Source organism: Gilvibacter sp., from assembly GCF_013214815.1.
Lineage (GTDB): Bacteria > Bacteroidota > Bacteroidia > Flavobacteriales > Flavobacteriaceae > Gilvibacter.
In genome coordinates this window covers 1-57,671 of the sequence record NZ_JABSPU010000004.1, presented here as the reverse complement: position 1 = coordinate 57,671, position 57,671 = coordinate 1, and the positions used below count along the sequence as shown (strand labels likewise).

Here is a 57,671-nt window from a genome sequence, read left to right as displayed (position 1 = left end):
CAGTAAGTCATGAACTGCGTACGCCACTTTATGGAGTGATTGGTCTGAGCACGCTTTTAATGGAAGACAAATCTTTGAGCAAACACAAAAAAGATTTAAGCTTGCTTAAATTCTCTGCCGATTATCTATTGGCGCTGATCAACGATGTACTCCAGATCAATAAACTCGACTCTAAAAGTCAAGATGAAGACGATCACTCGGTCTTTAAACTTCGTGAGCTCATCACAACTATTTCGGGCTCGTTTGAGTATTTGTTGATTCAAAACAATAACACCTTCCGACTGGAAGTAGATCACGAACTCCCTACTACGGTCCGCGGAAACGCCATGCAAGTAGCTCAAGTGTTGATGAACTTGATCAGTAACGCCTGTAAATTCACAGAGAACGGAACCATTACTGTTAAGGTCATTAAAGAATCACTGTCTGGTGAAGCAGTGAAAGTACGCTTTAGTGTTATTGATACCGGTCTCGGGATCGCCAAAGACAAACAAGCCGACATTTTTGATGAGTTCTTACAGATTGGACAAGAAGACAATTACAATTATCAGGGAACCGGATTGGGTCTTCCGATTGTGAAAAAGCTTCTAGACAAGTCCAATGCGACTATCACTTTAGAAAGTGAAGCCGGCAAAGGATCAACCTTTAGTTTCTCCTTAGGTTTTGAGGTAGTAAATGAAGCTCCTGAGGAACAGTCCACAGCCATGATCGATACCAAAAACCTTATCGGGAAGTCAATATTGGTAGTAGAAGACAATCGAATCAACCAAAAGGTTACCCAAAAGATCTTAGAAAAGCATCAGGTTAATTGCGTGATTGCAGAAAACGGACAACAAGCTGTTGACCTGGCAAAAACGCATTCTTTTGACTTGATCCTGATGGACATCAATATGCCGGTAAAAGATGGGATTCAGGCTACTAAGGAGATTCGTTTGTTCAATAAGAACATTCCTATTTTGGCCTTGACTGCTGTGGAAATTGAAGAGGTGCGATTTACAATCTTTGAGGCTGGTATGAATGATATCATCGTGAAGCCTTATGACATCACCAAGTTCAAACAGACCATCCTCAAAAATATCTTTTTACAGCGCATTCAAAATACCGGTTCAGACAACCAGCATTTACGCGCCATGTAAATTTATCCTTTAACGCTGGCAGCAAGGTATTCGCGATTCATACGGGCAATGTTCTCTAGAGAAATTCCTTTAGGACATTCCACCTCGCATGCTCCGGTATTGGTACAGTTACCAAAACCTTCTTTATCCATTTGCTCCACCATGTTCAAAACACGACGTGTAGCCTCTACTTTTCCTTGAGGCAGAAGAGCAAACTGACTCACCTTGGCAGAAGTAAATAGCATGGCACTGGCGTTCTTACATGCCGCAACACATGCTCCGCAACCAATACAAGCAGCTGCCATAAAGGAAGCATCCGCATCGACCTTCTCAACTGGAATAGCGTTAGCGTCAATAGTGTTTCCTGAAGTGTTTACAGAAATATATCCTCCAGCGTGCTGAATGCGATCAAAAGCAGAGCGATCTACCATAAGGTCTTTGATCACCGGGAATGCTTTTGCGCGGAACGGTTCAATAACAATAGTATCACCGTCGTTGAATTTGCGCATGTGCAACTGGCAAGTAGTCACCAATCGGTCCGGCCCATGTGGCTCCCCGTTGATCATCAGTGAACAAGATCCACAGATACCTTCACGACAGTCGTGATCAAATACTACTGGCTCTTCACCTTTATCTATAAGTTCTGTATTGAGTACGTCCAGCATTTCCAAGAAAGACATATCGCCTTCAACTCCAGAAATGGAATAGGTTTGCATAGAACCCTTGGACTGGGCATCTTTTTGTCTCCAGATTTTAAGTGTTAAGTTCATAACGGTTTATTTATAACTTCTGGTTTTTACTTCTATATTATCGTAGTCAAGCGACTCTTTGTGCAGCACTGCGTCTGCAGGTTCGCCTTTATACTCCCAAGCTGCTACGTACATATAATTTTCATCGTCTCTGAGTGCTTCACCTTCTTCAGTTTGATATTCCTCTCTAAAGTGACCTCCACAAGATTCGTTACGATCTAAAGCGTCTTTTGCGAACAACTCTCCGAGCTCTAAAAAGTCTGCAACACGCATGGCTTTTTCTAACTCCGGATTCATACTGTCCATCTCTCCCGGTACACGAACTTCCTTCCAGAACTCTTCGCGTAGGGCTTTGATATCGGCCATGGCCTTTTTAAGTCCTTCAGCGTTTCGAGACATTCCTACCTCGTTCCACATGATCTTCCCAAGACGTTTGTGGAAATAATCCACAGATTTGGTTCCGTTGTTATTGACCAACTTCTCTAGGGTTGTTCTCACGTTGTTCTCCGCTTCTTCAAACTCAGGAGTCTCTGTACTGATCGGTCCTGTACGGATATCATCAGCCAGATAATCTCCAATAGTATACGGCAACACAAAGTAACCGTCTGCCAAACCTTGCATCAAAGCAGAAGCTCCTAAACGGTTGGCACCGTGATCTGAGAAGTTAGCTTCTCCAGCGGCATAACAACCAGGAATTGTGGTTTGCAAGTTATAGTCAACCCAAATTCCACCCATGGTATAGTGTACCGCAGGATAGATCATCATTGGGGTTTTATATGGGTTCTCATCCACGATCTTTTCATACATCTGGAAGAGGTTTCCGTATTTAGTTTCAATCACCTTTTCTCCAAGAGCCAGCCATTCTTCTTTGGTCGGATTGTGATTTCCTTGGATAGCTGCTTGCTCTTTTCCATAACGCTCAATAGCGGCGGCAAAGTCCAAATAAACAGCCTCTCCTGTTTTGTTCACTCCGAATCCAGCATCACAACGCTCCTTAGCTGCACGCGAAGCAACGTCACGAGGTACTAGGTTACCGAATGAAGGATATCTGCGTTCTAGGTAGTAATCGCGATCTTCTTCTTTTAATTCTGTTGGCTTGAGCTTTCCTGCGCGGATAGCCTCAGCGTCTTCTTTTTTAGCAGGCACCCAAATACGTCCATCGTTTCTCAAAGACTCAGACATCAAAGTCAATTTAGACTGATGGTCTCCAGACACTGGAATACAGGTTGGGTGAATCTGCGTAAAGCATGGATTTGCAAAATAAGCTCCGCGTCTGTGGATCTTCCAAGAAGCAGTCACGTTACTTCCCATTGCGTTGGTGGATAAGTAGAATACGTTTCCGTATCCTCCTGTGGCGATCACAACAGCGTGCGCAGAGTGACGCTCTAATTCACCAGTTACTAAGTTTCTAGCAATGATACCACGCGCCTTTCCGCCAACGATAACTAGGTCTAGCATCTCGTGACGGTTAAACGCCTTGATCTTTCCGCGATTAATTTGACGGTTCATCGCTGAATAGGCTCCAAGCAACAACTGCTGTCCGGTTTGTCCTTTTGCGTAAAAGGTCCTCGATACCAATACCCCTCCAAAAGAGCGGTTGTCTAGAAGACCTCCGTATTCACGAGCAAAAGGAACTCCTTGGGCAACACATTGGTCAATGATGTTACTGGAAACCTCAGCCAAACGGTAAACGTTAGCTTCTCGAGAGCGGTAATCTCCTCCTTTGATGGTATCGTAAAAAAGGCGGTAGGTGGAATCCCCATCACCTTGATAATTCTTTGCTGCATTGATTCCCCCTTGCGCAGCAATAGAGTGCGCACGTCTTGGTGAATCTTGATAGCAGAAGGTCTTTACATTGTAACCGAGCTCTGCCAAGGTCGCGGCGGCAGATCCACCGGCCAAACCAGTACCCACAACAATTACGTCAATATTGCGCTTGTTGGCTGGATTTACCAGGTCAATGTCGTTTTTATGTTTCGTCCACTTATCGGCTAGTGGTCCTGCAGGTGCATTTGAATTTAGAACTGACATATGCGATAGTATTAATGTGGAATTTGATTAAAGTGGTGGTAAAGCGCAATCACAGCAAACAACAATGGGATCACAACAGCGAAAGCTTTGGTAAAGCCTTTAAGCGCTTTGGAGTATTTGTTGTTGAATCCAACTGATTGGAAACTGGAAGAAAATCCGTGCCAAAGGTGTACGGCTAACAAAGCAAAAGCCAGCACATACAGCCCTACACGAACTGGACTTTCAAACTTGTGAACTGTTTCTGCGTAATAACGTGTTGGATCCTCCGGATGTGTTTCGATATACTTGTGTACAATTTCTGGAACCCAGAAATCGTAAAAGTGAAGTCCTAAGAAAGCCAAAACTACAATTCCAGAAATGATCATATTTCTAGACGCCCATGAGGCATTGGCACTGCCTTTATACATGGCGTATTTATGCGCTCTTGCACTTCTGTTTTTCAGCTCGAGAGCAAATCCCATCACAAAGTGAAAAACCACCCCAAAGATCAAAACAGGCTGCAAAGCAAATTGCACCAAACCGTTGGTTCCCATAAAATGAGACCAGCTGTTAAAGGTATCTGGATCGAGTACTGAGGTCAAATTGATCACACAGTGTTGGGTCAAGAAAACTACAAGAAACAATCCCGAAAGCGCCATAGCGACTTTACGGGCAATTGAAGAGGATAAAATTCCCATAGGATTGCGATTACTTTTTAGTGGTACAAATTTACGACACAAGGGAATCAAACCCAAGAATTAAAGTTTGATTCCCTTGTTATTTAGATTTATTATAAATACGCTATCTATTTGATGCTTAAGCCTGAACTGGCGGAGCTTCCCCCGACAGCTACAGTCACTTTGTAATCGCCTTTTGGTAGATAGTATTTTCCGTTTTGTCCTGGATAGATTCCTGCGGATTTGTCTTTGCTCATTGCCTTTTGCGCTTTGCTGCTCATTGCCAGATCATAAGCCACCGCATTGAAGCCTTTGTCGGCATCGAGTTGCATGCTTTGAACCTCGACACCACTGGCGTTGGTAATAGTTACCGTAGCCTTGCCAGAAGCCGGGCTGTAGAACTCTAATGACACCTTTGGCTCAAAGGCGTCATACCATTGTCCAAAGGAAGCACCCCATCTTCTGGAATGATTCACTGGCTCCATCGCCTTTACAACAACACTATTCATCACATCGGCATTCATCGCTTGAAGCATTGAGATGTCTGCCTTGTAAATGGAACGGCCGTGTGTTCCCAGGATAAGTTCGGAAGCCTCTGGATGAATGATCAGATCATGTACCGCTACGTTTGGCAAGCCCTCGCTAAACGGATGCCAGCTTTCTCCGCGATCCATAGAAACATAAGCTCCGTTGTCTGTACCTACGTACAATACGTTCATGTTTGTAGGGTCTTCTTTGATCACGTTTACCGCAGATGCAGGTAAATTGCTGCTAATGTTCTTCCAAGTTGCCCCAAAATCATCACTCATATACACATAAGCGGTAAAATCGTCCCAACGGTATCCGTTCAATGAAGCGTAAACGCGGGCCTTTTTATGCTTGGACGCCTCTACACGAGAAACCCAAAGATCGTTCGGCAAACCAGAAGAAATATTTGACCAAGAAGCACCACCGTCGCGCGTCAAATGGATCAGCCCATCATCACTGCCGGTATAGATCATCCCAAATTGGAAGGTAGACTCGCTAATTGTGGTCAAGGTTCCGTAAGCGACATTTCCTTTCTTTCCACCAGTGGTCAAGTCACCAGAAATGGCCTCAAAATCGTCGCCTTGATTCATGGAACGCATCAGTTTGTTTCCACCTAAATACAAAATATCTTGATTGTGCGGAGAAAGTAAAATTGGCGTTTGCCAGTTGAATCGATACGGACGCTCGCCCAATTTATGTCTTACAGAGAGACGCTTTTGATCTCCCGTCTCGAGGTTGAGTCTAAAATAGTTACCAAACTGGAATCCAGTGTAAACTATATCCGTATTGCGATTGTCTACCTGGATCTGCATCCCGTCACCGCCCATGATCATCTCATAGCCGTAATCTCCGCTAGAATGCCAACGCGTGGATTCGGTATTGTTGCTGGATCCTTTCCAAACTCCGTTGTCCTGCAGACCTCCGTAGACATTGTAGGGTGTTTCATTATCCACTTGAATGGCATAGAACTGACCTACAGAAGGCGTGTTGTTCTTCATCCAAGTTTTACCGTCGTCGTAAGTGATGTTCACCCCTCCATCGTTACCGTTGATCAAGTGTCCTGGCATATTTGGATTGATCCAAAGTGCGTGGTGATCTGAGTGCACATTGTCTCCCACGATAGATTTAAAAGTCTTTCCACCGTCCTTAGAATTTAGGATCGGCACGCCGTAGATGTAGATATTATCTGAATTGCTCGGATCTGCATGAATCATTCCGAAGTAATAACCGTAGGAATAATACAAGTCCTCTAAATACCCATCATGCGTCTTCTTCCAAGTCTTTCCGCCGTTGGTACTTTTATACACCTCAGCACCAATTACTGGCGTGTCAAATAAAAGACTGTTGGCATCTTCTAAATACAAAGCGAGGTCTTGAGGCTCTAAACTTCCAGCACGAACCATTTGCTTTACATTGCTCGCTTGATATTGTTGCGGGAAGCGATTCTCTCTTAAGAAACCGTTGAGCTTGCTATCGTCTAGTTGTAAGAAGGCCGTTTTTTGCATGCTCTTAAAGTCATTTTTGGTCAAACCTGCACGTGGACGTCTACCTCCAGTATCTGGTCTGCGCCCTTGGTTATCGTGAATGGCGTAAACCGTGTTTCCATCCACCACAGACAAACCGATTCTACCCACACCTTCTCCGGTTGGGAAACCACTGTTGGGCACACTTACTTTGGTCCAGGTATTCCCTGCATCTGTAGATTTGTAAATCGCACTTCCTGATCCGCTACCTCTAAAATTCCAAGCCTTACGGTCCTTGTCCCAAGAAGAAGCATACATATTGTTGAAGTTGTTTGGATCAACTGCTACGTCAATAATACCCGTCTGGTCATTGACAAAAAGCACCTTGTTCCATGTTTTCCCACCGTTCATGGTTTTGAAAACACCGCGCTCCGCGTTTGTAGAATACAAGTGACCTGCTACGCCAACCACAACCTCATCTGGATTGTTCGGATTGATCAAGATTCTACTGATGTGGTGCGAATCTTTCAAACCTACATTAGTCCAAGTTTCTCCCATATCATCAGATCGGAGTAAACCAATACCGGCATAAGAAGAGCGTGAGGCATTCACCTCTCCAGTTCCTACCCAAAGAGTACCGTTTTTCCAGTCTACCGCAATATCTCCTACATTCTGAGTAGGGCTGCTGTCAAGCACTGGTGTAAATGAAATTCCGTTGTTGTTGGTGTACCAAACGCCTCCACTAGCATAGCCCACATAAAATTCCGTGGGATCATCTGGGTTAACGGCTAAGTCCACCACACGCCCACTCATGACCGTTGGGCCAATGTTGGTAAAGGGTAAATTTTTGACAATTGATGATTCTGTAAGTTGAGCTTTGGCTTGGATACCGGCTTCTACTTGAGCAGCAGAAGTAGCTGGAGTTTGCGCGTTTAGAAAACTAAAACTGAGCATTCCCAGCGCGAGAAGGTAGTGTCGCATTTTTTTACAATGGTTGGTTTAACTGGGTTAAAGTACGACTTAGGGCTCCCAGCACAAAAATTTTTAATGAAGTTTAACATCAAACCTAAGCCTTTTAAACGGTGAGTTTTTGCTACTTTTAAGGCTCAATTTGAAGATCATGAAATACCATCCAATAGACAACAGCTTATACATCTATAACCGTAAGAACTTTATGGCGGCCATGAAGCCTAAAAGCATTGCGGTCTTTAATAGTAATGATATCTATCCAGTTAGTGCGGACAGTACCATGCCTTTCAATCAGCATAGAGATATTTTGTTTTTAAGTGGAGTGGATCAGGAAGAAAGCATTTTGTTGTTGTTTCCGGATGCGGTTGAAGAAAAGCACCGAGAGGTCTTGTTCTTACGTGAGACGAATGCTCATATAGCTGTTTGGGAAGGCGAAAAACTGACTAAAGAAAAAGCTTTTGAAACCTCAGGCGTGAAGACCGTTTATTGGTTACAAGACTTTGACAAGATCTTCTTTGAACTGATGACTCAGGCAGAAATGATCTACTTCAACACCAACGAGCATTATCGTCAGGCTGTGGAAACACAGACACGCGAAGACAGATTCATTGCCAAGACCAAAGCGCAATTCCCTGCGCACAGCTGGGCCAAGGCTAACCCTATTTTACAACGCCTTCGTTCGGTAAAACATCAGATTGAATTGGACTTGATGCAAACAGCGTGTAGCATCACCGAAAAAGGATTCCGTCGCGTATTGGATTTTGTAAAGCCTGGAGTTTGGGAATATGAGATCGAGGCGGAATATATGCACGAGTTCCTCAGAAACCGATCCAAAGGATTTGCATATACCCCTATTATTGCCAGTGGAAATAACGCCAATGTGTTGCACTATATTGAGAACAATCAGCAATGTAAGGACGGCGATCTGATCTTAATGGATGTAGGCGCAGAATACGCCAACTACAGCAGTGATATGACCCGAACCATTCCGGTAAACGGGTGTTTTACAGACCGTCAAAAAGCGGTTTACAATGCTGTGAATAGAGTTAAGGATGAGGCAACGGCTATGCTTGTACCGGGAACGCTCTGGAAGGAGTATCACGTCGAGGTTGGTAAATTGATGACTTCGGAGCTCTTAGGATTGGGCCTTATTGACAAAGCCGACGTACAAAACGAAGATCCAAATTGGCCTGCCTATAAAAAGTACTTTATGCACGGGACCTCACATCATATTGGCTTAGACACGCATGATTATGGAATCCTTTGGGAGCCTATGACTGCGAATATGGTCTTTACCGTGGAGCCAGGAATTTACATTCCGGAAGAAGGTTTTGGCGTACGTTTGGAAGACGACGTGGTTGTGCAAGAAAGCGGCGCTCCGCAAAATCTTATGGGCAATATTCCAATTGAGGTGGAGGAGATTGAGGAGCTGATGAATTCTTAATTTCTCGTCGCGCTTCTCTGTTTTATCATGGAGTTGGGCATATTTTACTAAGGCCCGTGGATTGGAGGTCAACTTTCTATTTCTTTCAATAATCGGAATTGAAATAAAAAGTGGATTTTGTCCTTAGGGGTCCAAACCCCTCCCAACAATAAATTACCAATTGATTGAGGTTTTTCAAACGGTCAGCAACTCAGATTTATAAATCTGGGCGAATTTCGGTTAACTTAATGGTCCGAAATACGGTAGCTAAATCCGTTAATCCTCCGGCCTGTACGTCCACTGGGGCGCTGATTGCCAAACGATATTGATGATCGTCCACTTCCCGTCTTTCTTAACAAGGTTGAGATAATCTATCCCCCAGGCTGCGGTAACCTTAGTAATGGCGATTTTGTCATTTACCTCTAAAACCTCAACCGCTCGTGTTGCTTGGGCGTCTTGCGGAATAGGCCTTTCCTTTAAACGCTTAGCCAGGTCAATGACCGCGTCAAAGGGTAATTCACGATTGTCTGAATAATTTTTTGAATCAGGATTGTATCGCCATCCAACTTTACGCAAGCTCTTATCTATGTAGGTATAAGCCAAAGTCGTATCGCCTTTATAAAAGATATCAATATACCCTTCAGACGCTGCAATCACTGCATCCAGATCTTTCTTATAATCTTGAGCGTAAGTAATGGAGCAAAAGCAAAATGCAAAAAGAAAGAGTAGTTTTTTCATGACCTTGAGTTTAAAAACTAAAAGGTACAAAAAAAGCCCATCCTAATCGGATGGGCCATCTGAACTAAATACTACCAGACCTTAGAGGTTCAAGACACAGTTGTCTGCACCTGCAAAGTCGTTCCACTGGTATGCATCTGCTTGTTCGTCGTTGGCGTATACGCCATCGATCCAATAACGAAACTCGTAAGAGGCACCTTTATCTAGATTCACAGTTCCTTTAAAGGTTCCGTTCTTTAATTTCTTTAGCGGAGTGGCTTTTTGATCCCACTCGTTGAAGGAACCAACTACTTGTACTTCGTTGGCCTCTTCTGCAGGTACGGTAAAGGTTACTTTACATACCGGCTTGGTCTTTAAAAATTGCTTTGTAATAGCCATAATCAGTGTTTTTACTAACGAGGTAAATGTAGCCAAGGACAACTATGTTCCAAATGAAAATTGGGAGTAATTCCGAAGAATTATCAGATTCCCAATTTTAGGCACGCCTTAAGTGAATATTTGAAATTTTGAGCGAGGAAAAATGTGATATCCGCAGCTTTTGAAGCCCAATTTAAATACTGATTTTAAGCGGATTAACTACTACAACGATTTCGAAAAATCACAAAAATGTTAAGAAAGTATTGATTTAAGCAGATGGACGTCAATTCGCCTCTGTCTTGAATAAAAAGTTGGCCAAAATAAAGGTTAGCAGTGCAGGCAAAACCCAACCTAAACTAAACTCGGTTAAGGGCAACCAAGAAAGTGAATTCCCCAAAAGATCAGACCCCCAAATTCCAAAGATCACATCGGGAAGGCTAAACAAAAAGGTGACTATCGCAACTGCCTTGAAAACTTTAGCCGAGGCCCACCGATCTGGAAGCGCATTGAGCAGAATCAAAACAATAGTCAACGGATAGATAAAAGCCAAGACTGGAATCGCCACAACTATAATGGAATGAAAATCCAATTGGCCAATAACCACGCCGAGGACACAACCAATAACAGCGGTGAGTTTATAAACTTGATTGGAATTATTGAAGACTCCTTTGAAGTAATCAGCAGCACCGGCGATGATTCCAACTGCAGTTGTAAAACAGGCCAAAGCCAAAAGCACGCTGAGCAAAGTATTAGCCTGTGTTCCTAAAGTCCCTTGAATGATTCCGCGCAAGAGCGTAGCGCGTTGCATGGTGCTGCTCATACCTTCAGCGCCGAGGATATCGTTCCCATAATAAGCTCCGGAGGCAATAAGTCCCGCATACATGATCAAGAGGCCAAGACCGGCAATGAGACCAGCCTTCCAGATAAGTTCTTTTTTGTAGTGATAATCTGTATGCCCGCGTAGGTTCAAAGAGATAATGATCACCGCACCAACAACCGCTGCACCAATAGCGTCAAAGGTCTGATAACCTTCAAGCACGCCTGTGGTTAATGGCGACAAGTCTGTGGCTTCATGTACGATTGCTTCACTGCCAAACATTCCAATCCCGATCACCGCCAATAGCATGATGACAATAAGTGGAGTCAAATACTTTCCTATAATACTCATGATCTTGGATCGGTTCAATACAAAGACCAACACTAAAGCAAAGTATATGGTACTGGTTAACCAAGAAGGCGTTTCCAACAAAGGATAAACAGCGATTTCATGAGTGGCAGCTGCTGTCCGTGGAGCAGGTATTGCAATAGAAATTGCATAGACCACAATGCAAAATATGGAACTGAAAAGTGGAGAAACCTTCTTTCCAAAATCAAACATAGTACCCTGCAACTTAGCATGGGCGTATATGCCAATTATAGGAATGATAACCGCGGTAATGGCAAATCCAGCCACAACAATAGGCCAATTATCTGCAGCCTTATACCCCAAAAGTGGTGGAAGCAGTAGATTTCCCGCTCCAAAAAAGAGGGCGAAAAGTGCAAAGGCGGTAAGTAGTAATTCTTTAGATTTGCTCATCGTTTAGCTAGCGCACCCCAAGATACACATTATGACCAAGCTCCAAAATTCGAACAGTCTTTTTTACACCGTTCAAGGTGAAGGACCAAACCTAGTTCTGCTACATGGCTTTTTAGAGGACCACAGCATGTGGGATGCTTTGGTAGATGATTTAGCTGATCACGCTCGAGTCATCTGTATTGACCTGCCTGGACATGGCAAATCAGCTCTTAGTGAGTCGGCTACTATGGGATCTTTTGCAAGTGATGTCCTTAAAGTATTGGATCTCCTTAAAGCCGATCAAATAAATCTGGTTGGACATTCCATGGGCGGTTATGTAGCTTTGGCACTAACCGAAATGGCTCCACAGCGGATTAACAATTTGTGCCTGCTCAACAGCACGTTTTACCCAGACACTGAAGATCGGAAACAAAAAAGACACCAAGCTATTGGTGTAATTCAAGAAGACCCTCAGCTTTTTGTTCGCACGGTTATTCCAAGTCTTTTCCCCATCTCAGTGCGCAAAGCGTTGAAGCCCGTAATTAATGACCTGATTAGTAAGGCAAGCCTTATGACTGCGGAGGCGATTATTGCAGCTACTGAGGCTATGATCCACAGGCCTGACAGATCCGCCCTTTTCTTTGAAAGGAAGCAAAAGAGTTATTTGGTCATTGGTAAGCAAGATCCTCTGGTAAATATCCCCGCACTGATTAAGGCCGTTGATCAGCATCAAAATCAAAAATTAATCCTTGAGGGTGGACACATGAGTCCCTTTGAAAACATCGATAAAGTACGAATTTTCTTAACAAAATTCATTTTTTAGTGCATTTCATCGATTTTTTATGACTTTTTATCGTGTTTTTTGCTTTTATTTCTATCTTTCTGATACCCAACGCAGAAACTATGAAATCAACTTCCGCAAAAACAAGTTCATTTGGGCAACTTAAATGCAAGTTGTTCGGGCACAAATTAGTCCTTAAACAAAAAGTGACCGACTCCGTAAGTGAATACTGCTGTTCACATTGCAATGAAGAATTCAGTACCAATCCGCAGGGAAAATTGGAACGCTTAACCAACAAGACACGAGAAATCAACGAATGCCTGCGCGATTTATTCACCAGACGCTCCAAACACAGATTGCCCAACGTAACGCCTTAACCTACTTATGTTTCCCAAATTCCTCCGCTGTAAAATACTGGGTCATAAATACGAATTGACCCAAAAGCATCACTTTCAAATTAACGAATACCGCTGCAGTTGCTGTAAAAGAGAATTTACAGACGACGGCTACGGACGAAAGGTTCCATTAAACGAATATTGGAGACAAACCAACAACCGTTTTAAAACCTACCTCAACGAGATCTATTCTTGATCCTCTTCTTTGTTGAATGCATTCCAACCTCTGGCGACAATTGGAATTTTTGTGTTGGCTCGAGTGATGAGGTGTACTCCTTCATTTTCTGGAGTCATATGCCCAACCACTGTTAAGTTTGGATTGCCTTTGATCTTGTCAAAGTCTGAAGTACTGATCGTAAAGAGCAATTCATAGTCTTCTCCGCCATTGAGCGCCATGGTTGTGCTGTCTACCTCAAACTCTTCACAGACTGAAATAAATTGAGGATCTAAGGGTAATTTATCTTCATACAGATTGCAACCTACTTGACTTTGTTTACAGAGGTGCAAGATCTCAGAAGACAGACCATCACTCACATCAATCATAGCCGTTGGCTTTACTTCAAGAGCTTTTAGCAATTCACGAATGTCTTTGCGCGCTTCTGGTTTAAGTTGACGCTCCAACAGATAGGTGTATTCTTCCAAGTCAGGTTGCATGTTCGGATTGACTTTATAAACCTCCTTTTCTCGCTCCAATACTTGCAAGCCCATATAAGCCGCTCCAATATCACCAGTTACTACCAAGAGATCATTGGCTTGAGCTCCACTACGAAGAACAGCCTCTTCCGAAGCCACACTTCCCATAGCAGTAACAGAAATGATCAACCCTGTCATGGAACTGGTCGTATCTCCGCCAATGAGATCAACCTTGTAGATATCACATGCAGTTTTGATTCCCGCATAAAGTTCTTCCAGCGCCTCCACCGGGAAACGGTTAGATACCGCTATGGAAACGGTGATCTGTTTGGCCTCGGCATTCATAGCATAGACATCAGATAAATTAACCACAACTGCCTTGTAACCCAAATGCTTTAATGGCATATAACTTAGGTCAAAATGAACCCCTTCTACCAAAAGATCCGTAGTGACCACCAGTTGTTGATCTTCTTGAACAATGGCAGCATCATCACCAATACCTTTTACGGTAGTTTCGTGTTTGATCTCAAAGTGTTTGGTGAGGTGATCAATGAGTCCAAATTCACCAAATTCAGAGAGCGGAGTACGCGATTCGTCCTTGTTTTTTAACATGCCAGATACCCTTAAGTATGTTGATAATCTTTAATTTGCAAAGGTATGGTAACTTTAAAGACTAAACTAGTATTTGGGATGCTAATGGCGTCTCTCAGCCTTGTTGGGCTAAGCAGTTGTTCTTCGGATGACAGCCGTCCTACAGACCCCGTAACCAATGATGACGACAACACAGGTGGTGATCCTGTTGACGATGGCCCAAGCATCATTGGATTTTTAGCCTGTGAAGGCGGACAAGCCGGTGTTTATCCCTGTTCTGGAATGAATTTAATGAGCCAGATTCCCATCGAACTTTTTTCAGCCACTCGCGGAAACGACTCTTGGGGTTGGGTAGATCCTGCTACAGGTAGGGAATACGCCTTAATGGGACTGAATAACGGTACCGCTTTTGTGGACATCACCAGTCCTTCCAATCCCCTCTATTTAGGAAAATTACCCACAGCCTCAACCTCGAGTAATTGGCGCGATATCAAGGTATTCAACGACCATGCTTTTATTGTGGCAGAAGCTTCTGGTCACGGCATGCAAGTTTTTGATCTGACCAAACTCCGCGATGTTAGCAGCCCTCCAGAAATCTTTAGTGCAGACGCCTTATTGACAGAATTTGGAAGCGCTCATAATATTGTGATCAATGAAGATACAGGTTACGCCTATGCGGTTGGAGCCAGTGATTTTGAGGGAGGACCGCTTTTTATCAATATTCAAGATCCTATTAATCCGGTAGTTGAAGGTGGATATGCAGACGGTAATTATACCCATGACGCTCAGGTAGTGACTTACAATGGTCCGGATACTGAACACTTGGGCAAAGAAATATTTATAGGCAGTAATGAAGACGAGATCGTTATTGTGGACATTACCGACAAAACCAATCCGATAGCCTTATCTACTATAGGATACACCAATGTCGGTTATACGCATCAAGGATGGTTTACTGAAGATCAACGCCACTTCTTACTAGGTGATGAATTGGACGAAGTTCAAATTGGCACCAGAAGCAGAACCATAGTTTTTGATTTTTCTGATCTGGACACTCCTGCAGTCCACACTACTTATTTGGGACCAACCTTTGCCATTGACCACAACGGTTATGTGCTGAACAACGATTTTTACCTGGCCAATTACACGGCGGGAATCCGACAAATTGATCTCAGCGATATAGCTTCAGCTTCAATGACAGAGCTCGCTTTTTTTGACACCTATCCAGACAACGACGACGCCTCCTTTAACGGAGTTTGGAGTGTCTATCCATACCTGCCCAGCGGTAATATCATTGTTAGTGATATTTCTGGCGGCCTATTTATCGTTGCAAGGCAGTAGGGTAAGACCCGACTAATTTGTTTTAAATTAGCATACTAATTGCTATTTCATGAAAAAGACATTACTCGCGCTGCTTTTTATAAGCACTAATCTGGTCATGGGCCAGATCCCTTGTGAATCTGGTTCTGCCGATGGTTTTCCTTGTGAAGGCCTCGATTTGATGGATCGAATTCCCTTAACCGACTTCGATGCCAGTTTGGCCAATGACAATTGGGGTTGGACCGATCCGGAAACCGGTGGTGAATACGCCATTATTGGTCTGAGTAACGGAACTGCCTTTGTAGATGTGACCGATCCCTTGGATGTAGTCTACTTAGGAAAGCTTCCCACCTTTACCGACCCGAGCATTTGGCGCGATATTAAGGTCTATGCCAACCACGCCTTTATTGTCAGTGAAGCTGACGGTCACGGTATGCAGGTATTTGATCTGACCCGACTTAGAACTGTGAGTAGTCCTCCGGTCATCTTTGATGAAGATGCGCATTACTCAGGATTTGGAAGCGCACACAATATTGCCATCAATGAAGACACAGGCTTTGCCTACGCCATAGGAACCGACACCTTTAGTGGTGGAATTCATATGGTCAACATTCAATCTCCATTAAGCCCTCAGTTTGCGCGAGGTTATGCCGATAGCGGTTATACCCACGATGCGCAAATTGTTACCTACAGTGGACCTGACGGCACACACACAGGAAAAGAACTCTTCTTTGGAAGCAATGAAGACGTAGTTGTTATTGTTGATGTGACTGACAAGGACAATCCCATCTTACTTTCGGCAGTGAACTACAGTGACATTGGATATACTCACCAGGGTTGGCTGACAGAAGATCAGCGTTATTTCTTATTGGCTGATGAGGTAGATGAGATCATCTTCGGATTTGAAACAAAAACAATCATTTTTGATGTGTCTGACCTGGACAATCCAGAATTTGCCTTTAATTATTTCAGTCAAAATCCATCCACAGACCACAACGGATATGTTGTTGGGGATCAATTCTATTTAGCGAGTTACCGCGCGGGATTGCGTATTCTAGACCTCACTGGGATTGACTCCGGAACGATAGTGGAATCCCACTATTTTGACACCTGGCCAAGCAGCGATAGTGCTGGTACTGGAAATGGATCCTGGAATGTCTATCCATTCTTTGAGAGTGGAAACATCGTGGTTTCCGATCAAGACAATGGATTCTTTTTAGTTCGAGATAATAGTGTTCTAAGTACTGTTGATCAAGAGATCTTAGAGGCAATGGCTTATCCGAATCCAATGCAAGAACAACTAACGGTTCAATACGGCGCCCCAATTGAGCATGTTCAGATCTTTAACCTCACAGGACAGTTGGTTAAAGACTTAGAATTCACAAATGGCCTTGACGCGATCAATATTGATGTTAGTGGTCTATCTGCTGGATTTTACGTGCTTCAGGTAAATGATGCAGCCGTTCAAAAACTGATGAAACGATAGATGATTCGCAAATATTGGTACATATTATTGTTGGTTTTTGTCCTGGGCGGCTGTTCTGAGAGCGATCTGCCTGCGGACAATACAGACGACAGCGGACAAACGGATGACACCACTGACGACAGTGGACAGACCGCCGACTTTGAAGGTGTGGTTGACTGGCAATTCACCTATGGTGGCTCCGGAGACGATATTGCTAATGCCGTAGTAACCACCACAGACGGAGGCTTTGCCGTTTTGGGATACACCCAAAGCAATGACGGCGATATAACAGATAAAACTGCAACAGACAGCGACTATTGGGTTTTGAAACTCGATGCCAACGGCGCAATAATTTGGAGCCGAACTTATGGTGGTTCTTCCGATGATCGCGGGGCAGATATCATAGAAACTACCGATGGTGGTTTTGCGGTAGCTGGGTTTAGCCGATCTTCTGATGGTGATGCCACAGAAAATGCAGGCTTTCAAGATTATTGGATCGTAAAACTTTCAGCTTCCGGCGATGTACAATGGCAACAGAGTTATGGTTTTGCGGGTAGCGATCAGGCCAGTTCCGTGATTCAAACTACGGACGGAGGCTATTTTGTAAGCGGATTTTTAGACATTACTGCCAGCGGTGGCGCCGGAAACGACGGCTTTGCCAGTGCTCCTTCAGCAGCACCTAAGCACGGAGTGGGAGAGTTCTGGGGCATGCGATTGGATGCCAACGGCCAACTCATTTGGAGACGCTTCTTTGGCGGAACCAATAACGACAGAAGCTATCAGGTATTGCAAACACAAGACGGAGGATTTCTGATGACTGGAGCCTCAGAAAGCGATGACTTTGACGTTACCAATCCTAAAGGAAGTTATGACTATTGGGCCGTAAAGATCAACGACAGTGGAGATCTGGTTTGGGAAAAATCCTTTGGCGGCTCTGAAATTGACATTGCCTATGGTTTGGTAGAATCTGCTCCGGGAACTTACGTAATGGTGGGTGACAGCCGCAGTGCTGATGGTGATGTTTCTTCACCTAAAGGCAATGCCGATCTTTGGGCGGTGGCCTTTGACAGTAGCGGAAACTTCCTCTGGGAAGAAAGCTACGGAGGCAGCTTATTTGAGTCGGCTCGTGCAGTGAATCAAATGGGCACAGGAGAGCTCATTATGGCTGGTACTACGAGAAGTAGCGATGGTCAAGTCGGAATCAATCAAGGCCAAAATGATGCATGGGTTATTATGACCACAGCCTCAGGAAGTTTGGTTTGGCAAGACAGCAGAGGCGGTTCTGGAGTTGAACTCTTTAACGACTGCGCTCCTATTGGTGCCAATGCACTGATTGTTGTTGGCGATACAGACAGCTCTGACGGCGATATTAGTTTAAACAAAGGCGGGAAAGACGCCTTGATTGTAAAGTATAAATAATGAAAAAGATATTCCTTTTAACCTTTGCCGTTGCAGCTTTAATTAGCTGTAAATCAGATGACAATCAGGCTGCTCCTGGGGAGGTTAATCTCGTATTTAAAAATCAAGTTGCAGGCAATGATCTGATATTGTCCTCACAAACCTATACCAACGCTTCTGGCGAATCTTATCGCGTAAACGAGTTAAAGTATATCATCAGCGACATTGTGCTTATTGGTTCCAATGGACAAGAATTTGTTGTGCCTCAAAGTGAAAGCTATTTTGTAGTAAATGAAGCCGATAACGGCAGCAAGACCTTAAGCATCCCAGAAGTTGAAGGGCGCAAATACTCTAAGATCCGTTTCGGTTTTGGGGTGGATCAATCCAACTATCCACTTAACGGAGTCAATAATTTTATTCCAACTGCGGAAGAAACAGGCATGCTTTGGAGCTGGTCAGCAGGTTATAAATTCATCAAATTTGAAGGGGATTATGACACAGACACTAGTACTGACGCACCTTTTATCATTCACGTAGGTTCCCACGGAACTACTTTAGACAATTATAAGACTATTGAGTTGGATCTGTCCACGGACATCTCTGTGAACGATAACACCAACAATGTGAATCTCATATTTGATGTTGCCCGAGTTTTTGATGCCGGACTTCAGAGTTTTTCATTGCAGGAGAAGGATGATATTCAGGTAGACCCTGTTTATGCACCGATCATTGCCAGTAATATTTCAACAGCCTTTTCCACAGAGTAAAACATGATCAAACAGTTTTACATATTATTTCTAATTGTGCTTTTGAGCGCCTGTGGGGAGAACGAGCCCTATGAGGATGCGCCGGTGGCTGAAGACCCTTTAGAGGAGACCCTAGAAGTAGATGTAGCGCTGACTTTGGAAATCCCAGATTACTTCCCGGATCTTACGTACGACCTGAGCCAAAACCCACCTACTCAAAACGGTTTTGTGCTTGGTAAAAAGCTGTTTTATGATGGACGTTTGGCCTCTGATGGCGTGGTTTCCTGCGGATTCTGTCACATCCAAGCCTTTGCCTTTACCCACCATACTCACATTACGAGTCACGGCGTTAATGGCGCCATTGGGAAACGCAATGCGCAACCGCTTCACAATTTGGCTTTTATGCAAGAATTCACCTGGGATGGCGCTGCTGGGCACTTGGATGCTCAGCCAATTATACCCATCACCGCTGAGGTCGAAATGAACAATACCTTCAACAATATTGTGACTACGCTGAGTCAAGATCCTGAGTATGTTGAAATGTTTGCTGCGGCCTTTGACAACGGGCAAATAGACCCAGATAATATTTTAAAAGCGTTGTCTCAATTCATGCTGATGATGGTCTCTGCAGATAGCAAGTACGACCGCTTTTTACGCAACGACGGAACCACCCTCACCTCGGACGAAACAGCTGGTTTAGGCCTCTTTGAAGCCAAGTGTTCCAGCTGTCATTCTGGAGTGTTACAAACGGATCAAACTTATAGAAACAATGGCCTGAGCATTGATCCTGAATTCAATGATATCGGGCGCTATCGCGTTACGGGACAACCTAGCGATAGCCTGAAATTCAAAGTACCGAGCCTCCGTAATATTGAGGCGACTTTCCCTTATATGCATGACGGTCGGATTCCAGATCTGGAGGCTGTATTGGATCATTATTCCGACGGCATCGTTGACAGCCCAACCTTAGACCCACTATTGCGCAACGCCGACGGCAGTTTGGGAATCCCTTTGACTGAGGCAGAAAAAGCCCAGATCATCGCCTTTCTAAAAACCCTGACAGACGACAATTTTATCTTCGACGATCGCTTCGCGGAATTCTAGGTCAGAATCATCGAAAACCCTTATTATTCCATGCGCTTTAATAATATGTTAAAACGTTAAACACAGCGCGTTTTGCCGTATATTTGCATACAATTTACAATCAGTCTATAGAGGAATGATCAAAGTAAGTGATATCGCAAAAACCAAACTAGCCCAACTCATGCAAGAAGAGGGCTTTAACGCTACTACAGATTTTGTGCGCGTAGGCGTGAAAAGTGGTGGCTGTTCTGGCTTGTCCTATGAACTCAAATTTGACAACAGCAAAGCGGATGAAGACAAGATCTTTGAAGACAATGCTGTTCGCATCTTGGTAGACAAGCGCAGCTTCCTGTACTTGGTGGGAACCACCTTGGAATACAGCGGAGGACTCAACGGCAAAGGCTTTGTATTCAATAACCCCAACGCTAACAGAACCTGTGGCTGCGGCGAAAGCTTTTCGCTCTAATTTTTAAGCAATCAATCCATGAATAAGTTTACTGAAGACGATTTAAAAAAGGAACTCGAGACTAAAGAGTACGAGTACGGATTCTATACCGATATTGAGTCCGATACCTTTCCTGTGGGATTGAACGAAGATATTGTTCGCGCCATTTCTAAAAAGAAGGAAGAGCCCGAGTGGATGACCGAATGGCGTCTAGAGGCTTTTCGTTATTGGCAAGAAATGGAAGAGCCAGACTGGGCCAATGTGAACTACGACAAACCCGATTTTCAAGCCATTTCTTATTATTCGGCCCCTGCAAAGAAGGCCAAATACGAGAGCTTGGATGAAGTAGATCCTGAATTGTTGGAGACTTTCAACAAACTCGGAATCTCCTTGGAAGAGCAAAAGAAGCTTGCCGGAGTTGCCGTAGACATCGTAATGGACTCTGTTTCTGTAGCCACAACTTTCAAAGAGACTTTGGCAGAGAAGGGAATTATTTTCTGTTCCATCTCAGAAGCCATCCAAGAGCATCCGGAACTAGTCAAGAAGTATATCGGATCTGTGGTTCCACAGCGAGACAACTTCTACGCTGCTTTGAATTCGGCAGTATTTAGTGACGGATCCTTCTGTTATATCCCAAAGGGTGTTAGATGCCCCATGGAGCTTTCCACTTATTTTAGAATCAATCAGGCCGGAACCGGACAGTTTGAAAGAACTTTGGTAATTGCTGATGAAGGTTCTTACGTAAGTTACTTGGAAGGATGTACCGCACCATCGCGTGATGAGAACCAATTGCACGCCGCAGTGGTAGAACTCATTGCCTTGGACGATGCCGAAATTAAGTACAGCACCGTGCAAAACTGGTATCCTGGAGGAAAAGACGGAAAAGGTGGGGTTTTCAACTTTGTGACCAAGCGCGGACTTTGTGAGACCAATGCCAAGATCAGCTGGACGCAAGTAGAAACAGGATCCGCAGTAACCTGGAAATACCCAAGTTGTGTGCTTAAAGGGAACAACTCGATCGGAGAATTCTACTCCATCGCCGTGACCAACAATTACCAGCAGGCAGATACAGGAACTAAAATGATCCACCTCGGGAAGAACACCCGCAGTACGATCATCTCCAAAGGAATCTCTGCCGGGAAATCGCAGAACTCGTATCGTGGATTGGTGCAGATCAATTCCAGAGCGGAGAATGCGCGTAACTTCTCGCAGTGTGATTCGCTTTTGATGGGTAATGAGTGTGGAGCACATACCTTCCCATACATTGAGGCAAAGAATAAATCAGCAACCATAGAACACGAAGCGACAACGAGTAAGATTGGGGAAGACCAGATCTTTTACTGCAACCAACGCGGTATTGATACCGAAAAGGCGATCGCGCTTATCGTGAATGGATTCAGCAAGGAAGTTTTGAATAAACTCCCGATGGAATTTGCTGTGGAAGCTCAGAAACTATTAGAAATCAGCCTAGAAGGCTCAGTAGGATAAGCATGAGAAAACTAGCGACTCTATTTTTCATATTTGCCCTAATGGCAAGCTGTGCAGAAGAGCAATCTGCAGACACTAAAAAATACAAAGGCAACTTTTTGCTTTTTGAAGACAATGCAGTATTGGAAGTAAATGAAGTCATGTATACGGTCAAAAACGATGCAATGACTCAAGAACTCGCCACTAAGGCTGCGAATTGGCAAAAGACGCCTTTTGACATGGTTCCGGTAACCCTGGAGGCTGTGGTAGAGGCAAAACCTGCCAATGCAGAAGGTTGGGATTCCATCCTGACTATCAAGAGAATTGTAGAAGTAAGCCCGACGGCTGTCGGACCGGATATAGAAATTGAAGAAACAAATCAGTAAGATGTTACAGATAGAAAATTTGCACGCAAGTGTAGAAGACAAAGACATTCTAAAAGGAATTGACCTGCAAATCGGTGCCGGAGAGGTACACGCTATCATGGGTCCAAACGGTTCTGGTAAAAGTACCTTGGCCTCTGTGATCGCAGGAAACGAGGACTATGAAATGACAGAAGGCAACTTACTGTTAGAAGGAGAAGATATTTCAGAGTTGGATCCGGAAGAGCGCGCTCATCACGGAGTGTTCCTTTCTTTCCAGTATCCGGTAGAGATCCCGGGAGTATCGGTAACCAACTTTGTGAAGACCGCCATCAATGAAACACGCAAAGCTCAAGGCATGGAAGAAATGCCTGCTGCCGAGATGTTGAAGAAGATCCGCGAAAAAGCGGCCTTGTTAGAAATTGATCGCAAGTTCTTATCCCGTTCCTTGAATGAAGGATTCTCCGGAGGTGAGAAAAAGCGCAACGAGATCTTCCAAATGGCTATGCTCGAGCCTAAGTTGGCCATTTTGGATGAGACGGACTCTGGTTTGGACATTGACGCCTTGCGTATTGTTGCAAACGGGGTGAATAAACTCCGCAGCGAAAACAATGCCGTATTGGTAATTACGCACTACCAGCGTCTTTTGGACTACATCGTTCCAGATAAAGTACACGTACTTATGGATGGGAAGATCGTAAAGACTGGAGACAAGGACTTAGCGCTTAAGCTAGAAGAGAAAGGATACGACTGGATCAAAGAAGAAGTTAAAACGGCTTAAAGATGAGTTTAAAAGATAAATTGATCTCTTCTTATATGGCCTACGAGGATTCGTTGGATCAAGAACACTTGATTCACGATATCCGCTCTGCTGCCATTAAGAACTTTGAGAATACCGGCTTCCCAACCCGTAAACACGAAGCTTGGAAATACACCCCGCTTGACAAAATGCTCAAAGCGGATTACACCGTTTTTCCAAAGAAATCAGACGCCTTAGAATACAAGAATGTAAAGCAATACTTTTTGCACGATGTAGACACCTACAAAATAGTTTTTGTAGATGGTGTTTACTCTTCTTTCTTGTCTGAGACGACGCATGAGGGAATTGATGTATGTTTACTGTCTTCTGCATTGAGCAAAGACAAATACCGCCCGGTAATTGAAGCTTATTTCAATAAAGCTGCGGAGACGGACAGCATCACCTCACTCAATACGGCCTTTGCCAAAGAAGGTGCTTACATCTTTATTCCGGCGCACAAGGAAGTAGAAAAACCTATTGAGATCATCAACTTTGCTACAGGTAGTGAAGCTGCATTGATGATCCAGCCGCGCAACTTGGTAGTTGTTGGTGAGAATGCCCACGTGCAGATCATTGAGCGCCATCAAAGTTTGGCAGAGCATCCGATCTTGACCAATTCGGTTACCGAGATATTTGCTGAGAAGCGCGCATATATTGATTATTACAAAGTACAGAACGATGCAGAGACTGCTTCTCTAATTGACAGTACTTATATTAAGCAAGAACGTGATAGCAATTGCCGTGTACACACCTTCTCTTTTGGTGGAAAACTGATCAGAAACAACTTGAACTTCTACCAGCAAGGACAGCACTGCGATTCTACTTTGAAAGGGGTGACCATTATTGAGAAGAAGCAACACGTGGACCACTCTACTTTGGTACATCACCAATCACCAAACTGTGAGAGTCACCAAGACTACAAAGGAATCTATGACGATTCTGCTGTTGGGGTATTCAACGGTAAAGTGATGGTGGATAAGATCGCGCAGAAGATCGACGCCTTCCAACAGAACAACAATATCTTGATCAGTGACAAGGCAACCATCAACGCCAAACCACAACTAGAGATCTTCGCAGATGATGTAAAGTGTTCTCACGGTTGTACTATTGGACAGTTAGATGAAGACGCACTATTCTATCTGCGTTCACGCGGAATCGGAAAGAAAGAGGCTAACGCCCTTTTGATGTATGCCTTTGCTAACAACGTATTGGAAAGTGTAAAGATCCCAGAACTGAAAAATAGAATCAACGGATTGATCGCTGAAAAAATTGGCGTTCAACTCGGTTTTGATCTGTAATATATAGCCCTAAATTTAGATGAATCAAACAGCCAAAATACCCTTTGATGTTGCCACTATCCGCAAAGAGTTCCCTATTCTTAAGCGCGAGGTAAACGGTTATCCTTTGGTGTATTTTGACAACGCAGCCACGTCTCAAAAACCTCAAGTGGTCATTGACAGTATTGTAGACTACTACAGCAACTACAACGCGAACATCCATCGCGGGGTACACGCTTTATCTCAAGAGGCTACAGATGCTTATGAGGCTGCGCGCAAAAAGATTCAGAAATTCATCGGGGCAGAAAAACAACACGAAGTGATCTTCACTTCGGGAACCACTCACAGTATCAATATTGTGGCCAACGGCTTCAGTCATTTGCTTCAAAGCGGTGATGAGATCTTGGTCTCTGCTATGGAACACCATTCCAATATTGTGCCCTGGCAAATGCTTTGTGAGCGTACTGGAGCGAGCTTGAAGGTAATTCCTATGAACGAGGACGGAACCTTGATCATGGAAGACTATCAGGCGCTTTTGAACAACAATACCAAACTGGTCTTTGTCAATCATATCTCCAATGCTTTAGGAACGATCAATCCTGTGAAGGAGATCATTGCCCTAGCCCATGAGCACGGAGCTGCAGTTTTGATCGACGGAGCGCAATCTTGCGCGCACCAAACTGTAGATGTTCAAGAATTAGACGCTGATTTCTATGTGAGTTCTGCCCATAAAATGTGCGGCCCTACAGGAATTGGTTTTTTATACGGCAAGGAATCTTGGCTCAATAGACTCCCTCCATATCAAGGGGGCGGTGAGATGATTAAAGAGGTGACTTTTGAAAAGACTACCTACGCAGAATTGCCACACAAATTTGAAGCCGGAACACCTAATGTGTCTGGCGGAATTGCCTTTGGAATTGCAATTGACTACCTAAATTCCATAGGCTTGCAAGCTATTGCAGATTACGAGAATGAGCTACTAGAATACGGAACTCAGCAGCTTTTGACTGTTCCAGGATTACGCATTTATGGAACAACAAAAGCTAAGACCTCGGTTATTTCTTTTAATTTAGAGGGCGTGCATCCGTATGATGTTGGCACCATTCTTGACAAATTAGGTATAGCAGTGCGAACTGGACACCACTGTGCGCAGCCCATTATGGACTTTTATAAGATCCCTGGGACCGTACGTGCGTCCTTCTCATTTTACAACACTACCGAGGAAATTGATCGATTGGTAGCTGGAGTAAAACGCGCACAGCAAATGCTTAGTTAAACCTAAATTTGAAGTCTATGCGAATCGCGATATTATTAGTACTCAGCTTAATGTTGAGTTGTAACGGCAGTAAACAAAGCGCAGCTAGCGGTAAATCTCAGGCAGATATGAACCTCAACGGTAATTACAAAGTAGTTACTATGAATGGAGAGGCCTTTGCTGATCAAGGTATGGAGCTCATTTTTGACCCCAATACCAACAGTGTAAATGGATCCTCTGGATGCAATAAGTTGTTTGGAAACTTTACCCAGAATGAAGCCAGTATATCCATTGAAGCCTTAGGGTCTACCAAGATGTTCTGTGAAGGACGAATGGATCTTGAAAAGCAGCTCATTCAAGGACTTACAGCAGTCAATGGTGTTGTAGCTGCTGACGACGGTAAATTGAATTTGATGAACGGAGATACCGTTTTAATGCAATTGGAAAAAATAGCAGAATGACCATAGCGGAAATTCAAGAAGAAATAATTGACGAGTTTGCATTCTTTGAAGATTGGATGCAACGCTACGAGCACATGATCGCTTTGGGGAAATCATTGCCTCTGATCGATCCGCAGTACAAAACTGATGAATTCATCATTAAAGGCTGTCAGTCTAAAGTTTGGTTGCATGCTGAACTTCAAGACGGACAGGTTATGCTTACTGCAGATAGTGATGCCATCATTACCAAAGGTATAGTGGCTTTGCTGATCCGTGTGTTCTCTGGACAATCTCCAGAAGCAATTGTCAATGCCGATCTTGCCTTTGTGGATGAGATCGGACTCAAGGAGCATTTGTCTCCAACCCGAGCCAACGGCTTGGTTTCAATGATTAAACAAATCAAATTATACGCTGTGGCGTATCAATCTCAATTAAAGGCATAAATATGAGCGAGCAAACTGTAGACACCGCCGAACTTGGAGAAAAGATCGTAAAGGTCTTAAAGACCATTTTTGATCCGGAAATTCCAGTTGATATTTATGAATTAGGACTTATTTACGACGTCTTGGTCAATGAAGACATGGACGTAAAAATACTAATGACACTAACCACACCAAACTGCCCGGTAGCTGAAACGCTTCCCAAGGAAGTTGAAGACAAGGTTAAATCCATCAAAGCGGTAAAAGACGCTGAAGTGGAGATCACCTTTGATCCGCCTTGGAGTCAAGACCTGATGAGCGAAGAAGCCAAACTAGAACTGGGTATGTTGTAAAAATTACAGGCATGACGACATACGGAATCGATGCCCTGGCTGTTTATATCCCCAAACTGTATTTGGATATTGCAGATCTGGCTGAAGCACGAGAAATCCCTTATGAGAAACTGAGAAAAGGACTGGGTCTGGAGCAAATGGCCTTGCCTGACACAGACGAAGACGCAGCGAGTTTTGCTGCCAATGCACTCTGGAAGCTCATAAACAACAACGCCTTTGATCCTCGCGAGATCGGACGTATTTATGTGGGGACAGAAAGTGCTGTAGACGGTTCCAAACCCACTGCAACTTACGCTACAGAATATGTTGAACAGCGCTTGGCTCCGCAATATGGCAATCGTTGCTTTAAGAACTGTGATGTTGTTGATTTGACCTTTGCCTGCGTGGGTGCTGTAGATGCATTGCAAAACTGCTTGGATTGGGTTAAAGGTGGGCAGAACAGAAAGGCGATCGTGATTGCCTCTGACTTGTCTAAATACGAACTACACTCCACCGGAGAGTACACCCAAGGTGCTGGTGCCGTAGCTACCTTAATCACGGCTAACCCTAGAATTGTGAGTATTGACGACACTTGGGGAATTGGAATGCAGAGTGTGGGTGATTTCTTTAAACCACGCCGCAGTTTTGTCAAGGAAGACCTTTTGAAAGAGTTAACCGACTCGGCTGATATCTCACTACCAAAAACAGAACAAACAGGATCCTTGTGGTCAGACCCACATAGAATTGTCAACGTCTATCGGGAAGAGCCTGTTTTTGACGGACAATACTCCAACGCTTGCTATTCCGACAGGATCACAGAAGCATTGGCCCATTATAAAGAACAAGAAAGTAGTGCTGATTTTATGAATTGGGACTACTTGGTGTTTCACCTACCCTATGCCTATCACGGGCGCAGAATCATTTTGCGTAATTGGCTGGAGTGGATCTCAGGAACTCCAACTTATGACGCTTTGATCGCAGAGGTGGGATCTCCAGAAGAAGACCCTAAAGGCTGGAAACGCGCTGTGGCAAAATCAAGTTTGTACTCCAAGTTCGTGGCAGATCACAGTGAGGTTACTGAACGCGCATCTTCTGTAATTGGCAATATGTACACCGCCTCCATTTTTATGGCCTTAGTGAGCTTGCTGATGCATGCAGAGAATGATCTAACGGACTTGAGCGGCAAAGCGCTTGGATTTATCGCTTACGGAAGCGGTTCCAAATCCAAAGTGTTCACCGGAACTATCCAAGAAAACTGGAAAGACGGCATGGCTGCATTAGACCTTAGCGACCAATTGGCGCAACGCCAGCAGGTGGACATTGAGACCTATCAACAGTTACACACCGGAGCTAAGCAAAAACCAGTGGTCGTGTCTGATGATATCGTATTAACTCATATTGAATCTGAAAAGGAGACGGCGATCGGTCTGAGAACCTACGCCCAAAACAAAGCCTAAAGTATGGAAGATCCGATTGTAAATCGCGTAGCGAAAAGTCCATTGGTCAACCTAGATCTGGAAGAACTTTTTCCTGAGATCGAGGTGGCAGAGCTGGACATTTCTCAATGGCTTACAGGCGGGTTCATTCTTAAAGAAAAAGAACTTAGAACGGCTTTGGAAGCAGCTGATCTTTCCGCTTACGCGGACAAAGTAGTTGCTTTGCATTGCAGCACAGACGCCATACTTCCCGGCTGGGCCTTTATGCTTGTTGCCGCTGCCGTTAACCCACTGGCCGAATTAATCGTGTTAGGTGATAAAGCCACGGCCATGACCGCTTATGCACAGCGCTATATGGAAGGTCTTGACCTCAGTGAGTATCAAGACAGACCGGTAATCATAAAAGGCTGCGGAGATCGAGATATTCCCGAACAAGCCTTAATTACACTGAGCAATCGTTTGCAAGGAATAGCCAAGAGTGTACTCTTTGGAGAGGCCTGTTCTTCTGTTCCCGTATATAAGCGCAGGTAAGACGTCGAACAATTACGTCCTTTCATCCAAATTTCTTAACTTTCAGCGTCGGTAATTTCCACAGTAATTATTTACCGTATCTTTGTGTAGTAACTAATCCGTTGGGGACTAGCACCCTACACAAATTTTAAAACAGACGAGCAATGAAAAGAATTGCACTACTTTTTGCCCTATTAGTTTTACCAGCGCTAAGTTGGGGACAAGAAACAGAAGAAGAACTCAAGTCTGCTATCGCAGCCAAAAAAGACTCTATTGCAGCCATTCAAGGACGCGCTGATGGCTTGCAATCTAAATTAGACGCACTACCAGGATGGAAATTCGGAGCTTTTGGAACCGTTGGTTTCAGTCTATCTGAATTTAGTAACTGGTATGCTCAAGGTACTCCAAATGTATCTTCAGGTAATATTGGAATCACTTTCAACTCCTTTGCTAACCTCAAGCAAGAAAAGTTCTTTTGGCGCAACGCCTTAAATGTAAACTTGAGATGGGTAAAGTTTGATGATCAAGACGACCCGACAGACGATGACAGTTTCCAGGAAGCTACAGATGTGTTTAACATCACCTCACTTTACGGACGTAACATTGCCAAGAACTTAGCCGTATCAGGATTGGCAGAATACCGCTCTACCATTTTGAACAACTTCAACGATCCTGGTTATTTAGATCTTGGTATTGGTGCAACATGGACACCAATTGAAAACTTGGTAGTTGTTGTACATCCTTTGAACTACAACTTTGTATTTGCAGACGATGACGTGGTTTACAACTCTTCATTTGGTGCCAAGATCTTGGTGGATTACACCCGTTCTTTTGGAAAGTTGAATTTGAAGTCTAACCTATCTGCCTTTCAAAGCTATGAGTCTAGCGATCTTTCTAACTGGACGTGGATCAACTCTTTAGGATACACCCTTTGGAAAGGAATCGGGATTGGATTTGAATTGGGTCTAAGAGGAAACCAGCAAGAGGCCTTGGCAAACGCTTTGGCTAATGTAATGGAAGGTGATGTCATGCCAACCTTTGACAATATTGACAATGATGTACAGAGCTACTGGCTCTTTGGTGTGAACTACAAGTTCTAAATCCGCATTATTGAAAACAAAAAGAAAGCCGCTTTTTTCAAGCGGCTTTTTTTATTCTTGATTTTCTTCATAGGAAGGATACAGAAAGTGGTTATAAGGAAAACGCGTGATGTGAATCTCCCGTACCTTTTCATAAACAACCTTTCTAAATTCCTCCAGATTCTCCTTATTTAAAGCTGAAATGAAGATCGCATCACCATTGGCTCGAGCCATCCAAGTGCGTTGCCATTCGGCCAAAGTATTGTGCTTGTTGGTGCGTTCTGTGGTTAGATCATCATCGGCGATGATTTCGTGGGTATAAGCATCGATCTTATTAAAGACCATTAGTGTTGGCTTGTCGGCGCAATGAATCTCATCCAAGATCGCATTAACCGATTCGATATGTTCTTCAAAATTCGGATGCGAAATATCTACCACATGTAAGAGCAGATCCGCCTCGCGAACTTCGTCTAAAGTACTCTTAAAAGATTCCACCAATTGAGTAGGCAACTTTCTGATAAACCCTACGGTATCACTCAGCAGAAAAGGCAAATTACCAATCACTACCTTTCGCACTGTGGTGTCCAGAGTAGCAAAAAGTTTGTTCTCTGCAAAGACGTTAGATTTAGAGATGACGTTCATCAAAGTGGACTTTCCAACGTTGGTATACCCCACCAAAACCACACGAACCAAGGCCCCGCGATTCCCACGTTGCACAGCCATTTGCTTGTCTATGGTTTGCAGTTTCTTTTTGAGTAAGGCGATTCGATCCCGCACGATTCGACGGTCCGTTTCAATCTCCGTTTCTCCAGGTCCGCGCATCCCAATACCTCCTCGCTGACGCTCCAAGTGCGTCCAAAGCCCGGTCAATCGAGGTAAGAGGTATTCATACTGCGCTAACTCCACTTGGGTTCGCGCATAACTGGTCTTGGCCCGTTGGGCAAAGATGTCGAGGATCAACCCGGTTCGGTCTAAGATCTTACAACGCAGCAGCTTTTCTATGTTGTTTTGCTGCGCTGGTGTCAACTCATCATCAAAGATCACAGTGCTGATGTCGTTCTCTTTGACGTATTCCATTAGCGTCTCCATTTTTCCTGTACCAATAAAGGTTTTTGGGTTGGGGCGCTCCATACGTTGCGTAAAACGACGCTTTACTTCGCCTCCAGCCGTATAGGCTAAAAATTGAAGCTCGTCTAAATAATCTTCAAGGGTATCAGCATCCTGACCCTGAGTCACGATCCCGACCAATACGGTATTCTCGTAAGCTATTTCTTTTTGCTCTAGCATGAGTGTAAAGGTACAAAACATGCCGATTCCGTCTATTTTTTATGGCTTCAAATCCTTTTATAAAGGGCAATTGCGTTGAATTTTTGTAATTTGATCAACCAGTTTAATCAACCGCATGAAACGCCACAACATCGGCTTTTACAATTTGGAGAATCTCTTTGACCTCCATGACGATCCTTATACGTTAGATAACGACTTTACCCCTAAGTCTGAAAAGCGTTGGAACCGCAAACGCTATGAGAAGAAACTCAAAAAATTAGGTTCTGTCATCGCGAAAATTGGTGCCGATGAAGTGGGTGAACCTCCAGCGGTTGTTGGGATAGCTGAAGTGGAGAACAAAACGGTGATTCGCGATCTGATCGGCAGCAAGCACCTGAGAAAACTCGGGTATCGGTATGTGCATTTTGACGCACCAGATGAACGTGGCATTGACACCGCCTTGCTCTACAGAGATGCCCACTTTGAGGTCTTGGAGAGTAAAACCTTGGCGGTAATGATTCACAATCCAGAAGGAGAACGCGACTACACCCGTGACATACTCTACGTTAAAGGCCTCCTGGATGGAGCTCCGGTACATTTGATGGTCAATCATTGGCCCTCCCGACGTGCAGGAGCTGAACTCACGGAATACAAACGTGTAAAAGCGGCTCAGACCTGCCTGGAAATGGTACATGAGGTTCGTGCCTCAGAACCTGAAGCCGATCTGGTGATCATGGGTGATTTTAACGACAATCCAGACTCGGCAAGTATCAAAGACAATTTGGTGCCGGAATCATTCTACAATCCGATGGAAAAACTCCACACAAGAAAACGCGGGAGTTCAAAATATCGAGACAGTTGGTATCTGTTCGATCAGATCTTGGTCAGCGAGTCTCTAAGGACCAAAGACAAGTTTGGATTGCGCTTTGAGCAGGCAGAAATATTCGATCCTATTTACCTGAGAGAATACAGCGGTAGATTCAAAGGAAATCCCTTTAGAACCTACGTTGGGAAAAAACATTTGGGTGGTTTCAGCGACCACTTTCCCGTCTATGCGAGCTTTACAATTCATAAATTTTAGGATTTCAACCCCGCGTTTGTCGATGAATTATGCCGCTTATCTATTATTGTAGTTACTCGGTTGAACTATCATAATTTTGGTTAAATTAGTGTTTCATTTGGTTAGGTGTCACAGCCACTAAAGCCGCTTGAGGCTTTAAAAACCAAGCGTGAAACATCAAAATTTTGCATTGATATAACTAAACAAGAATGAAAAAACTCTACACGCTACTTCTCGTATTTTGTGTTCTTGGTTTACAGGATGCTGACGCACAGCAAGATCCTCAGTACACCCAGTACATGTATAATATGAATGTGATAAACCCTGCCTATGCTGGGTCTAAAGAATCCCTTTCGATGACGGCGCTCTACCGCAGACAATGGTCTGGTTTTGACGGGGCTCCTGAAACCATCACATTTTCTGGTCATGCTCCCATAGGCGAGAAGACTGGTTTAGGGCTTTCTGCCATTAAAGACGAATTAGGACCGGTGCAGGAAACTAACGTATTCGTGGATTTCTCATACACCTTGCAGGTGAGTGACAATGCGAAGTTGGCCTTAGGTCTTAAGGCGGGTGCTACCTTTCACGATGTGGCCTTGTCTACCTTATTGTTGACCGATCCAGGAGATCCATTCTTCTCTCAAGACATCAACAGTACTTACCCGAATATTGGTGCGGGTGCATTCTTTTACACCGATAAATTCTACCTATCTGTTTCTGTACCGAACTTGTTAAACTCGGTACACTTGGATGAAAACGGATTGAAGTACGGTTCTGAGACCAATCACTTCTTTGCTGCGACAGGATATGTATTTGATCTTTCTCAAAACGTAAAGCTTAAGCCACACGTTTTGGTTAAAGGGGCTTTTGATGCTCCCTTATCTTTTGATGCGAACCTCAACGCACTGTTCTACGAAAAATTCGAGCTGGGTGCTTCTTACCGTTTAGATGACTCTTTCAGTGGTCTTGTCGGTTTCCAAGCTACTCCTAACTTCAGAATTGGTTACGCTTATGACAGCGTAGTTTCTGACCTGGATGTGGTTACCAGCGCATCGCACGAAATCATTCTAACCTTTGATATCTTCCTCAACAAGCGCGTGCTCAAGTCGCCTAGATATTTCTAATCCTATTCTTCGAAGAACATGAAAAAAATATACCTCTTTATATTCGCACTTACGGTAAGCACGGCCACCTTGACTGCTCAGAACAAAGACACCAAGGCGGCAGACAAGCACTACGACCGCTTGGAATATACCGAAGCTATTGAAGACTATGAGCGCCTAATTGCTCGTGGAAAAGCTGACTCTTATGTTTACGAGCGCTTGGCCAATAGTTACTACAATATTAATGACACTGAAAAAGCTGCTACCTACTACAAGCGCATCATGACTGATAGCAATGTAGATGCAGAATCTGTATACAATTACGCGCAGAGTTTGAAAGCCAATGGAGACTTCTCTGGATCTAACGATATCATGAAGAAGTTTGCCGGTATGAAGCCTAGAGATAAGCGTGCTCAGGAATTCATGAAAAACCCGGATTACATTCCTGGACTTTTGAACAACACGCCACAATTTACTGTGGAAAATGCAGGAGACATCAACTCAGAATTCTCTGAATTTGGTGGAACCATGAGTGGGAACACCATGTATTTCTCTTCTGCTCGTAATACAAAACGCAGAGATTACGGATGGAACGATCAACCGTTCTTAGATGTATATGCCGCTAACTGGACTGATGGAACTATTGGTTCTGCGGAATTGATCCCTGGAGATGTGAACACCAAGTTCCACGAAGGAACTGTTGCTTTCTCTGCGGATGGAAAGCGCATCTACTTTGACCGTAACAACTACTTTAAAGGAAAGTACCAAAAAGATGAGGATGGTGTAAACCAACTGAATCTTTATACGGCTGAATTGGTGAATGGAAAGTGGGTTGATGTAAAGCCACTTCCTTTCAACAGCAGCGAGTACTCTACAGGTCACCCTTGCTTGAGCAAAGACGGAAAGACGCTTTATTTTGTGTCTGACATGCCAGGTGGAAAAGGAATGGCCGACATTTATATGGTAAGTGTTAATGCTGACGGAACTTACGGATCTCCTCAAAACGTTGAGGCAGTAAACACCGAAGGAAAAGAAGTATTCCCACATATTGCTGATTCTGGAACACTATTCTTTTCTAGTGATGGTCACCCAGGTCTTGGAGGTTTAGATGTATTCAAAGCTGAAGGCGGAAAGATCACCAATATGGGAGTTCCTGTAAACAGTGGTGGAGATGACTTTGCCTTTATGTATGACGAAGCTAGCATGAGCGGATTTGTTTCTTCTGACCGTGAAGGTGGAAAAGGAAGCGATGACATCTACCAAGTTGCTGGTATTCCACCATGTGATGTAAATATGATGATCACTGTTGTGGATGGAGATACTGGAGCGCCGCTTGCTGATGCTAAAGTTGACATCTTTGATGCGAGCCGCAACCGTTTAGGGTCTAAAATGACCGACGGAAACGGAATGGTTGAGTTTATGGGCGAATGCGATATGAACTACTCCCTAACTGCAGAAAAGGCTGAGTACGAAAGCGGAACTGCTATGGCGAGTTCTTCAGAGAACGGACCATACGAGGTACGCATTGCGCTTAATCCAATTGAAGAAATCATTCAAGAAGACCGCGTGGTTCTAGAACCGATCTTCTTTGACTTTGATAAAGCGAACATCAAGCCACAGGCTGCTTTTGAATTGGACAAATTAGTTCAAGTAATGAAGAAGTATCCTGAAATGGTGATCCGCGTAGAAAGTCACACCGACAGCCGCGGTGGAAACCGATACAATATGCAGCTTTCTGAGCGCAGAGCACAGTCTTCAGTACAATATGTGATCTCTCAAGGAATTGACGCAAGCCGCATTAGCGGAATCGGTAAAGGTAAAACAGAGCCTCTAGTGGATTGCTCTGGTGGATGTACAGATGAACAGCACCAACAAAACCGCCGCTCTGACTTTATCATCGTAAAGAAATAAAACTAGGAATTGCTCGAAAAATACAATAACTAACCAACCAATGAACCCTCCCTTGCGAAAAGCTTTGGAGGGTTTTTTAATACTTGATAAATCGATCGCGATGAAGACGTCCTTGATCATCACGCAATTCAATAATATAAGTTCCAGAAGAGAATACTGAGACATCTAGTTGACTCTTATAATCAGAACGAAGGATTAATTGCCCCATCGCGGAATAAATTCTTAGGGATTGATAATTTGCCGCGGTTTCAAAATTTAGAGTCTCTGCGACAGGATTCGGATACAAAGTGATGCCGCCCAACTCTTGCTCTTCCACACTCAATGGAGTTATCACAGACAGTGCAAAGTCAACTAAAAACTGGAAGCGATCTGTATTTCCTGAATATTCAATACTGTGTACCAAGGTGTGCCGATCTCCGATTCCCAAAGCGTCATAAGCTTCTGTAATGATAATTCCGTTCTCTGGATCGTGGATATCTTCGGTCCCCGGCTCAAAACGATAGACAAAAAATATAGGTGGAGAGTCTATACTGACCTCATCGGTTGGTAACCACCACGATGGGTCTGCCCAAATACCATCTGGTAAAGCATTATACATATACAAACCTTTTACATTGGGATTGGGCCGGTGCCCATAGATCCAGCTCACTATGGTTCCTCTAGAGGACCCTCCAATAATCATATTGGTCAAGTCAAAGTTGTAGGTATCGGCATTGGCTTCTAACCATTCGAACATGAGTTCAGCATCTGCCCAAGTAGTTTCTACGTCCTCTATTGAAGTCAAACTGGTAATTGACTCCCAAGAGACCACAGAGATTCCAACGTCTTTTAGATCATCCGTAATGGAGCCTGGCAAGTCTGTAGTGCCGCCGTTTGGATGGGCATAAACAAAAACCGGAGTAGGCATACTAGATGGAGCAATCCAAATGTCTAGAAACTGACGGTCTTCTGGACCATATGAAACACCCGTATGATCTTGGGCGCTTAGACTGAAGCTAATAAGGAGCAATAAAAAGATGGGGCTTATCTTTTTCATGGCAGGATGATTTTTTCAAATTTAGTAATTCTGTAGATATATAGTTGACTCCCAGAATCCTAAAAGGTTTAAAACAAAAAACCCGCCTGTTTCCAGGCGGGTTCATCAGTGTATATAAAATCGTTCTTAGATTCCAGTCACTTCTACGTTATCTACGTGGTAACGTGTAGAAGCTCCAGATTCAGATCCGGTGTACAAGAATGCAAAGTGTACAGTTCCTTCTAAACAAGATACGTTTACAGGACCAACAGCTTCAAAGCTTCCGAATCCACCAGAAGGACCAACTGGGATTGAAGCATCCAAGAGGTTCCAGTCTGCTGTAGTTGGGTCTCCAGTAAAGTTATTTGAGAACAATACGCTCAATACAGTACCGTTGTCAAAGTTTGCTTGAACGTCAAACATCAATTCTTCTGCAGTAGTTCCATCCATGTCAATTCCAGGAGTTACTAACCAAGACTCAATAGTGTCTTCTCCAGAAGAGAATGCAGTGATTTGTGCGTAGTTGTTTCCGCTAAAAGTACCCAATACCCACTCGGTGCTTCCACCAACAGTGTTTACGTTAGTCCATCCAGCAGCTACTAGATCAGCAAGACTACCGATTCCTTCAAAATCCTCGCTAAAGAAAGCAGAACCACCTCCTGAAGGACCAGTACAAGCTGTGAAATCAGGATCACAACGCTCAGAAACGTCTCCAAAGGCAACGTCAGCTGGCTCGTTGATCACTAGGGTGTAGAAATCATCAAAGAAGTCACGAGAAAGGATCCCGTCAATTGATCCACGTCCGTTTGGCAACAATAGTGCTTTAAAGTCTGCGAAAGTAGAAGTCTGTACAATGATAGAACCTCCTTCACATCCTTCTAGGGTACGGTCACCGTCAAACTCATCTGTTGGCTCCGCAGCAAAGGTCAATGGGTTATCACCCAATACATCGTTTCTGTTGAACTGTACATCGCTAATGCGGATGTATACGTTCTCTAAAGCAGAGTCATCACCAGAAGCGCTGATCTCAGCCAAAGTAGTCTCACGAGGAACGATAGTGGCAACCTCTTCTGTTCTGAAGATTCTCCACAGGTTCTCATCAGATCCTTCACCTACCAATACCGATGGAGGCAATTTGTCGATGAAGTCTCCTCCACCCAATCCAAGTCCAAGTACTCCGTTAGTTACCGCTAGAGTCAATCCGTCTAGCTTCACTAAGATCTTACGTCCTTTTTCAAAACGAGTAAATAGTGGGTTCACATCTACCAATACCTTCACACCAGTAGTTGGGTTTTCAGCTTTGTCTTGAATAACAATTTCCTCAAACCAGTTTCCACCTTCGTCGCTAGATACTACATATCCTTCTACAACCAAGTTGTCATCGGCATCAAAAGTCACTTCGCTATCGCCATCAGCAACAGCTTGTTCAAAGATACCTCTAAGGGCATCCAAAGTAATTACAGTTCCGTCTACCTCAACAATATCAATGGAGGTGTTCGGCAGGTCAAATTCATCGTCCTGAACACAGGAGAATCCAACGGCTACAAAAAGTAGCACGGCCATTAGTTTATATAGATTCATGATTTTCATGATTAATTTTTTAAAAGCTATTAAAATCGTAAATATAAGTTGAGATAGTATGTTGTCCCATTACCAAAGAAGTAACGGTTTCCGAATACAGGACCACCTGCATTGTTCTGATCATCTAATACATCGCGGTAGTTGGCCAATCGAGATTGCTCAAATCCACCAGTGATGTATTCCTGGTCCAAGACGTTGTTGATCGTTGCAAAGAACCCAACAAAATAGTCTCCGATTTTCCAAGATTTACCTCCTACTACGTTTACTAGGAAGTAATCGTCCAGCTGCTCTTGTTGCAACAAACCGCGCGCTACTTCTGGATCGTAATCGTTGAAGGTCAATCCATCAACATCCTGAGTAAAGGCGTCTGTTCTACGAAGCGTACTGGCATCTACATAAGCATTGCTAAAGTAGTTGGTTGTCAATCCTACCCACCAGAAATCTGGATCACGGTACTCAAAACCGATCTGGTATGCACGCTCAGGACCACCCGCTACGTGGTAGTTCTCTAGCTTCGCCGTTCCATCTCCAATGGTGAATGGCTCCAATGATGGCAATCCTGTTGAAGGATCAATAAAGTCATCACTGTAGTAAGACACGTTTGGATTGTTGGTAAAGATGTACTGACCAACTGAAGCAGCAGCCTTAACCTTTACTGTTGGAGTAAGCTGGGCTTCAACTCCAAGTTCAACACCCAAGTGACGTTGATCGATTCCGGTAGTTACCTCCTGCGTAAAGGCAGAAGATGTAGCGCCGAATTGGTTCTCTGTAAAGAAGAATCCGATGTCAGATCCGTCTTGTACTTGTGTGTAGAATCCAGTAATACGTCCTTTTACAATCGGTGAGCGATAGATATAGCTCAAGTCCGCAGTTTGGATCTTCACCTCTTCGATTCCATCTGAGATAATGTTGTTCTGACGTGCATTAGCAAAAGTGTTTCTTATGCTAGGTGCGTTAGTGAAATAAGCTCCGTTCAAGTCGATCAAGTGACGCCCGGTAACTTTATAGGTCAATCCTCCTTTAACACCGTAAGTATTAAAGTTCACTTTTTCACTGTCTCCCAATGAGCTCGCTCCCGGGTAGTTTCCGTTTTCAAAAAGTCCCGTACGTTGGTAGCTGGTAGAACCGATATTGGCTCCCACAAAGAAGTCTACCTTATTGTACTTGAACTGTGCCTGAGCAAATCCAGTGATCACATCAGCATTGATCTCGTAGTTGTACTTATAACGATCTCCAAGACCCGCTAAACGGTTTGGATTCGCTAAGTCCGACTGCGCTCTAAGCCCGATGTCTGTGTTAGAATCATCTCCGGCAAAGAAGTCTACATCTAAGTATCCGTTAGCGCCTAAAAGATCCTTTACTTCTGCAAAGTTCTCACTCTTTAGGTTTCGGTAGTTCAAAGATCCGTTAAGGGTAATGTTCTCTGTAAGCTGGGTGCTTAAAATAGTATTCGCTGTAAACTGCGTATCGTCTGTGCGATCTTCCTGCAATACGTAGATGGCGTTTCCACCGTTAGCCACAGAGATCTCATTTGCGCGATAAAGTGCTGTCCAGTCCAATTGACCGCCGTTCACAAAACTCTGACGAGCCAAAAAGGCGTTTTGATAATCCTGTGCTGTTGGGCTTGCATCTTGCAAGAAGAAGCTCGGCAAGTTTTGGTAGTAGTCAGCGTTAGGGTTACGCGCTCCACCTAAGTAAGCCTCTTGCCCATTGAACTCTACCAAACGCGTACCTCCGTTGTCGATTCGGCTGTTTCCGATCTTTCCAAACTGATAGGCTACGTTAGTGTTCAGAGTAGTATTCTCCCCGATGTTCCAGTAGTGGTTTAACATGATCACCGGCTCTTCAATATCACGAACACGGCTGTTGCGACGCTCTCCGTTTTGATCTCCCCAGTTAGGGTTGTAACGGATTCCTTTAAGGTCGCGGATCTCACGAGTCACTGGGGCCGAACGTCCTCTACGGTTTGGTGTATAAAGTGCTGAGAAGTTCAAGCTGTGATTGTCGTTGATCTTTTTCTCTACGGATGCAAAGAAGGAATTGGCATCGTAAAAAGTACCGTGGATATATCCTTCATCTCCAAAACGACGCGACAATAAGATACTGTAAGCCCAACCGTTCTGGTTCACCCCACTGTTGTAGGATCCCATAATACGACCAGCATATGATCTGTTGGCCATGGCGTAAGACACACGTCCACCTTGTCTGTATTGGCTGGCACGCATTACAATGTTGTTCACCCCAGCCAAGTCACCAAATTGGTATTCGTTGGCTTTGATTCCCATAGTAAACTCGCGGTTACGCTGAGCGTCATTAAGACCTCCCCAGTTAGACCACTGTGGGCGTCCGTTGAATTGTTTGTTCATTTCAATACCGTTGATCAGTACCTTCCCGTTGGCGTTATCATAGCCGCGAGGTCTAAAGAAGGTGGCACTAAAATCAAAGGCTGCTGCGTTCAAAAACACGTCGTTTGATGCTTGGAGTAGCCCGGAGATGTTGTAAGCAGAGCTGCTTTCATCATCCAATTGGTTATCAGAAAGACTGATGATTCCAATTTGCGCTTCCACCTCAGTGAGGTCAATCTCCATCAAAATACGATCGATGTTTACGGTTTGCCCACTTTGAATCGTGATGGGCAGTTGCTGGGTAAGATACCCCTTTTTTGATACCACTAAGACTTGTTCCCCAAGCGGCAGGTTCGGATCGTCGATCTGAAAACTACCCGTCTCATCGGTGAGGTCTCCCAGTGTGGTTCCCTTAATGAGAAGTCGAGCTTCTTCAATAGGCTCACTGGAATCGGTATCAACAACAACACCTGTTACTTGTGTCTGTGCTGCAGCAAATCCGCAGATCAAAACAAGACACAGGGTGGCAAAGAATTTCTTCATGCTGTTTAGTAGTTGAGTTTAATTATTAAATAGTTAATTAATCGCGCACAAAACTACGTCTTTTGCTGAGAATAACTACTTTTGGCTCGGCTTTTGTTTAGCCCTTTACATAAACATAATATTGCAGCACAGGATGAAATTCAGATCTATTGTCTTTGGCCTTATTTGCTTGATTACCACAGCGATGGTGGCTCAGGGACAGAAATCATATAAGGTTAATACCATTGCCTTTTACAACGTAGAGAACCTCTTTGATACGGAAGATGACCCGATCACTTATGACGATGACCGTACGCCAGAGGGACGCGACCACTGGACCGAGGAGATTTACGCCGCTAAATTGGCCAATATGGCTAAGGTTATTGCCGATGTGGGCCGCGATGTTACCGGTACTGCTCCGGCACTAATTGGTGTAGCAGAAACAGAAAACCGCAAGGTTTTAGAAGACTTGGTGAACCAGCCAGAGCTATTGCCTTATGATTACGGTATCATTCAATTTGATTCTCCGGACCGTCGTGGGATCGATGTGGCGCTGCTTTACCAAAAAGCTTTGTTCACTCCTACAAACTACGAGGCGATTCCATTACTGATCTATGACAACGAAGATCGCGACAAGCGCATCTATACCCGTGATCAATTGGTGGTTTCTGGAATGCTTGATGGCGACTTGATCCATGTTATTGTAAACCACTGGCCATCTAGATCTGGTGGAGAGGCGCGCAGCCGTTACAAGCGTGTGCAAGCTGCCGAGCTCAACAAAAGTATTATAGACTCTTTGCATAGCGCAGATCCTTATGCGAAAATCATCACCATGGGTGACCTCAATGACGATCCAACCAACAAAAGTGTCAAGAAGGCTTTGGGTGCCAAAGCAGATAGAGACAAGGTTGGGCCAAAGGAACTGTACAATCCTATGGAAGCCATGTTCAAAAAAGGTCTGGGAACCTTAGCGTATCGCGACGGTTGGAACCTTTTTGATCAGATCATTCTTTCTGATGCACTGTTGGAAGAGGACTACAGCAGCTACCGCTACTACAAGGCGGAGATCTACAACAAGGCTTATCTCTCAAACCCAAGAGGACGATACAAAGGCTATCCGTACCGGTCTTTTGCCAACGGAGGTTTTACCGGTGGTTATTCAGACCACTTTCCTGTTTTGGTTTATTTGATTAAGGAGATGAATTAGAGCTACTTAGCTCCTTATTCATAAAAGATTTTGTACCTTATAGGTATGAATATTCCATCAGAAGCTCAAGAGATCTTTCTACTCATTGGGGCCATTTGCCTCATTTGGGGCTTCGTGACCTTCTTCACCAGAAACGGAAGGTACCACCGCAATCGCAGAAATAAACGTGCGAAGAGACAGGTTTAGCCGAAGTTTACCTCTAACTGTTTATTATCAAGAGGTTTATCAAACAAGCCCGGGAAGAGCGGTGAATGATAAACTTGAACATCCTCTGGATTAATGAATCTTATTTCATATTCATGCCATTCGGGTACACTTATGGTTGCAATTTGCTTTGCTTTGACTCCATGACGACGGTCTTGTAGTCCAAACTTTACTTGTTTTGAAGTGATCTCATTTCCGGTCGTTTGATCAATTAACGACATGGAGAATGCGCCAAGACGTACTTTCCACCCTCCAAGCGCATATACTTTATAAATCCCAGGCTGGATTTTAACAATCGTGCCCGAGTCATGAATGTTAATTTTATGACTCATCCAACTTATTGAATATTGAACTAAAAATAGTTCTTTTTACCGAGACTTCTAGCGAGTCTTTGATTTTCTCGGTGAGTACCGAAAACCTTTTTTATGTCACTTTTCCCATTGCCGCAAAAGTGACCAAAAGGTCTAGCCCCTTCAAAGTCTGTTTTTACGCTCCGATTTCTTAACTCACTGTAATCTACGCGTAAAACCGTTCGCAAAATCTGAAGTAGCAACTCAGTTGCTACAATCTAACCGATCTTTGCTCACCTACAGACGCTACGCAGAAGGGGCAAATAAAGCATCAGAACAAACTATAATACCGCCGGCACCGATTTATAGTAATTGTAAGGCGTTAAGAAAACGGGAAGCCTTGGACCGTTTTTAGCCGAACAATTCGGTTTTTGAGCTTGCATAAATTCTACATAATGCAAGCGAGAAAAATCATGTTCGGGAAAGGCTAGAGTTTTTGCGGTACTTCAATCACAATGTCCACGGGACATTGTTCATTCAGTAATTTGGGCAATGCAAAAAAGAAAGAGAAAAAGGTGAAATGACCTAGCTTTGAATGCCGTGACTAGCTTCAAAACTATTTATAACTCCCCGCGCAAGGGATTGCAACAAACTACCATGTAGTGTGGAAAGCCCGGTGCTGCGCAGCAGCATGCGCCAAAAAGTTAATCAAACCACTGTCCCCAAGGAATACGGCTCAAAAGCAACACAAACGCAAGGGTATAGAAGATCATCAAAGTCTTGAATTTGGGTCTAGAGACCAATTTCTTCTTGTGCTTTGAATATCCGATTGTGATTAAGGCGACAACGATCAACATTACTGTTGGATGTTCCACTGCATTTAAGCGCAATACAGAGTCTTTCATCACGGTTCCCATACCGTTAGCGCTAATGGACTTCAAACCTAAAGGAGAAACAAAATAAAGCACCAATCCGATCAATAGTTGAATGTGAGTAACGATCAATGCAAACAAAGAGATTCTAAAATCCTTTGCGCCGTAATCGCGTTTGCTAAAAAAGCCGAGTAGTGCGTTAAAAGTCGCTAAAAAGACTACAAGAACGACTAAATAGGCCCAATATGAATGTAAAAACTGAACGGTGGTGTACATGATTATTGAAGTTGTTTACACAAAGGTAAGACATAAAAAATAACCCTGCAGTAGAACACAGTTCACTGCAGGGTTAAATATTTGTTTAAGCTGTTTTGCTTAACCTATTCGGCTTAGTTGAATAGGTAACGCAATCCAAGCTGCATTTGCCATCTTGAAGATTGCAATCCGAAGTCATCAATTACACGAACTCCTTCGTCAAACTGAGTAGGATCGAAAGTAAAGGCTGGATCTGGTCCTGCAGTTACTGTAGTTAACAATCCAACGTTTCCTGGTACGAAGTTACGCTGACCCCAGTCTTTGTTCAACAAGTTGGTGAAGTTGAAGATATCCAAAGACGCCTGGAAGGTGTGCTTTGTTTGTCCGATCTTCAAGCTAAAGTCTTGCAACAATTTGAAGTCAATAACGTGGCTCCATGGTCCGCGGTCTCCGTTACGCTCAGCGTACTGACCTCTGCGTGAACGCAAGTAGTCATCACCTTCAATGAACGCATCAAGAGCGGCCCACTGCTCAGCACTTGTAAGACCTCCGTCTGCAGATTGATCAACTAGGTTGATCTCACCTTGGTTAGCAGGAACGTAGATAAGCGCGTTGTCACGTGAGTCATCATTCAATAGGTCACGTCCTTCACGGTAAGTATAACTGAATGGGTTTCCTTGAACACCTTCATAGAAGAATCCAATAGTAGTCTTCACGTTCTCATTCCAAGAGATCTCGTAAGACGCATTAGATGTAATACGGTGTCCTAAAGAGAAATCAGAACGAGCATCAACCGTTAGGTCTCCGTTCTTTCCTCTTACCGTCTGACGGTTTCTCCACTGAGAAGAGTTCTGAGAAGAAGTCCCGTCAAATACTTTGAAGGAATCTCCATAAGACCAAGATACTTGTCCTTGGAATCCATTCTCAAACGGCTTGCGGATAGTCGCAGTTACGTTATAAGCGTGTCCAAGACTCGTATTAGAAGCTAGGATGATACGTCCGTAAGTATCATCGATCTCATCACGACGATCGTATGTAGGACGGTTATCAGCTCCATTCAAAGTTCCTGTTGGGCCTTTTAGGTTAAGGTTCTGATAAAGAATGTCACTAATTACATCAGTATACAAGAAATCGGCAGTTGCGATAAGTCCCCAGAAAGGAAGCTTCTGATCTACTGCGATATTGTACTTCATTACCTGTGGCAATTTGAAGTTCTCTGCAATAAGGTCAATGTTTCCACCAACACCTCCAGAACCTGGAGCTGGATCTTCAAACTGGTTGTTTACGTCTGGCTCAAAGTCCTGTCCAAACTCAAAGTTAAATCCACCAGTGATACCGTTGTTGTTGTAAGTTCCACCGGGCCATACCAATGGAAGTCTTGAAGTAAATACTCCAATACCACCACGAACCTGAGTTTTGCTTTCTCCGTTTACATCCCAGTTGAATCCAAGACGTGGAGCAAACAATGGGTTAGCGCGAATGGTCTGTCCTACACGAGCTCCTTGAAGATCTTTTCCAGCCGCTTCCAATAATGGAATGGTACGGTTGTTAAAGTCATCATTGGCCAATCCATCTTCCCAGTAAGGAACATCAACACGAAGACCGAAAGTCACTTTCAAGTTATCAGTTGCTTGGAAATCGTCTTGAGCGTAGAATCCTAGCTGAGAAGCTGAGAATTCAGCAGCACCTGCAGAATCATCACCTACAGCACCGTTACCCAATAGAGAATATCCGTGTTGGTAAACATCAGCCTGCTGACCAGTCAAGAAACGCTCCAATCCACTAGAGATAAGCACTCCGTTGTCATCAAACTCGTCTTCAAAAGTATAGTCACCAAAGTTAAAGGCGAAGAACAAGTTCTTCACTTTAGCGTATTCAAAGTTCGCACCCAAGGTAATGGTGTGACGCCCTGAATAGATCTCGAAGTTGTTGTTGATAGTAAATACATCTGTATTCAACAAGTTCGCAGTAGAGAATGGCTCAGATCCAAAAGAGATAGTACCGTTTCCATCCTGAATGTCTACAGTTGGGAATGGATTACCAGAAGGATCACGGTCATCACGTACCGTAGTATAACCAATAACCAAGTTGTTTGCTACGTTGGTTCCAGAATAACGCCACTCAAAAGCAGTAGAGTTAGTGGTGGTAATGAACTCCTCAGAACCGTTGATGAATCCGATACGGAATGGGTTTGAGTTACGTGCTTCCAAGTTGTCTGCCTTCACATAAGAGTGACGCAAAGTAAACTTGTTCGCGTTGTTCAAGTTGTAGTCTAACTTAGCAGTAATCTTGTCAGAAGTCAAAGTACGCGTGTTAGCGTCAAAGATTCCTGGGTCATACCCGTAAGTAGAACGCAAGAAATTTACCAAACCGTTCAAGTCTTCCAAAGAAGAACGTCCTTCATACTGGCTGAAGTTGAATGGCTGAGGAGTTTCCTCATCCTGACGCTCATAGTTGATGAAGTAGAACAATTTGTCCTTGATGATTGGACCACCCACACGAACTCCGTAAAGCTGAGCAGAGAAATCGTCAAGGCTTTCGCGAGCTTCACCTTCTTCTACTAGACCCGTTGGAGTTTTTCCAGCTAGGCTTTGGTTACGTAGGTAGAAGTAAGCAGATCCTTGAACTTCATTGGTACCAGAACGCGTAATGGCGTTGATGGAACCTCCGGAGAAACCAGATTGACGTACATCAAACGGAGCAATGTTGATCTGGAAAGATTCAACCGCATCCACAGAGAATGGGTTAACTCCAGTTTGACCTCCGTTAGTACCTGATCCTGCAAGACCAAAAACGTCGTTGTTTACAGCACCATCAATGTAGATCGCGTTGTAACGGTTGTTTTGACCTGCAAGAGAGATAGAGAATCCGTCGTTCCCTTCCGTAAGCTGTGCTTGCGGAGTCACACGAGCGAAGTCAGCGATAGAACGAGTAACCGCAGGTAGTGTTGCAATGTCTCTAGAGGTTACTGTGGTAGCTGTTCCCGTTTTCTTAGAGTCGAAAACGTTGTTTCGCTGTGCAACGATCACAACCTCGTCAAGTGCAGAAGTAGACTCAGCAAGGTTTACACTGATTTTTTGTGAGTTACCTAGTTGCAAGAACACTCCGTTTCTGGTGAAGTCTTCAAATCCTACGTAAGAGATAGTCACAGTGTAAGGACCACCTGCTCTCATGTTAGAGATACGATAAAAACCGTCATAATCGGTTATCGCACCGTAAGTTGTCCCTGTTGGAGTGTGGACAGCAACCACATTAGCTCCAAAGAGAGGTTCGGCATTGGTGTCAAGGACACGACCGTTCATGCCCCCTGTAGTTACCCCTTGCGCAAATGCACTTGCACCGAGCAACAAACAAGCCACGGTTAAATAGAAAGTAATTTTTCTCATAAAACAGTTAATTTTGATTGGTACAAAAGTATTACTAAGTGCGCACTTTTAACATTACCTTAAGGTTAAATAAGCACTTTTTGATACTTTCTTAAGATACAGCTTAATACCGTAGATAATCTGATAGAAATCATTAACTATCAGATAATTATTAACCGTTTTTAAGAAATTCCTAAAAAATTATACAATCAAGTTGCTCCTTCAATGGCTTGATGTATTCGAAGTATTGTGGCCTCAGGGAGTCTGCCAAAGGCTTAGAGGCGGGTAAGTCTTGTTTAAAAGGATCTACTTGCTCCCCGTTTTTCCAAAAACGATAGCAAACATGAGGCCCTCCGGTATTACCCGTCATGCCGACCCAACCGATCACATCGCCTTGTCTCACAAAGTCTCCAACCTTAACATTTTGAGCCTTCATGTGCAGGTATTGCGTAGAATAGGTACTGTTGTGTTTGATCTTTACGTACTTCCCATTACCCCCGCGTCTTGTGGATTCTGTTACTGTTCCATCCGCAGTAGCAATGATCGGGGTGCCAACAGGCGCTGCAAAGTCGGTTCCGCGGTGTGGTCTAACTTGGTTGCCATAATATGTAATACGTCTTCTGAGGTTATATCTGCTTGAGATTCGGTAATTAAAACGAATGGGGGATTTTAAAAAGGCGCGACGCAAGTTGTTAGCCTCTTCATCATAATAATCCAGCCCAAGGTCTTTATTCTCCACAAAACTAAAGGCGAGCAGTGGAGTTCCCTTATGTTCAAAATAAGCGGCTTTCACCTCATCAATTCCCGCAGGAATAGAATCATTGATATAACGTTCTGTGTAAACCACTTTAAAACGATCTCCTTTTTGCAAGGCAAAGAAGTTGATGGTCCAGGCGTAGATGCTCGCTAGTTTGTCGGTCATCACTGGGCTGATTCCCGCTTCATCTAAAGCCTCAGAAAGAGAGCTATTGATCACTCCAAAAGCAGTCTTTTCAACTACAGTTAACGGTTTGCGACCGTGATAGGCCTTGGCAATGCTGTCGCGCAAGTCAACAACAGTATATTCTATCTTACTGTTTTCGTAGATGAAAACTTGGGCGGTGTTTAAACTATCTTTAGAATTGAGTACCACATAGGGCTTACCGGAATTGATCCGACGCACATCAAAGCTGTCCTTTACCGCTTCCACAGCGCTATAAACCTTTGCAGCAGGAACGTGGTGATTGTCCATAATTACACCAAAGGTGTCGCCATTGCGAACCGTATCGCGTACTACATTAAAATCGTTGAGGATAAATCCGTAGGCCTCTTCTATCTTGGGAGCCTCTACGATGGTGGCAACTTCTTCTACTGGTTTCTCCTTTTCACAAGCCCAGCACAGTCCAAGTACTATGCTCAGCCACAATAATTTTTTCAATGTTGTTTGGTTTTTGCGCTGTTATAAGCATGAGTCATCCACTCACGCCCCCAATTCTCCTTTTCTTCGGGAGTCCAAAGATTGGGAAAATAATGGATTTTATGAAAACTTGGTGGAAGAAAATCTTTCCAATTGGTTCCTCCGGTTGCCAAGACCGTTTTGCCCTCTTTGTGCAGGTACCTAAAGGCAGCACCCATGTGCATTAGCAACCAATTGACATTAGCGTTAACGTCAAATTTTCGTAATTCGTTTATCAGGGCCGGGTTATTTTTTTCGCCTTCGGGTAAGGCTAAGTATTTGTGATACAACGTTTGCCCTTTGACCTCATTCATGATTCGAATAAAACGCGGCGTATAGCGAAATTCGAACTGCTTTAAGGTAAGGGTCTTGTTTTTGGTTTCCAGATCGGTGGCACCGCGTTTCCAGTAGATCTGTTCGTACATATCCTCTATAGAATCTGCTTCAGAGTAATCCTCTCGAACTGACACGTGAACCAAGTTTTCCATAGGTGTGCTGTAGAATTCGATCATGCGGTATTGGGCCGATTGAAATCCGCTCGCAGGTAGCAGCGACATGCGGAACTTCAAGAACTGCTCCTTTTCCATCCCACGAATCATCACATCAAAGGAATCGATCAAAATTCTAAAGTATCTGTTGATGCGCTCCAATTTTTTGATAAAGAATTCCGCCTGCTGAAGCTTATCGTCAATGATCTGCTTCTGCTCATGAATGATGAGCTTAAAGTAGAGTTCGGTGATCTGGTGATAGCCAATAAAGATCTCCTCGTCTGGAAAATACGTCCGAGGAATCTGCAAACTCAATAAAGTGTCCAAGTGGATATAATCCCAATAGGTCAGGTAACGATCGTAAAGCAAGCCACCCAGATAAGACTTCATGTCCTGTCCGGAGTTTTTGAATTTCTCTTCTAATTTCTGGAGTTGGTTGTTTAGTTGATCATCCATAGACGTTAATCTACTTGTAATTTAAAAGAGTGCTTTAAACCTTTGAATTCCACAAGGTCGGCTTTGAGATTGCCAACGGCCAAACTCGCTTTGATACGCACCGGAATGCGGTTGTCATCATCGGAGACCCAAACGGTGAGACTTTCCTTCTCTTTAAAGACACGCCCAGCTTGCACATAAGGTCTAAAGACCATACACGGCACTTTTCCAAATTTGGTTTTAAGCGTTTCTCTGTAGAGGAATTTCAGACGGAATTTATAGTTCTCCTTATCAAAGAACATATTCATCTCCGTCACATCGCCTTCTTTCATATTAGACACATCCAAACGGTTGCGCAAATAGTAAAAGGCCGATACCATGTCCTGAGCATCTTTAGGGAAACTCAAGGTCTCTTTATTGTTGTGTTTTTTATTGAAGACCAACGCCTGATTAGTCTCGTGATCAAAATCGATCTGAATGTCTTTGGTGTGTCCGCCTTCATCGATCTTTCTAATGAATCGATACGGAATGTCTTTATCGGTATCAATATAGGATTCGTAATAATCCTCTACGTTGAAGAATAACTTGGTCACTCCCGTGGTGCGCCCTTCGCCTTTGACATGATACACAGATTTCCCATTGAGGGTTTCCTCATCAACTTCCAGGGTAGCATAACCGGCGGTGATCAGGCCGTAATGTATCCTAAAACGGAACCATTCGCCATCGCCATAAGCCTTTTTAGACTGGGCAATACTGGCACTGACGGCAAGCAGTAAGACTAGGGTTAATATGCGTTTCATAGTAGGTGGGCGTTATGTGTTTTATAGGGGGAGTACAAGTTCCATTCCAAAAAGTAGGAAAAAGGCGGATAGCAAATCCGCCTTTAACTATTATTTAGCGTTTTTATAAGGTTCCACGGGCTTCTTGTTCACGTTCAATAGCCTCAAAAAGTGCCTTGAAATTTCCTTTCCCAAAGGACTGAGCTCCCTTGCGTTGAATGATCTCAAAGAACATCGTTGGACGGTCCAAAACCGGTTTTGTAAAGATCTGCAGCAAATAGCCTTCATCATCTCGGTCAATAAGCACACCCAATTCCTTAAGCGGTTCTAGGTCCTCGTCTATCTCTCCCACTCGGTCCAAAACGGTATCGTAATAGGTCTCTGGCACGTAGAGGAACTCTACCCCATTGTCACGCAATTGCCCCACAGTTTCAATAATGTTGTCTGTAGCTACTGCGATATGCTGCACTCCAGCACCGTTGTAGAAGTCAATATACTCCTCGATCTGAGATTTCTTGCGGCCTTCGGCAGGTTCGTTGATCGGGAATTTAATTCGACCGTTTCCGTTAGACATCACCTTACTCATCAAGGCGGTGTATTCTGTAGAAATATCGTTGTCATCAAAAGAGACCAATTGGGCAAAGCCCATCACTTTGGCGTAGAATTCACACCATTTGTTCATCTCATTCCAACCTACATTTCCAACCATGTGGTCAATATACTTGAGCCCAACATTCTTAGCAGTCACTGGCTTATCCCAAGCTTTGTAACCTGGCAAAAATGGTCCGTCATAGGCAGAGCGCTCGACAAATACGTGAACGGTCTCTCCATAAGTGTGAATACCAGAAAGCACCACTTTTCCATTGGCATCTTCTCTGGCGGTAGGCTCCATATAAGGCTCTGCACCGCGCTTTACCGTTTCTTCAAAGCTCTTTTTAGCATCGTCTACCCAAAGGGCAACAACCTTTACACCATCTCCGTGATCGTTGATGTGCTGGTTGATCGGGCCTCCCGGTTTTAGCGGCGAGGTCAGTACCAAACGAATTTTGTCTTGTTGCAAAACATAAGACACAGTGTCCTTGTTTCCGGTTTCCAATCCGCTGTAAGCAATTGGCGTAAAGCCCCAGGCGTGCTCGTAATAAAAAGCAGCCTGCTTGGCGTTACCTACATAGAGTTCTACAAAATCGGTTCCTAATAGTGGCAAAAAGTCATCGGCTTGAGGTACAATTTTCTCTAAAGCTTGTGATGTATTATCTGTAATCATTGTTTTTAGTTTTAAGGGTGATGTAAATAAATAAAGGCTTGATAAGAAAAAGCGGTCCTTACCACATCGCCCTACAATGCGTAGACAGTATGTATTTATGTCTAACTCCAACCATGACTTAAAGTAATCGTTGTCTGCGATCTTCATGGCTTCTTCGGTCACCTTTAAAGGTTTAAAAGTGTCAACCATTACGGCCAGTTCATCTGTTTTAACTTGTCCAAAGCTGCGCTCTGTTGCTCCCGGATGCGGTCCGTGAGGAATTCCGGCAGGGTGCAAGGAGATGTGTCCAGCATCTATATCGTTTCGACTCATAAAATCACCATCTACATAATAGAGCACCTCATCACTGTCAATGTTACTGTGATTGTAGGGTGCTGGTATGCTCTGCGGATGGTAATCGTACAGTCTTGGCACAAAAGAACACACCACAAAAGCGTCCGTCTCAAAGGTCTGATGCACTGGAGGCGGCTGGTGGATGCGTCCCGTTATGGGTTCAAAATCGTGAATAGAAAAGGCGTATGGATAGTTGTATCCGTCATAACCCACCACATCAAAGGGATGCGTGGCATAGACCATATCAAAAATGTCGTTTTGCTTTTTGATCTTGATCAAGAAATCGCCTTTCTGGTCGTGTGTTTCCAATTCCTGCGGACGGCGGAGATCACGTTCACAGAAAGGAGAATGTTCCAATAACTGCCCAAACCAATTGCGATAGCGCTTGGGCGTGTAAATTGGGCGGTAAGATTCTACAATGAACAAGCGGTTATCATCAGTGTCAAATTCAATTTTGTAAATAATTCCGCGAGGTACGAGCAGATAATCTCCGTATTTAAAATCGAGATTCCCCATATGGGTCCGGAGCTTTCCGCTTCCTCTGTGGATGAAGATGAGCTCATCGGCATCAGTATTCTTGTAGAAATAATCTTTTTGAGATTCCGTTGGAGCCGCTAAAATGATGTTGCAATCGCTGTTGGTCAAGATGATCTTGCGGCTTTCCAAATAGTCCGCGGTTGGTGGCACTTTGAATCCGTGTAAACGCAAGGATTGCATATTGTTCTCACGTGCCACTTTGGGGGCAACGCTGTATTGATTGTCAATGGATTTGACCTGAGTCGGTCGGTGCTCGTGGTACAAATTGCTGGACATTCCGTCAAAGCCAATGGTACCAAAGAGCTGTTCGGCATAAAGCGTGCCGTCTGGTTTGCGAAACTGGGTGTGTCGCTTATGTGGGATCTTCCCTAAAGAATGATAAAAAGGCATCTGTTTGAATTGTTACGTTAGTAAAGAGTTAGGCTATACCCCTACGGGCCGTACAATTCCTTATTCCGGATTGCGCTTGAGCCTGTCTCGTAGCTTAAAAAACAGCCTGTTATTGCGTTTGAATGCCATTACACAAATATCGAAAAAATAAGCTTCGTTCGGACAGAAATTCCCCCTGAATTGGGCGGTAGAATGTCGTAGTGAGGATTTAAAGTACAAAAAAAGCAATTGCTGCCTCAATTTCAGCATAGCAGCGCTACGTTGAAATTGAAAAGTAAAACGAAGTGTTTGCTTTTGAAGTAATTTAAAAACGCAACAGATCTTCTACTGTTCAATTCAGGTTATCAAAACCAAAATCCTAGGGACACATACCAATTGCTTTCCGCCACTTCTGGAGAATAACTGTAGATGAGTTGTAGTGGTCCGGCAAAGGTTTCAAAACCATAACCCAGTCCGTATCCGGAGTAATCAATACCGTCAATCCACTGGTTATTGGTAAATAGATTATTGCCAATATTGGCAATATTGACCACGCCAAAGAGGTGGTTTTTGGCAAAGAGTTCATAGTCTAAGCGCAGGTCTGCCTTTAAATAAGTGTCTCCTCTAAAACTCAAAGGTTCCAGGCCAATAAAAGGCATCAAGTTACCCGTCTGTCTAAAACCGTAGCCACCTAAAAAGAAGTCGAAGGTACGGGTAGAGTCATCTCCAATTTTAAAGCCGCCTTCTGTCCCAACAAAGACGGTAAAATCTCCAAAACGCTTGGCGCCACCCAAACGAGCTTTAGCAATAGAAAACTCCTTGAATCGATCGTTTCTCCCAGATGCAGTGAGATACACATTCATTTGGCCTTCAAAGAAGAAGCCTTTGGTTGGGAAGTAGACATCGTCTCTTGTATCGTACTTCAAAAACCCGAGCAAACTGCCGTAATCGGTCTCATCAAAATAGGTTCGCGATTCCCCTGGAGTGAGCCCAAAAGTGTCACTGAACTGATTGAACCGCTTGTGTTCCACGCCAACTCCAAAGGCAAAAGCATTACCAATGAGCGTCTGCACATAGACTTGATTGGTCCACTCAAAATATTCTAAAGCCAGCTTATTCAGTGTCCCCGGGTCAATAACATCGTTTAAAAACAACTCTTGAGGCACGTTGGTCTCAAACTGGTTCAAATAAGACCGCAATCCAATACTCCAGTAGTAACCTTTGTCTACATAATAGTCAAAATTGTAGCGGATATTATCTCCAGCGATAAGGTCCAAAGAAACAATATCATTATTGGTCAAAACACGCTTAAAGGTCATATTGACCAGCGCGGCACTCTTGTACAAATTGTCATAGTGAGCCCCCAAACGCAAGAGCATGCGACTTTTACTTTCTTTTAGGGTGATGGAAACCTGAGTGGAGTCGTCCTGCGTTTTATTAAAATCGTAATCAATGGCCTGAAAATTCCCGGTGGCCATTAAGTTTTTTACCCCATCACTAAAGCTGGCAAAGCTGGTCTCAGACGGAGATTTTAATCGCAGTTTCCCCAAAACATAGGAGCGGGTGTACTTTTCATTCCCGCTAATGTCCACGCGGTTGATCTTTAGTGTTTCTGAAGGCTGATTCACTTTGTATTCCAGCGGAGGATTTTGCTGCTTAGCTGCCAATTCCTTCATAGCATCCAACTGTTCAAGAGCAGCATCAATACCGGATTGCACAATGGCATTGCCTCGATCAAAAGAGACCACGGTAAAATCATCAATTGCCGGATTAATATAAATGTCCGTTTTTGGAATCTTGGTATCCATGGCCTGAATGGTCCTGAAATTGTTGATCTGCACCAAAACGTCCAAAGCCGAGGCCAACTGCTCTCGGTCACGGAGTTCATCTTGCACATCGATCCCAATAATTATGTCCATGCCTTTGGCGCGCAGTTCATCTACTGGATAGTTGTTGATCACCCCTCCGTCTATCAAAACACGTCCGTCTAATTCTACTGGGCTAAACAAGGAAGGTAAGGCCCCACTGGCCGTCAAGGCACGCGGTAAATACCCAGATTCTAACATGACTTGAGTTCCCAACTCTACATCCGTAGCCATACAGAAAAACGGAATGGGCATTTGGGTGAAGTCTACTTCGCCACCTAAATGTTGGGTAAGTTGCCAAAGCAAATTATACACGTTTTGCCCTTTAGAAAAGGAAGCAGGCACTCCCACTTTAAATCCATCAAAAGGAAGGGTAATGGCATATTTTTCCGCATCGGCCTTTTCATAGAAGGTTCGAGCATCTCGCGGCAATTCATCCTGAATGAGTTTATCAAAGTCCTGAGCCCTAAAAATGGAATCCAACTGTGTAGCTGAATAGCCCGATGCATATAGTCCTCCAATAATAGCGCCCATGCTGGTACCGCCAATATAATCAATGCGAATCCCGGATTCCTCAATCACCTTGAGGGCTCCAATATGTGCCAAACCCTTGGCGCCACCACCACGCAGCACTAGGCCCGCTTAAAGGACGAGGGGTTGCTAGTGGGCCTTTAAACTGCCACTCAGCATTAAAAGAATAAAAAGAAAAGTAGCGCGCAGTCGCATGATTTAGGGGGTGATGTTAAAATGTCGGGCAATCAAACTTGCCTTGCTTACACCTACAAGTTGCTCCAATTCTTCAAAGGTTGCGTTGCGAACTCGCTTAGCGCTTTTAAAATGTTGCAATAAAGTGATCACCGTTTTCTCACCAATACCAGGAATGGTCTCCAATTCAGTTTCTAAAGCTTCTTTACTGCGCTTGTCACGGTGGAAGGTGATCCCAAATCGGTGGGCCTCATTTCTGAGCTGTTGAATGATGCGTAGCGTCTCTGACTTCTTGTCCAAATACAAGGGAATCGGATCGTCTGGAAAAAACAATTCTTCCAAACGCTTGGCAATACCTACAATGGCGATCTTCCCACGCAAATCTAAGGCCTCAAGCGCTTTTAGTGCTGAGGACAACTGTCCTTTTCCCCCATCAATGACAATGAGTTGCGGCAAGGGTTGTTCCTCTTCTAACAAGCGTTTATAACGGCGATAGACGACCTCCTCCATAGAGGCAAAATCATCTGGACCCACTACGGTTTTAATGTTGAATTTTCGGTAATCGCGCTTGCTGGGCTTTCCGTTTTTAAAGACGACACAGGCAGCCACTGGATTGGTCCCTTGAATATTCGAGTTGTCAAAACACTCAATATGACGCGGCTCTTCAGAAAGGCGCAAGTCCTTTTTCATTTGGGCCATGATACGATTCTCATGACGGTTTGGATCTGTGATCTTGGTCTGCTTAAAGCGCTCCATACGGTAGTATTTCGCATTGCGGATGGAGAGATCCAAAATGTGTTTCTTATCGCCCATCTTAGGCACATGCACCTTGATATCATCGCCTAAATCCAACTTAAAAGGCAGGTAGATCTCCTTGCTTTGGGAATCAAAACGCTGTCGCATTTCTACCACGGCTAAACTCAGCAGCTCTTCATCAGATTCATCCAACTTCTTTTTCATCTCCAAGGTGTGCGAACGCACAATAGAACCGTAGGAAAGCTGTAAAAAGTTTACATAACCGTAGCTCTCATCGGAAACAATGGAACACACATCAACATTGTTGATCTTTGGGTTGACTATAGTCGATTTGGCCTGATAATTCTCTAAAACGGTGAGCTTTTCTTTGATCCGTTGGGCGTCCTCAAACTCCATAGCGGCAGCGTGATCTTTCATTTGCTGCTTAAATCGCCCTATGGAATCTTTAAAGTTTCCTTTGATGATCTGGCGGATGGCATCGATATTCTGATTGTATTGATCTTCTGAATACTTGTTCTCACAAGGCCCCAAACAATTGCCCAAGTGAAATTCCAAACAAACCTTGTATTTGCCCGCATCGATCTTGGTTTGGGCCAGATCGTAATTGCAGTTGCGCAGTGGATACAGCCCTCTAATGAGATCCAAAAGGGTATGCACCGTTTTCATGCTGGTGTACGGACCAAAGTACTCAGAGCCATCTTTGATCACGCGACGCGTTGGGAACACTCTTGGGAAGCGTTCTTTTTTGATACAGATCCACGGATAGGTTTTGTCGTCTTTGAGTAAAACATTGTAGCGTGGCTGCTGATTCTTGATCAAATTATTTTCCAAAAGCAAAGCATCGCTTTCGGTCTCCACCACAATGTGTTTGATCTGGACGATCTTTCTGACCATCACCCGAATCCGACCGTTATCATGCTGTTTGGTAAAATAAGAAGAGACCCGCTTCTTTAGATTCTTCGCCTTCCCCACATAAAGCAATTTGCCCGCCTCATCATAATATTGATATACGCCAGGAGCATCGGGAAGGGTAGAAATTTGAAGTTTTACAGAAGCCTGATCCATAACCCAAAGATACAGGATGTCTGCAATATTGCCGCTGTCATTACTGCAGAGTTTTTAACCTCCATTTTCAAAAAACAGTCCAATTTAAAATCCAAGGTGGCAGTGCTTGCGTATCTAAAATAGAACCGACAAAAATCTTTGCCATGCGCAACACACTATTGCTTTTTTCTTTTTTGCTGATGGGATTCAGTCTTATAGCACAATCCCTCAGTGGAACCATCCAAGATGCAACAGCGATACCGCTCCAAGATGTTGTGGTGATCAATACCACCAACAATACCCACACCCATACCGATGCCAACGGATACTTTGAACTGTCGGATCTAATGCAAACTGATACTATTCAATTTTCACACATTGGTTACGAAACCTTGAGTTTTACAGCTACGGATTTCATTCAAAAAGATGACAATATTTGGTCTTTGGAGCCTTCTCGTCTTTCCCTGGATCAAATTGTGATCAGTCCTGGAGTTCCCCTAGACGTGCAAATGGTGGATGTGGACCTAAAACTGAATCCGGTACAATCCTCCCAAAGACTGTTACAAAGAGTGCCTGGGCTATTCATCGGTCAACACGCAGGAGGTGGAAAAGCGGAGCAGATCTTCCTGCGCGGATTTGATATTGATCACGGGACAGACATCAACTTAAGCGTTGATGGATTACCTGTCAATATGGTCTCTCACGCCCACGGACAAGGCTATAGCGATCTGCATTTTGTAATCCCAGAGACCTTGAGCAATATAGACTTTGGCAAAGGCCCTTATGAGGCCAATCGCGGGGATTTTACTACTGCAGGTTATGTGGCCTTCAACACCAAAGATAGAATTGAC

General features: G+C 44.0%; 48 protein-coding genes and 1 pseudogene (1 of these 49 running past the window's edge). 27 read left to right on the top strand and 22 right to left on the bottom strand.

Annotated elements, in window-relative coordinates; all coding sequences use genetic code 11:
• Positions 1-1,133 carry the 3' portion of a response regulator gene (locus HRT75_RS01715; protein WP_291182279.1) on the top strand. The gene continues 1,132 nt to the left of window position 1, outside the view, so only the last 1,133 of its 2,265 coding nucleotides appear in the window; its start codon lies off the left edge, out of view; the stop codon is at positions 1,131-1,133.
• Between the two features lie 2 nt (positions 1,134-1,135).
• Here HRT75_RS01715 and HRT75_RS01710 read toward each other — a convergent pair whose 3' ends face one another.
• The 4 genes from HRT75_RS01710 to HRT75_RS01695 form a co-directional block, all read right to left on the bottom strand.
• Positions 1,136-1,882 carry a succinate dehydrogenase/fumarate reductase iron-sulfur subunit gene (locus HRT75_RS01710; protein ID WP_291182278.1) on the bottom strand — a complete coding sequence of 249 codons (747 nt, stop codon included), beginning with the start codon at positions 1,880-1,882 and terminating at the stop codon, positions 1,136-1,138.
• Positions 1,883-1,888: 6 nt separating this feature from the next.
• Positions 1,889-3,892, bottom strand: a complete 2,004-nt coding sequence (locus tag HRT75_RS01705) for a fumarate reductase/succinate dehydrogenase flavoprotein subunit (protein WP_291182277.1) — start codon at positions 3,890-3,892, stop codon at positions 1,889-1,891.
• Positions 3,893-3,903: 11 nt separating this feature from the next.
• Complete coding sequence (locus HRT75_RS01700; RefSeq protein ID WP_291182276.1) at positions 3,904-4,569, bottom strand: succinate dehydrogenase cytochrome b subunit; 666 nt, start codon at positions 4,567-4,569, stop codon at positions 3,904-3,906.
• Between the two features lie 107 nt (positions 4,570-4,676).
• Positions 4,677-7,520: a glycosyl hydrolase gene (locus HRT75_RS01695; protein ID WP_291182275.1), complete on the bottom strand. Its 2,844-nt coding sequence runs from the start codon at positions 7,518-7,520 to the stop codon at positions 4,677-4,679.
• Between the two features lie 139 nt (positions 7,521-7,659).
• Between HRT75_RS01695 and HRT75_RS01690 the strand changes: the two genes are divergently transcribed.
• Entirely contained in the window at positions 7,660-8,952 is a 1,293-nt protein-coding gene (locus HRT75_RS01690) for an aminopeptidase P family protein (protein WP_291182274.1), read from the top strand.
• Between the two features lie 255 nt (positions 8,953-9,207).
• Here HRT75_RS01690 and HRT75_RS01685 read toward each other — a convergent pair whose 3' ends face one another.
• From HRT75_RS01685 to HRT75_RS01675, 3 genes are all read right to left on the bottom strand, one after another.
• On the bottom strand, positions 9,208-9,669 hold the full coding sequence (locus HRT75_RS01685) for a nuclear transport factor 2 family protein (protein ID WP_291182273.1): 462 nt from the start codon (positions 9,667-9,669) through the stop codon (positions 9,208-9,210).
• An 81-nt stretch (positions 9,670-9,750) separates the two neighbouring features.
• Entirely contained in the window at positions 9,751-10,047 is a 297-nt protein-coding gene (locus tag HRT75_RS01680) for an isoamylase early set domain-containing protein (RefSeq protein ID WP_291182272.1), read from the bottom strand.
• 262 nt (positions 10,048-10,309) lie between these two features.
• The gene (locus tag HRT75_RS01675) at positions 10,310-11,602 is read right to left on the bottom strand and encodes a branched-chain amino acid transport system II carrier protein (RefSeq protein ID WP_291182271.1); all 1,293 of its coding nucleotides are present in this window, start codon (positions 11,600-11,602) and stop codon (positions 10,310-10,312) included.
• A 31-nt stretch (positions 11,603-11,633) separates the two neighbouring features.
• Here HRT75_RS01675 and HRT75_RS01670 point away from each other — a divergent pair, with 31 nt between their 5' ends.
• The 3 genes from HRT75_RS01670 (at position 11,634) to HRT75_RS01665 (ending at position 12,953) form a co-directional block, all read left to right on the top strand.
• Positions 11,634-12,404, top strand: coding sequence for an alpha/beta hydrolase (locus tag HRT75_RS01670; protein WP_291182270.1), 771 nt, complete (start codon positions 11,634-11,636; stop codon positions 12,402-12,404).
• An 80-nt stretch (positions 12,405-12,484) separates the two neighbouring features.
• On the top strand, positions 12,485-12,739 hold the full coding sequence (locus HRT75_RS14755) for a DUF1660 family phage protein (protein ID WP_366665005.1): 255 nt from the start codon (positions 12,485-12,487) through the stop codon (positions 12,737-12,739).
• 7 nt (positions 12,740-12,746) lie between these two features.
• Positions 12,747-12,953, top strand: coding sequence for a hypothetical protein (locus HRT75_RS01665; RefSeq protein ID WP_291182269.1), 207 nt, complete (start codon positions 12,747-12,749; stop codon positions 12,951-12,953).
• Here HRT75_RS01665 and thiL read toward each other — a convergent pair.
• Positions 12,944-14,002, bottom strand: a complete 1,059-nt coding sequence (gene thiL / locus HRT75_RS01660; RefSeq protein WP_291182268.1) for a thiamine-phosphate kinase — start codon at positions 14,000-14,002, stop codon at positions 12,944-12,946. The genes HRT75_RS01665 and thiL overlap by 10 nt on opposite strands.
• Before the next feature lie 45 nt (positions 14,003-14,047).
• Here thiL and HRT75_RS01655 point away from each other — a divergent pair, with 45 nt between their 5' ends.
• The 17 genes from HRT75_RS01655 (at position 14,048) to HRT75_RS01575 (ending at position 29,835) form a co-directional block, all read left to right on the top strand.
• A complete protein-coding gene (locus tag HRT75_RS01655; RefSeq protein WP_291182267.1) occupies positions 14,048-15,322 on the top strand; it encodes a choice-of-anchor B family protein in 1,275 nt (424 codons plus the stop codon).
• Between the two features lie 49 nt (positions 15,323-15,371).
• Positions 15,372-16,787, top strand: a complete 1,416-nt coding sequence (locus HRT75_RS01650) for a choice-of-anchor B family protein (protein WP_291182266.1) — start codon at positions 15,372-15,374, stop codon at positions 16,785-16,787.
• A complete protein-coding gene (locus HRT75_RS01645; RefSeq protein WP_291182265.1) occupies positions 16,788-18,185 on the top strand; it encodes a hypothetical protein in 1,398 nt (465 codons plus the stop codon).
• Positions 18,185-18,931, top strand: a complete 747-nt coding sequence (locus HRT75_RS01640; RefSeq protein ID WP_291182264.1) for an MbnP family protein — start codon at positions 18,185-18,187, stop codon at positions 18,929-18,931. The genes HRT75_RS01645 and HRT75_RS01640 overlap by 1 nt, the downstream gene beginning before the upstream one ends.
• Before the next feature lie 3 nt (positions 18,932-18,934).
• Positions 18,935-20,014 (top strand): cytochrome c peroxidase, encoded by a 1,080-nt coding sequence (locus HRT75_RS01635; protein WP_291182263.1) that lies wholly within the window; start codon positions 18,935-18,937, stop codon positions 20,012-20,014.
• 115 nt (positions 20,015-20,129) lie between these two features.
• Positions 20,130-20,459, top strand: a complete 330-nt coding sequence (locus HRT75_RS01630; protein WP_272831240.1) for an iron-sulfur cluster assembly accessory protein — start codon at positions 20,130-20,132, stop codon at positions 20,457-20,459.
• Between the two features lie 18 nt (positions 20,460-20,477).
• A complete protein-coding gene (gene sufB, locus HRT75_RS01625; RefSeq protein WP_291182262.1) occupies positions 20,478-21,926 on the top strand; it encodes a Fe-S cluster assembly protein SufB in 1,449 nt (482 codons plus the stop codon).
• A gap of 2 nt (positions 21,927-21,928) precedes the next feature.
• Entirely contained in the window at positions 21,929-22,291 is a 363-nt protein-coding gene (locus HRT75_RS01620; RefSeq protein WP_291182261.1) for a hypothetical protein, read from the top strand.
• A gap of 1 nt (position 22,292) precedes the next feature.
• Positions 22,293-23,048, top strand: coding sequence for a Fe-S cluster assembly ATPase SufC (sufC, locus tag HRT75_RS01615; protein ID WP_291182260.1), 756 nt, complete (start codon positions 22,293-22,295; stop codon positions 23,046-23,048).
• Between the two features lie 2 nt (positions 23,049-23,050).
• The gene (gene sufD, locus HRT75_RS01610) at positions 23,051-24,364 is read left to right on the top strand and encodes a Fe-S cluster assembly protein SufD (RefSeq protein ID WP_291182259.1); all 1,314 of its coding nucleotides are present in this window, start codon (positions 23,051-23,053) and stop codon (positions 24,362-24,364) included.
• A gap of 19 nt (positions 24,365-24,383) precedes the next feature.
• A complete protein-coding gene (locus HRT75_RS01605; protein WP_291182258.1) occupies positions 24,384-25,619 on the top strand; it encodes a cysteine desulfurase in 1,236 nt (411 codons plus the stop codon).
• A gap of 17 nt (positions 25,620-25,636) precedes the next feature.
• The gene (locus HRT75_RS01600; RefSeq protein ID WP_291182257.1) at positions 25,637-26,059 is read left to right on the top strand and encodes an META domain-containing protein; all 423 of its coding nucleotides are present in this window, start codon (positions 25,637-25,639) and stop codon (positions 26,057-26,059) included.
• A complete protein-coding gene (locus HRT75_RS01595; protein ID WP_291182256.1) occupies positions 26,056-26,481 on the top strand; it encodes a SufE family protein in 426 nt (141 codons plus the stop codon). Before HRT75_RS01600 ends, HRT75_RS01595 begins: the two co-directional genes overlap by 4 nt.
• A gap of 2 nt (positions 26,482-26,483) precedes the next feature.
• Positions 26,484-26,810, top strand: coding sequence for an SUF system Fe-S cluster assembly protein (locus tag HRT75_RS01590; protein ID WP_087524039.1), 327 nt, complete (start codon positions 26,484-26,486; stop codon positions 26,808-26,810).
• A gap of 11 nt (positions 26,811-26,821) precedes the next feature.
• Entirely contained in the window at positions 26,822-28,246 is a 1,425-nt protein-coding gene (locus HRT75_RS01585) for a hydroxymethylglutaryl-CoA synthase (protein ID WP_291182255.1), read from the top strand.
• Between the two features lie 3 nt (positions 28,247-28,249).
• Positions 28,250-28,756, top strand: a complete 507-nt coding sequence (locus tag HRT75_RS01580; protein WP_291182254.1) for a DUF2480 family protein — start codon at positions 28,250-28,252, stop codon at positions 28,754-28,756.
• 143 nt (positions 28,757-28,899) lie between these two features.
• Positions 28,900-29,835 (top strand): DUF3078 domain-containing protein, encoded by a 936-nt coding sequence (locus tag HRT75_RS01575; RefSeq protein WP_291182253.1) that lies wholly within the window; start codon positions 28,900-28,902, stop codon positions 29,833-29,835.
• Positions 29,836-29,886: 51 nt separating this feature from the next.
• Here HRT75_RS01575 and hflX read toward each other — a convergent pair whose 3' ends face one another.
• A complete protein-coding gene (hflX, locus tag HRT75_RS01570) occupies positions 29,887-31,101 on the bottom strand; it encodes a GTPase HflX (protein ID WP_291182312.1) in 1,215 nt (404 codons plus the stop codon).
• Positions 31,102-31,216: 115 nt separating this feature from the next.
• On the opposite strand from hflX, the gene HRT75_RS01565 reads away from it, so the two are divergent.
• The 3 genes from HRT75_RS01565 (at position 31,217) to HRT75_RS01555 (ending at position 35,154) form a co-directional block, all read left to right on the top strand.
• Positions 31,217-32,161 (top strand): endonuclease, encoded by a 945-nt coding sequence (locus HRT75_RS01565; RefSeq protein WP_291182252.1) that lies wholly within the window; start codon positions 31,217-31,219, stop codon positions 32,159-32,161.
• Positions 32,162-32,349: 188 nt separating this feature from the next.
• On the top strand, positions 32,350-33,264 hold the full coding sequence (locus HRT75_RS01560) for a type IX secretion system membrane protein PorP/SprF (RefSeq protein WP_291182251.1): 915 nt from the start codon (positions 32,350-32,352) through the stop codon (positions 33,262-33,264).
• Positions 33,265-33,282: 18 nt separating this feature from the next.
• Positions 33,283-35,154 carry an OmpA family protein gene (locus HRT75_RS01555; RefSeq protein ID WP_291182250.1) on the top strand — a complete coding sequence of 624 codons (1,872 nt, stop codon included), beginning with the start codon at positions 33,283-33,285 and terminating at the stop codon, positions 35,152-35,154.
• A 76-nt stretch (positions 35,155-35,230) separates the two neighbouring features.
• Here HRT75_RS01555 and HRT75_RS01550 read toward each other — a convergent pair whose 3' ends face one another.
• The 3 genes from HRT75_RS01550 to HRT75_RS01540 all read right to left on the bottom strand — a co-directional run bounded on the left by HRT75_RS01550 (position 35,231) and on the right by HRT75_RS01540 (position 40,638).
• Positions 35,231-36,190 (bottom strand): T9SS type A sorting domain-containing protein, encoded by a 960-nt coding sequence (locus HRT75_RS01550; protein WP_291182249.1) that lies wholly within the window; start codon positions 36,188-36,190, stop codon positions 35,231-35,233.
• A 126-nt stretch (positions 36,191-36,316) separates the two neighbouring features.
• On the bottom strand, positions 36,317-37,750 hold the full coding sequence (locus HRT75_RS01545) for a DUF5689 domain-containing protein (protein ID WP_291182248.1): 1,434 nt from the start codon (positions 37,748-37,750) through the stop codon (positions 36,317-36,319).
• A 29-nt stretch (positions 37,751-37,779) separates the two neighbouring features.
• The gene (locus HRT75_RS01540; RefSeq protein WP_291182247.1) at positions 37,780-40,638 is read right to left on the bottom strand and encodes a carboxypeptidase-like regulatory domain-containing protein; all 2,859 of its coding nucleotides are present in this window, start codon (positions 40,636-40,638) and stop codon (positions 37,780-37,782) included.
• Positions 40,639-40,771: 133 nt separating this feature from the next.
• Here HRT75_RS01540 and HRT75_RS01535 point away from each other — a divergent pair, with 133 nt between their 5' ends.
• Positions 40,772-41,824, top strand: coding sequence for an endonuclease/exonuclease/phosphatase family protein (locus HRT75_RS01535; RefSeq protein WP_291182246.1), 1,053 nt, complete (start codon positions 40,772-40,774; stop codon positions 41,822-41,824).
• Between the two features lie 182 nt (positions 41,825-42,006).
• Here the strand turns inward: HRT75_RS01535 and HRT75_RS01530 are convergent, their stop codons facing one another.
• The 10 genes and pseudogenes from HRT75_RS01530 to uvrC all read right to left on the bottom strand — a co-directional run bounded on the left by HRT75_RS01530 (position 42,007) and on the right by uvrC (position 56,841).
• Entirely contained in the window at positions 42,007-42,360 is a 354-nt protein-coding gene (locus HRT75_RS01530; protein ID WP_291182245.1) for a hypothetical protein, read from the bottom strand.
• 662 nt (positions 42,361-43,022) lie between these two features.
• Positions 43,023-43,466 (bottom strand): hypothetical protein, encoded by a 444-nt coding sequence (locus HRT75_RS01525; RefSeq protein WP_291182244.1) that lies wholly within the window; start codon positions 43,464-43,466, stop codon positions 43,023-43,025.
• A gap of 113 nt (positions 43,467-43,579) precedes the next feature.
• The gene (locus tag HRT75_RS01520) at positions 43,580-46,831 is read right to left on the bottom strand and encodes a carboxypeptidase regulatory-like domain-containing protein (RefSeq protein WP_291182243.1); all 3,252 of its coding nucleotides are present in this window, start codon (positions 46,829-46,831) and stop codon (positions 43,580-43,582) included.
• A gap of 172 nt (positions 46,832-47,003) precedes the next feature.
• Positions 47,004-48,227 (bottom strand): peptidoglycan DD-metalloendopeptidase family protein, encoded by a 1,224-nt coding sequence (locus tag HRT75_RS01515; RefSeq protein ID WP_291182242.1) that lies wholly within the window; start codon positions 48,225-48,227, stop codon positions 47,004-47,006.
• Positions 48,224-49,189, bottom strand: coding sequence for a tryptophan 2,3-dioxygenase family protein (locus tag HRT75_RS01510; protein WP_291182241.1), 966 nt, complete (start codon positions 49,187-49,189; stop codon positions 48,224-48,226). Before HRT75_RS01510 ends, HRT75_RS01515 begins: the two co-directional genes overlap by 4 nt.
• 5 nt (positions 49,190-49,194) lie before the next feature.
• The gene (locus HRT75_RS01505; protein ID WP_291182240.1) at positions 49,195-49,968 is read right to left on the bottom strand and encodes a DUF3108 domain-containing protein; all 774 of its coding nucleotides are present in this window, start codon (positions 49,966-49,968) and stop codon (positions 49,195-49,197) included.
• Positions 49,969-50,071: 103 nt separating this feature from the next.
• Positions 50,072-51,211 carry a 4-hydroxyphenylpyruvate dioxygenase gene (hppD, locus tag HRT75_RS01500; RefSeq protein WP_291182311.1) on the bottom strand — a complete coding sequence of 380 codons (1,140 nt, stop codon included), beginning with the start codon at positions 51,209-51,211 and terminating at the stop codon, positions 50,072-50,074.
• Positions 51,212-51,316: 105 nt separating this feature from the next.
• Positions 51,317-52,471 (bottom strand): annotated as a pseudogene (locus HRT75_RS01495) (homogentisate 1,2-dioxygenase); the annotation flags it as partial.
• Between the two features lie 344 nt (positions 52,472-52,815).
• The gene (locus HRT75_RS01490) at positions 52,816-54,948 is read right to left on the bottom strand and encodes a patatin-like phospholipase family protein (RefSeq protein ID WP_291182239.1); all 2,133 of its coding nucleotides are present in this window, start codon (positions 54,946-54,948) and stop codon (positions 52,816-52,818) included.
• Positions 54,949-55,044: 96 nt separating this feature from the next.
• On the bottom strand, positions 55,045-56,841 hold the full coding sequence (uvrC, locus tag HRT75_RS01485; protein ID WP_291182238.1) for an excinuclease ABC subunit UvrC: 1,797 nt from the start codon (positions 56,839-56,841) through the stop codon (positions 55,045-55,047).
• A 143-nt stretch (positions 56,842-56,984) separates the two neighbouring features.
• Between uvrC and HRT75_RS01480 the strand changes: the two genes are divergently transcribed.
• Positions 56,985-57,671 (top strand): TonB-dependent receptor plug domain-containing protein (locus tag HRT75_RS01480; RefSeq protein WP_291182237.1); only part of this gene is annotated, 687 nt, incomplete at its 3' end.

What these genes read in the sequence shown, in the direction of transcription:
- HRT75_RS01675 (WP_291182271.1), bottom strand. Translation starts at nt 11,602, where the DNA reads ATGAGCAAATCTAAAGAATTACTACTTACCGCCTTTGCACTTTTCGCC.
- uvrC (WP_291182238.1), bottom strand. Translation starts at nt 56,841, where the DNA reads ATGGATCAGGCTTCTGTAAAACTTCAAATTTCTACCCTTCCCGATGCT.
- HRT75_RS01690 (WP_291182274.1), top strand. Translation starts at nt 7,660, where the DNA reads ATGAAATACCATCCAATAGACAACAGCTTATACATCTATAACCGTAAG.
- HRT75_RS01510 (WP_291182241.1), bottom strand. Translation starts at nt 49,189, where the DNA reads ATGGATGATCAACTAAACAACCAACTCCAGAAATTAGAAGAGAAATTC.
- HRT75_RS01620 (WP_291182261.1), top strand. Translation starts at nt 21,929, where the DNA reads ATGAGAAAACTAGCGACTCTATTTTTCATATTTGCCCTAATGGCAAGC.
- HRT75_RS01560 (WP_291182251.1), top strand. Translation starts at nt 32,350, where the DNA reads ATGAAAAAACTCTACACGCTACTTCTCGTATTTTGTGTTCTTGGTTTA.
- HRT75_RS01695 (WP_291182275.1), bottom strand. Translation starts at nt 7,520, where the DNA reads ATGCGACACTACCTTCTCGCGCTGGGAATGCTCAGTTTTAGTTTTCTA.
- HRT75_RS14755 (WP_366665005.1), top strand. Translation starts at nt 12,485, where the DNA reads ATGAAATCAACTTCCGCAAAAACAAGTTCATTTGGGCAACTTAAATGC.
- HRT75_RS01655 (WP_291182267.1), top strand. Translation starts at nt 14,048, where the DNA reads ATGGTAACTTTAAAGACTAAACTAGTATTTGGGATGCTAATGGCGTCT.
- HRT75_RS01670 (WP_291182270.1), top strand. Translation starts at nt 11,634, where the DNA reads ATGACCAAGCTCCAAAATTCGAACAGTCTTTTTTACACCGTTCAAGGT.
- hflX (WP_291182312.1), bottom strand. Translation starts at nt 31,101, where the DNA reads ATGCTAGAGCAAAAAGAAATAGCTTACGAGAATACCGTATTGGTCGGG.
- HRT75_RS01605 (WP_291182258.1), top strand. Translation starts at nt 24,384, where the DNA reads ATGAATCAAACAGCCAAAATACCCTTTGATGTTGCCACTATCCGCAAA.
- HRT75_RS01545 (WP_291182248.1), bottom strand. Translation starts at nt 37,750, where the DNA reads ATGAATCTATATAAACTAATGGCCGTGCTACTTTTTGTAGCCGTTGGA.
- HRT75_RS01525 (WP_291182244.1), bottom strand. Translation starts at nt 43,466, where the DNA reads ATGTACACCACCGTTCAGTTTTTACATTCATATTGGGCCTATTTAGTC.
- HRT75_RS01555 (WP_291182250.1), top strand. Translation starts at nt 33,283, where the DNA reads ATGAAAAAAATATACCTCTTTATATTCGCACTTACGGTAAGCACGGCC.
- HRT75_RS01535 (WP_291182246.1), top strand. Translation starts at nt 40,772, where the DNA reads ATGAAATTCAGATCTATTGTCTTTGGCCTTATTTGCTTGATTACCACA.
- HRT75_RS01645 (WP_291182265.1), top strand. Translation starts at nt 16,788, where the DNA reads ATGATTCGCAAATATTGGTACATATTATTGTTGGTTTTTGTCCTGGGC.
- HRT75_RS01700 (WP_291182276.1), bottom strand. Translation starts at nt 4,569, where the DNA reads ATGGGAATTTTATCCTCTTCAATTGCCCGTAAAGTCGCTATGGCGCTT.
- HRT75_RS01595 (WP_291182256.1), top strand. Translation starts at nt 26,056, where the DNA reads ATGACCATAGCGGAAATTCAAGAAGAAATAATTGACGAGTTTGCATTC.
- thiL (WP_291182268.1), bottom strand. Translation starts at nt 14,002, where the DNA reads ATGTTAAAAAACAAGGACGAATCGCGTACTCCGCTCTCTGAATTTGGT.
- HRT75_RS01590 (WP_087524039.1), top strand. Translation starts at nt 26,484, where the DNA reads ATGAGCGAGCAAACTGTAGACACCGCCGAACTTGGAGAAAAGATCGTA.
- HRT75_RS01520 (WP_291182243.1), bottom strand. Translation starts at nt 46,831, where the DNA reads ATGAGAAAAATTACTTTCTATTTAACCGTGGCTTGTTTGTTGCTCGGT.
- hppD (WP_291182311.1), bottom strand. Translation starts at nt 51,211, where the DNA reads ATGATTACAGATAATACATCACAAGCTTTAGAGAAAATTGTACCTCAA.
- HRT75_RS01705 (WP_291182277.1), bottom strand. Translation starts at nt 3,892, where the DNA reads ATGTCAGTTCTAAATTCAAATGCACCTGCAGGACCACTAGCCGATAAG.
- HRT75_RS01635 (WP_291182263.1), top strand. Translation starts at nt 18,935, where the DNA reads ATGATCAAACAGTTTTACATATTATTTCTAATTGTGCTTTTGAGCGCC.
- HRT75_RS01585 (WP_291182255.1), top strand. Translation starts at nt 26,822, where the DNA reads ATGACGACATACGGAATCGATGCCCTGGCTGTTTATATCCCCAAACTG.
- HRT75_RS01665 (WP_291182269.1), top strand. Translation starts at nt 12,747, where the DNA reads ATGTTTCCCAAATTCCTCCGCTGTAAAATACTGGGTCATAAATACGAA.
- HRT75_RS01600 (WP_291182257.1), top strand. Translation starts at nt 25,637, where the DNA reads ATGCGAATCGCGATATTATTAGTACTCAGCTTAATGTTGAGTTGTAAC.
- HRT75_RS01540 (WP_291182247.1), bottom strand. Translation starts at nt 40,638, where the DNA reads ATGAAGAAATTCTTTGCCACCCTGTGTCTTGTTTTGATCTGCGGATTT.
- HRT75_RS01530 (WP_291182245.1), bottom strand. Translation starts at nt 42,360, where the DNA reads ATGAGTCATAAAATTAACATTCATGACTCGGGCACGATTGTTAAAATC.
- HRT75_RS01685 (WP_291182273.1), bottom strand. Translation starts at nt 9,669, where the DNA reads ATGAAAAAACTACTCTTTCTTTTTGCATTTTGCTTTTGCTCCATTACT.
- sufD (WP_291182259.1), top strand. Translation starts at nt 23,051, where the DNA reads ATGAGTTTAAAAGATAAATTGATCTCTTCTTATATGGCCTACGAGGAT.
- HRT75_RS01550 (WP_291182249.1), bottom strand. Translation starts at nt 36,190, where the DNA reads ATGAAAAAGATAAGCCCCATCTTTTTATTGCTCCTTATTAGCTTCAGT.
- HRT75_RS01575 (WP_291182253.1), top strand. Translation starts at nt 28,900, where the DNA reads ATGAAAAGAATTGCACTACTTTTTGCCCTATTAGTTTTACCAGCGCTA.
- sufC (WP_291182260.1), top strand. Translation starts at nt 22,293, where the DNA reads ATGTTACAGATAGAAAATTTGCACGCAAGTGTAGAAGACAAAGACATT.
- HRT75_RS01580 (WP_291182254.1), top strand. Translation starts at nt 28,250, where the DNA reads ATGGAAGATCCGATTGTAAATCGCGTAGCGAAAAGTCCATTGGTCAAC.
- HRT75_RS01680 (WP_291182272.1), bottom strand. Translation starts at nt 10,047, where the DNA reads ATGGCTATTACAAAGCAATTTTTAAAGACCAAGCCGGTATGTAAAGTA.
- HRT75_RS01640 (WP_291182264.1), top strand. Translation starts at nt 18,185, where the DNA reads ATGAAAAAGATATTCCTTTTAACCTTTGCCGTTGCAGCTTTAATTAGC.
- HRT75_RS01505 (WP_291182240.1), bottom strand. Translation starts at nt 49,968, where the DNA reads ATGAAACGCATATTAACCCTAGTCTTACTGCTTGCCGTCAGTGCCAGT.
- HRT75_RS01650 (WP_291182266.1), top strand. Translation starts at nt 15,372, where the DNA reads ATGAAAAAGACATTACTCGCGCTGCTTTTTATAAGCACTAATCTGGTC.
- HRT75_RS01565 (WP_291182252.1), top strand. Translation starts at nt 31,217, where the DNA reads ATGAAACGCCACAACATCGGCTTTTACAATTTGGAGAATCTCTTTGAC.
- HRT75_RS01710 (WP_291182278.1), bottom strand. Translation starts at nt 1,882, where the DNA reads ATGAACTTAACACTTAAAATCTGGAGACAAAAAGATGCCCAGTCCAAG.
- sufB (WP_291182262.1), top strand. Translation starts at nt 20,478, where the DNA reads ATGAATAAGTTTACTGAAGACGATTTAAAAAAGGAACTCGAGACTAAA.
- HRT75_RS01630 (WP_272831240.1), top strand. Translation starts at nt 20,130, where the DNA reads ATGATCAAAGTAAGTGATATCGCAAAAACCAAACTAGCCCAACTCATG.